The organism is Gordonia gummivorans (assembly GCF_022513585.1).
Classification (GTDB): Bacteria; Actinomycetota; Actinomycetes; order Mycobacteriales; family Mycobacteriaceae; genus Gordonia.
Map to the genome: position 1 here is coordinate 1 of NZ_JAKWBF010000017.1, position 57,671 is coordinate 57,671.

A 57,671-nucleotide genomic window follows, 5' to 3' on the forward strand; every position below is an offset into this window, starting at 1 on the left:
TCATAGTGTGAAGCGCGACGCCACGGGAAACCGTTGCCGCGCAGTCGAAGCCACCTATCTCTGAACCCAGCATGGCCGCACCAGCGGACCAACACGCCGGGATAGCGATGGCTTCGACTGCGCGACAACGAATCCCGGTATCGAACAGGTCAGAGGTGCACAGCCACTTCGTCGCCGAGATGGAAGGGTGTGGTCAGCGGAAGCCGGTCGCCACTCCAGAACCGGCCGGGGTCGAACCAGTTCGAATCCTTCGACGCGTCGACGAGACCCATGTCGGAGTAGGTGATCGCGACGACCTCTGCGCAATAGGCGGCTTCCAGTCCCACGGTCTCCTTGTGCTCCTCGTCGTGTCGCCGTGCACGCCGTTCGCGGGCCTTGCGGTCGAGGTAGGGGATGCCGCGAACCATGTCGACGCTCGTGGGGATGCGGCCCCGGAGCCAGCGGCCGGCAAGGCGCGCGGTGGTGGGGAAGGGTGTGCCGTCGAGTCGGGCGATGACCCGCAACAGGATGTCCTCTTGCTCGGCTGTCACGTCCGGGGTGAGTTGTCGAATCCAGCAGCTCTGCTCGTACCGGATCATCCACTGTTCCACCGCTTCCCGGGCGTCGTGGAGTTGGACGCCACGATGGTTGGAGCCGGTCCACACGTCGGTGAGTTTGTCGCCGAGTTCGGCGTGCCACAGCAGCGGTGGTAGGTCGTCGAGGCCGACGGTCATCGCGACATGGTTCACCGGCGAGTTGGTGAGCGTGCGGATCGCTCGGTCGGGTCCCGAATGACCGCGGAAGAGCCAGATGTCGCCGGTGCGGGTGGCGTCGAGGGCCTCGTCGAGCGAGATGCCTGCGTCTGCGCTGCGTGGGTGCACGGATGCAGGGTAATCCACGGACTATCCTCGGGCATATGCGCAACGTGTGGAAATGGCTCGGTCTGGCCGGCGCGGTCGGCGTCACGACCGGAGGTGTGTTGGTGGCGCGCGATCAGCGGCAACGCAACTCGTACTCCGCCGACGACGTGCGGGACCGCCTGCGGCAGCGGTACGAGTCGGCCAACAACGACGGGGACGATGCGACCTCCGGCAACGCCGACAACTGACGATGCACTCGCTCGACTCGCTCGACCCGCTCGTCGCCCCGGTCGATCCGGTGGTCGCCTTGACCCGGATTGCGTGGCTTCTCGAACGTACGCGGGAGAGCACCTACCGCGTCGAGGCGTTTCGCCGAGCCGCGGTGGCGGCGGCCGGGATCGACGGATTGTCTCACGCCGCCCGCACTGGCGGACTGACGAATGTGCGGGGCATCGGAAACACCACCGCAGCCGTCATCACGCAGGCGGTCAACGGTGCGGTTCCCGACTATCTCGCTTCCCTGCAGTCGGCCCACACCGAACTCACCGACGACGCCGCCGCGCTCTTCGACGCACTCCGCGGTGATCTACATGCGCATACGAACTGGAGCGACGGTGGGGCACCCCTGTCCGAAATGGCTGATGCGGCACAGGCATTCGGCCAGGACTGGTTGGCGATCACGGACCACTCACCGCGGTTGACCGTCGCCAACGGGCTCAGCGCCGAGCGGCTCGAGCAACAGATCGCCGACATCGACACGATCAACACCACACGATCGGACGGCCTGCGCATCCTCAGCGGAATCGAAGTCGACATCCTTGACGACGGTTCCCTCGACCAGTCGGAGGAACTGCTGGCTCGGCTCGACATCGTCACCGCGTCGGTGCACTCCAAACTCAAGATGGACGCAGCGCCGATGACCGCGCGGATGACGGCGGCCGTCAGCAATCCGCGAGTCAACGTCTTGGGTCATTGCACTGGGCGACGCGTACTCGGCGGCCGCGGTCGGCGTGCGCCGTCGGAGTTCGACGCCCGGCAGGTGTTCGAGGCCTGCGCCGAGCACGGGACCGCGGTGGAGATCAACTCGCGTCCGGAGCGGGTCGACCCGCCCGACGAGCTGATCGAACTGGCCCGTGACATCGGGTGCCTGTTCGCCATCGACTCCGATGCGCACGCGCCCGGTCAACTCGAGTTCAAGGCGTTCGGCGCACAACGGGCCGAACAGTTCGGAATCGCGGCCAACCGGATCGTGACGACCTGGACAGCCGACGCCGTCATCGAGTGGGCAGCGTCGAGTTAGTTGCAGTCCCCGGCCTCACGGGTTGGTGAACTCGGCCAGGAACTCGGTGAGCATCGTCGCGGTCACCGGCCGTGGGAGCGCCTGAACCGCCGCGATGATGGCGGCCATGTCCAATTCGCCGTCGGGATCGTGCGGATCGATGCCGGCCCCGATCAGCGCCTGCTGCACGGCGGCGCTGGGCAGCCCGACGACATCGTCGACGCTCACCGCGCCGCTGTCGAAAGCGTGCGCGAGATCGGCCAGTGCGGGTGGGGGACTGGCGGCGCGCAGTCCGCGAACGTCGTCGGCGGCGTTGCGGCATGCGAGAACGAGTTCGTCTGCGACAGTTGCGGTCACGGGTGTGATCGTGAGGTGCGTGGTGGGCGGAAGCGACGAGCCGTCGGGCTGGGTGAAGCCCGGCTGCATCTGCAAGGTGAAGCCGCGCCGGTCGACTGCGGTCGCCCATCGATGGGGGTCCACGGGGTGTTCAGAATCGGGATCGGCCGCGACCGCGAACACCGGCCCCACGGGCGACGCGACCACGCGCAGGCCGTCGATCTCGTCGATCACCGTCCGAAGCCGGTCGGCGACCAGACGGGTGGTGGCCACAAGCGACGCGAACCCATTGACACCGAGGTGGCCGGTGATGGCCCACGACGACGCCACACCGGACGCCGAGCGGGAGCCGAGCAGAGTCGGATTCACCACCGGGTAGCCCGGCCAGTCGGTCGTCGCGAAGTACTGCGCCCGGTGGCGGTCTCGATCCGAATGGAGAAGAAGCGACGCACCTTTCGGGGTGTAGCCGTATTTGTGGAGGTCGGCCGACAGGCTCGTCACACCGGGTACTCGGAAGTCCCAGGGCTCGGTGTCCGAACCCCACCACGGCAGTGCGAAGCCGCCCAGGCAGGCATCGACATGCAGTGCGATACCGCGATCGAGCGCGACTCGACCGAAAGCGGCGGTCGGGTCGAGGGCGCCCGTCGGATAGTTCGGGGCCGACGCCACGAGGAGAAAGGTGTCCTCGCACACCGCTGCGGCCACGGATTCCGGTGTCGGTGTGGTGGTTTCGGGGTCGACGCTGAGGCGGATGGCCCGAACCCCGAGTAGTTTGGCTGCCTTGAGGAAGGCCGCATGTGCGGTGGTGGGGACCACCATCGACCCGGCGCCGGGCGCTACACCCGCATGATCGCGGGCCGCCTTGACCGCGAGAATGCAGCTCTCGGTACCGCCCGACGTGAGCGTGCCCACCGCATCCGGGGCGTGGAACACCGTGCGTCCGAACGAGATCAGGTCCCGCTCCATCGCTGCGACCGAGGTGAAGACGGTGGGATCGAGACCGTTGACCGGCTGCACTCGCGCGATGGCCGCGGCCGCCAGAGCGTCGAGCTCCGCGCGGCCCGAGTCGTACACGTAGGAGAGAACTCGACCGCCGTGGGTCGGGGCGTCGGCCGCACGCAGGGCATCGAGCCTCCGGAGGATCTCCTCGGCGGGCAGACCAGGTTGCTCGTCGCGCGTCATGCCTGTTCCCGATCGGTTCTCAGCCCGCGCATCAGCAGGAATGTCGAGGCGACCAGGATGGCCGGCACCACGGTGAATCCGACTACTACCCCGACGAGTGCGGTGTCGGGCTGATCGGGTGTCTCGTCACCGGATGACGACGCAAAGCCGGTCAGCCCCAGGATGATCAGATACACGGCCGGTCCCAGCGCGAGACCGACTGTTTCACAGGCCGTCCAGAGACCCGAGAGCGCGCCGCCACGATCGGTGCCGACGCGTTCGGTGTGTTCGTCGATCACGTCGGGGAGCATCGCCAGCGGAAACGTCTGCATGCCTGCATACCCGACACCAGCGACGCCGACGGCAACAAACACCCACCACCCGGGGCTCCACACAGCGACCACCGCTCCCGCCGCGCCGAGGACGAACAGTGCCGAGGCCGCCGCCAGCCCGGTTTCCTTGCCGCGGTGGCGACCGAACCGATACCACAGCGGCATCACCACGATCGCCGGTGCGACGAGTGCGACGAAGAACAGTGTGAGCATTCCCGAGTCGTCGAAGGTGTAGGTCGCCACGTACTGGGCGCCTGCCAGCATCACTGCGCTGGCCAAGGCCTGAACCACGTAGACCGCGAGCAGATTCCGAAACCGTGGGGTCAGGGTCAGGGCGGCGATGGCGTCGCGATAGCCGCTCACGGATTCCGGGTCCGACGTCGGCGGTGGAGCATCTGCTCGGCGGGCGGCGCCGAATGAGGCGATGAGCATGCCGCCGGTGATGACGACCGCAGCGGCCACCGCCATCGCCACGTATCCGGCGAAACCGCCGACGACGTCGCGAATCGCCGGGCCGCCGGCACCGACCACCAGGATGGTGATGGCGAGCACCACGATGCGCGTGGCGACAAGGCGCGTGCGCTCGTGGTAGTCGGCGGTGAGTTCGGTGGGCAGCGCGACGTATGGAACCTGAAAGAGGCTGTAGGCCACTGCGCTACAGGCGAAGAAGAAGAGAACCCACGTCGCAGCGGCGGCCACCGGCCAACCGGTCGGCGTCGAGAACGTGAGGACGAACAGCGGCGCGATTGCGAGGGCGCCGACCACCATCCCGGTGGCACGACCACCGGTCCGGGCCAGGGCGCGGTCGCTGCGCGAACCGATGATCGGGTTGATGACGACGTCGATGATCTTGGGGATCAGCACCACCACCGACGCAAGCACGGCGGGAACCGCCAGGGTGTCGGTGAGGTAGTAGGCGAGGACCAGACCCGGCAGAACACCGAAGCCGCCGGTGCCGACGCTGCCGGCCGCGTACGACGCGACCACCGACCGGGTCAGGCGACGATCAGTCGTCACGGTCATCGATAGCTCTCCACACGCTCCCACATCCGTACGTAGGCTTCGGCGGCCCGGAACAGATCCGCCACCAACATCCGACCGTCCGGCCCGGCCTGGACCCGTAGGCTTTCGATCCAATCAGGCAGGAGTCCGTAGTGTGCGGTTCCGTCGCGATTGACGTCGAACACGCGAACTCCGGACACCTGCCGATGGATCCGGGTGGTGCCGTCGGCAGCGGTGAACGGGTAGCGGACGGGGTTGTATTTCGCCGACGGGCGGGGGTGCGCCTGTTTGCCCAACCCGCCCATGTTAGGGCCGAAGCCGACGCCGAAGAAGAACCGCGGATCGCGTTGGGCCCGGAGGGTTCGCCACGCCGAGATGAAGTCCGGCGGCATGTCGCCGTGTCTGCCCACTTCGCCGGGATCTGCCTGCGCCGGTGTGGCGAACAGGCCGACGATGCCGCCGTCGGTGAGGATGCGTCGGTAGTTGGTCTTGTCGGTCCAGGTGTGTGACGACACGACCCCGGGGTAGTGCCTGCTGCCCACGATGTCGAGCACTCGCGTCGCGGACTTGACGCTGAGGTGGTCGACGTCGATCACCATGCGGCGGGCCACAATTGCGCGGACCGTGTACTCACCCAGCATCGTCAGACCGTGCACGTTGCACACGTCGCTCGGGTACCCGACCACCGGATTGTCGTGCTGATGCGTCCGGCACCGTTCGACGGTCCAGGGGTGACCGGTTGCCAGTTCCTGTCCGGCGTTCACCGCGACGCCGGTCGCGCCCTGGTCGAATCGTGTTCCGCCGAGTGCGTTGTCGAACTTGTGGGTCAGGATCACCTGTCGAATACCCATGCCGCGGAGTTCGTCGAGACCACGATCGATGGCGGCGCGGTCACACTGCGGCCGGCCGGCGATCGAGCGGCAGCCGAACGGTTCGGACACCTCGATGCCCAGCGTCACCGCCAGCTTGCCCGCCGCGATGACCCGGCGGGCATCGGCGGCGGTCGAGACGATGCGCAGGAAGCCACGTCCCCGTCCACCGGCCTGCGCGTCGATATAGTCCTGCAACCCGAGGAGCATGCGGTGCTGGATGCGGATCGAGGCCATCTCGTCGCAGGGTTGGTCGCGTAGCGGATAGTTCTCGCACAGCACCCGGTTCTGGACGTAGTAGTTCTGAATCATGCGCAGCCCCGACCGCCAGGCCCGCTCGATCCAGCGGTAGTAGGTCTGCTCGTGGGTCAGGGAATCCCAGCGCGGCCAGTCGCGGAATGTCGGCCAGCCGACCACGTCGTGCGGGCCCGGCCGGGACAGCACGTGCTCGGAGACGGCGAGCACTCCACCCGGACCGTGGTCGGGGCAGTCGCGCAGGGCGACGGTCACCCCGAGCGGGTTGTATGGAGCGCCTCAGTGCAGTTCACCACCGAGGAACTGTTCGGCCATCAGGTGCGCATGCGAGTCCACAAACCCACGCAGGTTCCCGTCGCGGCCGGCGCCGGTGAAGGGTGCACCGTCGACACCGAGCTCGGCGTCAGGGAATGGGCGGCACCCGGTGGCCGCGCGGACCCGAACAGACGGAAAGGAGGTGGTTGACGTGACCGAACGCACCGCGAACCCGGACGTCGACGATGTCACCGACCAGATCGCACGAGTTGTGGGTGTGGCTTGCAGTGTTGCCGAATGCGTGCCGTCGGCGGTGAGAACGCGCCCGTCGCGTCCGTAGAACAGGAACTGGCCGAGCGCAGCCGCACGGACGGTGAACGGGCTCGCCATCGCACCGAGACGCGTGCCGTCGGACAGGGTCAGCGTCACACATCGGCCGGCGAGTGCGTCGACCTGCGACGCGGTGCCGGGGGCAGCGGAGGCAGGCGGCAGCGTCACCCCGGACAGGAAAGTGACGAGAGCCGACACGACGATCAGCGGCGCGACGAGCACCATCGAACCGGCCGATCCCCGAACCCCCACCTGCATTGGGCGTAGGTTGCCAGAACTTCCCGGTTGGCGCCGGGTTTTGCCCACGCTGGGCGAGAGTCCCGCGGGTCGATCTCGTCGCAGGTGGCGCGCATCGCACATCCTGAGGACACTGGTGTCAGCAGCTCCCGAGCACGACAGGCAGGAACACACATGGCGGACAGCAACGGCCCCTCCGGTGGGTCTTTCAACTTCGGCCCGGAGGACTTCGACCGCTTCGCGCGGGAGGCCTCGGAAGGTTTGCGTGACGTCTTCGGCAAGCTGTTCGAGGGACAGTCGAGCCCGAGTGCGTGGTCGGCGTTCTTCGATCAGGGTGGCACCCGCACCCGGCGCCGCGCCGAGCCCGAGACGACCGCCGACGCCGGTTCCGGCGTGTGGGCGGTATTTGTGGTCGACGCCGACGGCGGCGCCCGGGTCGAGCAGGTCTTCTCCACCGAACTCGACGCCCTGCGGGCCAACCAGGCCAACACCGACCCGAGTCGGCGCGTCCGATTCCTGCCCTACGGCATCGCCGTCAGTGCGCTCGATGTCCAGGTCACATCCGAGACCCAGAGCGATTCTCCCGAGCAGAACAAGTCAGACGACGGCGTCGCCTGACTTCGCCCATGGCGGAGGCCGAACGGCCGTAGGATGACTCCCGCCCTCAGTCATCGGTCGGGAGGTCTCGAGTGTCGGATGCACCGTTCGGCGGGTTGTCGCGTCGTGACTTTCTCACGCGGGTCTCGGCGGTCGGTGGCGGTGCGCTGCTGACGTCGTGGGCTGCGCCGATCATCGACAAGGCCTATGCGTCGGCAGACCCGGCGGGCACCGGTTCGTTGTCCGATATCGAACACATCGTCCTGTTCATGCAGGAGAACCGGTCGTTCGATCACTACTTCGGAACCTACTCCGGGGTGCGTGGGTTCGGCGAGGCGTCGCCGGCATGGAAGCAGCACGGCTGGGCTCCCGGCGTCGGCCCGACCCGACGTGGTTACACGCTGCCGTTCCGCCTCGACACCCGCTACGACGCCAATCTCGACGGCGAATGCATCAACGATCCCGATCACTCGTGGGCCGGTTTGCACGCCGCGTGGAACAACGGACGCAACGACGGCTGGTTGCCGATGTCGATCAAGTCCGTTGGCCCGGCGAATGCGCCCGCACTCATGGGTTACTACGAGCGCGCCGACATTCCTGTGCATCGGACGCTGGCCGAGGCGTTCACGTTGTGCGACAACTACCATTGCTCGGTGTTCGGGCCCACCGACCCGAACCGGCTGTACTGGATGAGCGCGAGCATCGACCCAGATGGCTCGCACGGAGGCCCGCTGCTCGAGACACCCACGCTCATACCGAAATTCGTGTACTCGTGGCGAACCATGCCGGAGAACCTGCGAGACGCCGGGGTCAGCTGGAAGATCTACAACAACCGCGACATCGGGCCCGTGTCGTCGGTGTTGCTCGACGGCATGATGGGGTGCTTCACCCAGGCCCGCGATCCTCGCTCGGAACTGGCGCGCCGCGGCATCGACCCGATCTACCCGCAGGGTTTCGCCGCGGACGTGAAGGCCAACCGGCTGCCGAAGGTGTCGTGGGTCATCCCGTCGGCCATCACCTGCGAACATCCCGCACTGCCGGCCGCCTTGGGGGCGGTCGGCATCGTCCAACTGCTGGACATCCTCACGTCGAACCCCGCGGTGTGGGAGAAGACGGCAGTGATCATCAGCTACGACGAGAACGGTGGCTTCTTCGATCACGTGACCCCGCCGACCCCGCCGCCCGGTACGCCGGGTGAGTACGTGAGTGTGCCGGACATCCACAAGGTCAAGGCGTCCAAGGGGATTCGTGGTCCGATCGGCCTGGGCTATCGCGTACCGTGCTTTGTCATCTCGCCCTACAGCCGTGGTGGGCTGGTGGCGTCGGAGACCTTCGACCACACCTCCCAGCTGCGATTGATCGAGAAGCGGTTCGGGGTGGACGTCCCGAATCTGACGCCCTGGCGCCGAAGTGTGGTGGGGGACATGTCGTCGACCTTCGACTTCGCTCGGCGGCCCAACGCCGCGCGGCCGAGATTCGGGGACCCGGTTCCCGCGGCGAAGAACTCGCTACTGGTATGCGGGCCGAATGTGGCCACCGGCACGCTCGGTCGGGGTACCCCGTATCCGGTTCCGCCCAACAGGATGCCGCGACAGCAACCAGGGAAGCGCCGGTCGCCGAGCGGTTGATCTGGTCTATTGGGCGGATCGCAATGCGGCCCTGCGCTTCTCGGCTTCGCTGTAGCGACGCTGCTGCACTTCGGTGCGGGGCACCAGTTGGGGAACCGGGTGGGGTTTGCCGTCGTCGTCGGTGGCGACCATCGTGAAGTAGCAGCTGTTGGTGTGGCGTCGGACCCCGGTGTGGATGTTCTCGGTCTCCACCCGGATGCCCACCTCCATCGAGGTACGGCCGGTGTAGTTGATCGACGCGGACAAGATGAGCAGTTCACCGACGCGGATCGGCTCGCGGAAGATCACCCGATCCACCGACAGCGTGACGGCGTAGCGGCGGGAGTAGCGGCTGGCGCAGGCATAGGCGACCTGGTCGAGAAGTTTGAGGAGTGTGCCGCCGTGGACGTTGCCGGTGAAGTTCGCCATGTCGGGCGTCATCAGTAGCGACATCGACAGCGTGACTCGCTCTGCTTCCGTGGACGGGACTTCGATGTCCTCGGCTGTAGCGTCCATGGGTTGGTGCCTCTCGGTCGGCGATCACTGCGCAACGTCAATCACAGCACTCGCAGCCGCCGGGCGCACAGCAACCAGCGTCATCGTCGTCACTGTTGTCATCATCGTCGGTGAGCGCACGTGTCGGCGTGCAGCACGCGTCTCCCTTCCACGCGTTGACGCCTTCGCGGATCGCGATCGCGGCGATCACCAGAGCCGCGAGGGGGTCGGCCCACGACCAGCCCCACAACCAATTGACCAGCAACCCGACCAGCAGCACAGCCGACAGATACGTGCACAGCAGAGTCTGCTTCGAATCGGCCACCGCGGTCAGCGATCCGAGTTCGCGGCCGGCTCGTCGTTGCGCCCACGACAGCACCGGCATGATCACCAAACTCGCGCAAGCGAGCGCGATCCCGACGATCGAGTGTCGCGCTTCCTCGCCGATGCCGAGCAGCGATCGCAGCGATTCGACGCTGACGTAGGCGGCCAATGCGAAGAACGAGAAAGCGATGATGCGCAACGCGACCCGTTCGCGTGCCTCTGGGTCGCGCCCGGCGAACTGCCAGGCGACCGCGGCCGCCGAGGACACCTCGATCACCGAGTCCAAGCCGAATCCGATGAGCGCCGTCGAGGACACGCGTGCACCTTCGGTGAGTGCGATCGTCGCCTCGAGGACGTTGTAGGTGATGGTGGCGGCGACGAAGAGCTGAATTCGGCGTTGCAGAAGCTTCTTTCGCGCCGCGTCGGGCTTGGTTGCGACGGTCGGGGCCAGGGGTTCGAGGTCCATCAGCAACAACACTTCTCGTCGGCGTCGGGACAGCAGGTGGGGTCGACGGCGAGTACGAGGCCGAGCAGGTCGCCGAGCGCCTGGCCGATCCGCGGATCGGCGAGTTCGTAGCGGGTTCGTCGGCCTTCCGGAATCGCGACCACCAGACCGCACCCACGCAGGCAGGCAAGGTGATTCGACAGGGTCTGGCGTGAGACCCCGATCGCGTCGGCGAGGTCGGCGGGGTATCCGGGAGCAGTACGAAGACGGAGCAACACCTGGGCCCGGGTTTCGTCGGACAGTGCGTACCCGAAGCGGGCCAGTGCGGCGGTGTGGACGAGCGCGTGGGTCTCCATGGAGATAACGATACATCGTTTTCTGTATTCAGAAAACGATGAATAAAGCGGGAATGCCCGCGGCAACTGAGGTGGCGGACCGTGGTGCGTCGCGTCGACGAACGTCGCACCTTCCGGTGTGACAAGCTCCGAGAATGACAACGACGGCCGTGCTCGCCGAAGCCTCCGCCGAAACCGCGACCATCGAATCGTTGTTCTGGATCAGCCTGGTCGCCGTCTTCACGCCGATCATTGCCCGGGCCGCGCGCGGGTACGTACCCGACGCGGTGCTGTTGTTGCTGGCTGGCATGGTGATCGGACCGAATCTGCTGGGCTGGGCGTCGGTCGACGGGCTCACGGTGCTCAACGAACTCGGGTTGGGCATGCTGTTTCTGCTGGCAGGTTTCGAACTGGACCCGAAGTTGCTCGGTGGGCGTCCTGGTCGCGTTGCGCGAGTGACCTGGTTGGTGAGTCTCGGGTTCGCGGTCGGCTTTGTCGCGCTCGTCGTGCCGGACGCGGGTTTCACCACGTTCGTGGCGGTGGGCATCGCCATGACGTCCACCGCACTCGGCACCCTGCTGCCCATCATCAAGCAGCTCGGGCTGCTCGACAAACCAGTGGGGCGCGCGGTCATGGCCAACGGGGCGGTCGGCGAGTTGGGGCCCATTCTGGCGATGTCTCTTCTGCTGACGAGCCGCAATGTCGGTGCTGCCGTGGTGGTCCTGATTCTGTTCGCCGTCGCCGCGCTGGTGATCGCGTACGTTCCGGCGCATGTGATTCGACGGGTGCCGTTCCTGGGTGAATCTCTGCGAGTGATGAGTTCGGGTACGATTCAGCTTCCGATCCGGGTGGTCCTGTTGCTGCTCGTCGGATTGATGACGGTAGCCGCGGTCTTCGACCTCGACGTGGTGCTCGGAGCCTTCGCCGCCGGCATGATTCTGCGTCGGCTGCTCGGTGACTCACGAGCCGCTTTGGAGGGGTCCCTCGACGTGATCGGGTTCGGCGTGTTCATCCCGATCTTCTTCGTCATCTCCGGCATGGCGATCGACATCCATGCTGTGCTGTCGGCGCCCGGGACGTGGGCCGGATTCGTCCTCGCCATCGCCGTGGCGCGTGGGCTTCCAGTGTGGTTCAGCGAGCGATTCGTCATCCACGGCGCCAACCTTCCGTCGGTACGCGAGCGTGCACAGTTGGCGCTCTATGCGGCAACCGGACTGCCGATCATCGTTGCGGTCACGCAGGTCGCGGTGGGCGCAGACTTGCTGAGCACCGAACTGGCGTCGGCGATGGTCGCGGCCGGCGCCACCACCGTGCTCGTCTTCCCGCTGATTGCCCGACTGGTCGGTGACGGCGCACCGCGGACGGACTGAACACTCATCGCGGTTGAGAGTGCGGCTCGGTACGGATGACACCGCTGACGGCCTGCGGCTGGATAATCCAACCGACGACTCGCCCTGGTGTCACCCATGCGGCCTGCTCACCACCACACTCTCCGAGTCGGCGACCCACCCGCCGACGTCGTCGGCGATCGTGGAGGCGGGAAGAGTGCGGCCTCATCGCAGAAACCGCATTGGTCGCCAGAAACCGCTGATGTGGCCAGAAACCGCTGGTGCGCCTCGGGCTTCTGAACAGACACGCGGTTTCTGAAACCACGACTCGCCGACGACGCGCGTGGGAGGTCGGCGAAGCCGCCGTCGCGGTCAACCCTCACCGAGGTCCACCTCGAGCGCAGACCTCGGACTCCGAACATCGTCGTCGAGCACAGAAAGCGCTCTTTGCCGCCAAGAAACTAGGGGAAGAAAACTCGTCCCCTACTCTTGGAGTCCTCCCCTAGGAATTTCTAGGGGACGACTGTGAACCCCGGGGAAGAAGATCTTCCCCTATTTTCAGGGACAGAGCACTGCGGCGTTTGCCCAGGTCAGAGCGTCGGTCACCCAACTCTTCGGATCAGCGACCCACCGTCGGCGTTGCCGACGATCATGGAGGCGGGAAGTGTCCGCCGGAGCACACCGACGGGCCGCTTCACGGTTGTAGCAGAAGGTGCTCGATAGGCAACACCTTCTGCTTCGACGTTGGCTCGAGGGTCTCGACATCCGGCGCGCTCGATCACCCAACCGATCGCACTGCAGGCGAACCCCGCGGGAACACCCTTCCGCTGGCTAGGTGCGAGCCTCGAAAGCCCCTGGTGAGAAGACATCGTTGTCTCACCACGCCCCTTCGAAGCTCGCACCTCAGGGAGCGATAGTCAGCCCGCCGCGACCGCCGTACTCGTGTCAACGGCGCGGGCACGCAACCGATCGGTCAACCGCTCGATGACTGCGTCGACGACACCGGTGGCGCCGGGTGTCGCCGGATGCCGAACACGGACGTCGAGGCCGTCCTCGGATCGGGAGAACCAGATCTGTACGTCGTCGGCTGTCGAACAGGCCGAAATATGTTGTGCTCCAGGAAGTCTCGGACCGAGCTTGCGGTAGTCGAGGTAGGAGATCATGAAGATGTCCCCGCTCGGGAGCTGCGGTGCACACCGTTCCAGGACGATCGGCAGAGGCACGCGGGCTAGGTCGATCGCTGCGCGCAACGATGATCTGGCGCCGGCACGATCGCCCGCATCGACGAGGACCGGGGCATTCGTGACCATCCAGCCCGCGGTGTCGTGCCAGCCCGAATCTCGTTGTCCCCGAGTGTGTAGTGGGATCAGAGCGGCCAGACGTGACGGTCCACCGAGGTCGTCGATCACCGACGCCAGGTCCGCCAGTACCGTGGCAAACAGGCCCGCATCGATGGCGCCGGCGTCGTCTGCGGAGAGCACGGTGCGCACCAAGGTCCGCTGCGGAGTGTTCGCGGGGACATCACCGAGGGGCAGCGGAAAGGTGGGTACCTTGCCGCCGGTCTCGGTGAAGAAGTTGCGCCAGCCCGCTAGCCGCTCGATCGTCTCGGTGTCGTCACACCCATCAGGGGTGCGAAAGCGGTCGACGTCGGCGGCGTCGGCGACGCATCGTCCGACGAATCCGGGTGGTGCCGCCGCTTGCGCGGAAGTGTTGGTGCTCAACAGGTGTAGCCGACGCAAGATGATGTCGACGGTGAGGGCATCGGCGTGCGCGTGGTCGAAGGCGCAGAGCAGGGTGCGGCCGACGAGAGCGAAGCAGATTCCCGGACTGACCTGCGGGTGGCAGCGAGAATTGATGAGGGCGACGATGTCGGCGGTGTCGGCCTGGCCGTGAGTCACGAGCCCCGTCCGCAGGTGAGTGGGATCGAGTACGTGCTGGCGCGGCTCGGGCGTCCAGCTGAAGCGCAGACGAAGAGCTTCCTGCTCGGCCACGACCTGCCGCACCACGTCGGCGATGTGCTGCGGATTCGGCGGTGGGCCCGCACTGTCACCGAGTTCGACGGTGCCCGCGATCCACACCGGATTACTCGTGGCCGCGGCGTGCGCAGCCAAGTGATTGGCCTGGTTGAAGCTGACCGGAGAACCCACGGACGTCGGAGAATCGGTCCAGGTGAGGGTGATCTCGGTGAGCTCGCCCGACAGGTCCACCAGGTCGGCGCCGGTGACCCTCACGCGCCGATCCCCAGGGCGGGTGCCGCGCAGGCACGCGCGCTCATCGGGGAGGTGACCATGGTCGCCAATGTAGCGCGGAGAGTGTCGAAGTACCGGGTGACCGACTCCCGAGCGATCGGATTATCGGGGCATTGTGTCGCAATCCACAAACCGTCGTGGTCGCGGCTGATCCAGAGCGATGCGTTGCGCGTTCGTCCCTCGCCGGTGAACAGCACCGCATCGGCGAGTTCCCGCTGGCCCGGAAACCACCGGAAGTCGAGGTAGGAGACCATCTGCGGGCTGGCCAGCACCGCTGGATCGAGCCGTCGGGCCGCTATCAGGTGACCGAGTGCCGCGTGAGCGGGTGTTCGGGCGAGTCGCCGGGCCCGGGCCAATCCGTTGGCGGCGTCGGCGAGCACGTCGATCACTTCGGCTCCGCGGACGTCGAACGCCACCGGCGCAAAGGTGCAGTACCAGCCCTGCGACGAGGTGTGCTCGGCGCTGCGTGTGCTCAGAACCGTTGCGGTGCAATAGCTGTCCCGACCGCTGAGGTGTCGATCGGTCACCGCGAGCGCAGCGTAGACGGCTGCGGTGAATCCGGTGCCGGCGGCGCTTGCCGCATGCGCGATGGCCTCGGCGTCGTCGGCGTCGGCGAGTTGTGCGCGGCGGATTCGGACCGGTTGGGGTTCTCCGTCGTCGAGTCCGAGATCGAGCGCGAACGCAGGCAACCGCCCACCGGTCGGCCGCAGGGCCTCGACCCACTCGTCGAGTTCCGGTGAGCTGGACCCGACTCGCGTGGCCGCGGCGAATTCGGCTGCCACGTAGTCGATGTGGCTGCCGGCCACCGGTACATCACGCCCGCCGTAGCGGGCCAGGATCTCGGCGAGCCCGATCACCTGAGAACTACCGTCGCCGAAGGCATGGTCGATCCCGAAGTACAGGTCGAACGAGTCGTCGCGGACGATCGCGCCGAAGATGACCCCGGGAAAGGAATCGAACACGGCCTCGCTGCTCAACCTCATGTCGACGTGGCCGGCGATCTCGTGGTCGGCGATGTCGCGGTGGTGGGCACGCAGTGCGATGTCCTGTGCGTCCACGACGTGCCGGGTGATCTCGTTGCCGCTCGTGCGAAATGTGCTGCGCAGCCCGTGGTGATCGCGCAGAAACCCGTTGAGCGCGAGCGTCATACGTGGCTCGTCGAGCGTCCCGGCAACCGTCACCGCGGCGCACGTGTATGCGCGGTGTGTTCGGCCGCTCGCCCGTGTCGCCGCGACGGCGGTGATGTGATCTCGCTGGAGGAACGACGGTCCGACCGGATGTGGCTCTCCGGCCGCCGCGATGGTCGCCGCGGCAACGGTGTGCTCGTCGGCCACCCAGTCGATGACGTGACCGCCGCGTGGGGTCCACTCGCGACGCGCGACGATTCTCACCGGCTCTCGCCCCGGTCGGCCAGCGCCGCGATCTGCTGATGGCTCCCGACGTGCGCATCGAGAACGATCTCCGTGTCACCCTCGGCGGCAACCTCTCGCAGGACCGACGAGAATTCGGCGATGAACGCATGTACCGATGCAGCGGCGGTGTCGTTGCCCGGGAAGCGGGCGGCGAGATTGATCCCGTCGGCGGTTCGGTTGATCCACAGGTAGACCTCGTCGTCGCTGTGAACCGGGCTGCGCAGCGCCCGATCGGCGGGTGTCCAGTCGCTCGCGCCGGGCAGTGATCGTCCGTCCACATACGACACGACGAACCGGGCGCGCGGACTGATCTGCAGGAGTTCGGCGATGCGGGCGAAGGAATGACCGACGAGCCTGCGGTGGGCGCGGGTGGCCGTCGCCGTGCCCGCCAGCGCCTCGCTGAAACGCGCAACGGACGTGAGATCGTCTGCGACCGGCATCAGGCCGACGAACCATCCTGCCGCCGTGAACCATTCGGGTGCAGTGCGCGTGTGCATCGGCATCACGTAGCGGGTGACGCGGGTTCCGGACAGGCGCGCCAAAGCGACTGCGACCGCCGTCAGCACGCCTGTCGACCCGGAGCCGCCTGCTGCCTTGCAGGCCGCGCTGAACGCGTCGGCCGATTCCCGCGGCAGAATCCACAGCGAGACACTCGACTGTGCGGCCTGGGCGTGTCCGATCGCCGGCTCGGACCCCAATGGCAGCGGAAAACCTGGGAGCGCAGGTGTGTTCGGCGTCGGATCGGTGTCCTCGCCGACGGTCGGCGGAGACGTGGGGGCGCTGCGCAGGAAGAGCTCCCAGTCCCGGACGGCCGGATGATCGGTGCCCAGGGCGGTGGCGGCCTTGTACTCGTCGACGCTGTGGTCGACGTAGGAACCGCATGGCGGCAGCGCCGGAGTCTCGCCGACGAGGTGCGCACGATAGATCTCGCGAATCTCGGCGATTGCCAGCAGTTGTGTGTAGGCGTCCATGACGGCGTGATCGGCGCCGAAGATCACGGTGAAACGGTCGCCGTCAACCTGCTCCGGACCGGAGCAGACGTGTTCGACGGTGGTGAACACGATGTGGGGCCAGCTGTGCGCGCGGACCCCCGTCGCCAGGAACTCCTCGAGGTGGCGGTATACCTCGAGCGAATCGCGCACCCGTCCGTAGCGTCGCACATCGATGGCGATGGCTTCCGGCTCGAGGTGGCGTCGTGCGGTTTCGGCCGCGTCGGTCGCGACCGTGCTGCGGAAGACCTCGTGACGGGCGATCCAGGTCCGCAAGGTGGCCGCGAAGGCGCGGGGTTCGAGTGGCTGATCGATCGCGAACGCCGTGCCGATCCACGAGATGTCGTCGTCGCGTGTGTGCCGCAGGTGGGCGGCATGATTGGTCGAAAGTGGTCGATCGTCGGACGTCCAGTCGGACGCCCTGGTCGACGGTACCCATTCGGTGATGATCCCCGATGGTGTCGGGTAATCGGCAAGCTCTGTGTACTCCACTGCTGATACCTCGTCGCGCTGATGGTGATGCGGGACAGAGCGGAGCATCTCCGGTCTGCCGTCGGGGAATCTGTTGTGCGAGCGCGGAGTGTGAAGTCCCCCCCAGGACTCATGAGCTCTCCATCATTGGAGACGACAGACCCCCCGCGTCTGCGCCGGCAACGACACATTCGTTGCCGCTCATATGTTTCGGTGGTGTCCACCCCCAACCACTGGACCCCCCGTGCGACGTCATCGACGTCCGATGCTGAGCGTAAGCCTGTCGGCGTCACCGCGCCATGTGGGCTGCGCCACCCTTGAATACCCTGCGTTGTGAGCCAGTGTCGGCTGAAAAGCCATGACGTGCTGGATGTTTCGCCCCGAGCAGGTCGTTTCACATGCAAATGATGTGGCGGGACGCACAGTCGCCACGGGCGTGGCCTTGATCACTCTGTGGCACCGACGATCACTCTGTGGCACCGACGATCGCCGAGCAGGCTCGTTGCGTCGCGATCTCAGCAGGTGTCAGGAGCGCGGTGAGCCGATGTGCAGCCCGTTGTGTCGCTGGATCGAGCAGGCAGTCGAGTTGTGCCTCGCCGAGGCGCGCCAGCGGTGCGCCGGTTCCGGACCCGGCGCGGGCAAGCGCACCCGCCCAGAGCGGCTGATCGGCGCTGAGCCAGCCGATGGCCGATGGAATACCGGCCCGCGCGGTGGCGGCGGTGGTGCCCGCGCCGCCGTGATGGACGGCAGCACGACACCGGGGAAACAGGCGCTCGTGGTCGAGTCCGTGGGTCACCCTCAGCACCGAATCATGTTCGGGCAGAGGGTGTCCGGTGTGGGCGATCACCCGCCGCCCGCGACGGACAAGGGAATCGACGATGCCGCTGACGCGCTCTTCGGCGACCTGCATGCTGCCGAAACCGACGTAGACCGGTGGTTGGCCGTCCTCGGCCCACGCGACGACGCCGTCGGTTCGCGAATCATTCCCGTCGAGGAGGCGGCGGGTCCGCTCGTCGGGCAGCAGAAAGCCGGTGAACGGCCGCTGGGAGCCCCATTCGCGGGACAAGCCCGGGAACAGTGCGGCCTCGTAGACCTGTATCTCCGGACGTCCGTCGGCGCGCAAGCGACCACCTAGTGGGCCGCGTGCGGGCGGAAGTCCGAGTTCGGTGCGTAGGCGCCGGTCGTCGGTGCGGGACGTGAGCCAGTAGAGGCGGTCGACGGTGCTCCACAGTGCACGCCGCACGCAGGTGGGTGGGCGGCGATACGTCGGCGAGACCGTCGAGTTGGGCCGCACCGGACAGTAGTGGAGTGGTACGAACGCGATGCCGCGACTCTCGGCAATGGTCGCCGCGCGTTCCTGGGCGAGCAAACCGGTGACCAGGATGTCGCTCTCGTCGGCGAGGTCACCCATCACCCGCTGCGATGTGTGCGCGCCGTACGCCCCGACCTCACGGAGCGCCTTCAGGCGGGTGCGTGGATTCGGCGATCTCAATTGCTTCTTGATGATCGAACCGGCAAGGAGATCCGCCGTCGAGGGACACAATTCGCGGGTGGGAAGGCCGGTGCGAGTCGCCATGGGCATCAGGTCGTGGGCCACCGCCAACTGCACCGTGTGTCCGTGCCGGGCGAGCTCGGCGGCGACCGCGATCGCGGGCTGCACGTCTCCTCGGCTGCCGTGCAGTGCGAACGACACTCTCATGTGCCCCAGGCGCTTCCGGTCAGCGACCATCGGCCGAGCTCATCGGCGACGACCTTGCTCAGGGCCTGGTCGTCGGCCACTCGATCGGGGTCGAGTGAGGTCACACAGAGCGTGACGAGACCGCCGCTCTCCGATGCCCAGCCGCTGATCCCGCCGGCCATCGACCGCAGCACCTCGAGGTCAGGTGTGGAGGCCACCGACCGCATCGCGACCGGACCCACCGAACCCGTGCCCAACGACGCGAACCGCGGATCGAGTTCACCGAGGTTCGACGCGAGGCACAGCGGTGCCGACACATTTGCTGCCAGCCGGCGGACGGCGCGGTCGCCGAGCGCCTGGGCGACGATGCCGAGTCGGGCGGCCGGACTGGGTCCGTCGACGAGCGTGCGGAAAGCGCTCTTGCATGCCGTTCGGATGGCGCCGAGGTCGCGGTAGCGGTCGTCGTCCACGACGATCGCGGCGGTGACCCCCGTGGTGGCGTTTGCCCTTCGGTCGTTGTCGGTGCGAGTCGACATCGGCAGCGAGAGCCCGATGGCCTCGCCGGGGTGAATCCGACCGGTGCGTTCGAGTGCGCCGACCATGATCGCGACGAAGAGGGAATTGGGTGTACCTCCGGAAGCCGATGCGGCAGAACGGAATGCGTCGGATCTGATGGTGAGGATCGTGGTGGGTGCGGATACCGGCGCGTTCTCGCCGGCGGTGACCGCTGTCGTCGCAGCAGGTGTCTCGGGGTGAGAATCTCTGCGGGGCTGGGTGGTTGGTCGACGGTCGGTGACCATGGCGGCCGCCGCCCTGCCGGCGGTTCCCAACAGCGTTGCCGTGTCGCGCAGGTTGTCACGGAGGCGCGGCGGTGTGTCGGTCGCGTCGAAGGCGATGTCGGCGACGGCCTCGGTGACGGCCGTCATGACGGCACCACCATCGCCGACCACGTGGGACGCGACGAGCGACACGAACACAGCGGAACCGTTGGCGGAGCGGGCGGCGGTCAATCGCCATGACGGTCCGCGGATGGTGTCGAGGGGTGCGTCGACGCAGCGGCGAGCCCAAGATGCCTCCTCGCCGGCGGCAATCGGCCTGTCCGACAGGCTGAATCGCCCGGCCGCGGGTGTGTGCACCCAGCGGTCACGACCAGGCGTCCGGCGGCGGTGCACCAGCCTGCTCAACCGTCCACGGCGCAGACGCGCGGCGATCTCGGCGATCGCGGCGTCGGTCACGTTGCCGTCGAGGCGCCAGACGCACTGGTTGACGACCGGAAGCCGTAGCGCATGCTCCATGCGGACGAACAGATCGTCGTCGGGTGTGAGGCGCTCGGGTGTGAGCCGCTCCGCCGTCCGTGTCCGACTCGTGTCGCTCATCATGGGCCCGTCAGACCCGCCGGAGATACGCGCGGAGGGCAAGCGGTGCCGCGACGGCGATGATGGCCGTCGCGCCGAGCAGCGTCCAGCCGACATGCGCGGTGATCTCTCCGTCGTTGGCGAGCGAACGGAACGACGAGACCAGATGCGATACCGGATTGACGTCGGCGATTGCCTGCAGCCAGCCGGGCATCGTCGAGGTGGGGACAAATGCATTGGACGTGAAGGTGAGGGGCATGAGAATCAGCATCGATATACCCTGTACCGCACTAGCTTTGGACATGATCACACCCATCAGGGCAAAGATCCAGCTCATCGCGAAAGCGGCGAAGATGACCAGCACAATGCCCGCGGCGGTGCCGACGATGCTGCCCGGCCGGTAGCCCATCACCAGCCCGACCACCAGCGACATCGTGGTCGCGATGACATAGCGCAGGATGTCGGCGGTCAGCGACCCCGCCAACGGTGCCATGCGGGAGATCGGCATCGACACCAGCCGGTCGAAGACTCCGCTGTCAATGTCTTCGCGAAGTTGTACTCCGGTGACCACCGAACTCGTGATCGCCACCGACACAAGGACTCCGGGTACGAGTTCGGGCAGGTAGGCCGACACGTCACCCGCGATCGCCCCGCCGAAGATGTTGGCGAACATGATCGTGAAGACCACCGGGACGATGATCACGTCGAAGAGTTGCTGAGGCGTGTGGCGCATCCGCAGCAGCCCGCGGCGCGCGAGGGTGAGCGTGTCCCGCACGGCCTGGGCCGTCGACACTCGCTCGGCGACGAGTACCGGCCAGTCGCGGCCGCCGTCGGAATCGGGGATCGTTGTCACATCTGGCGCGATCTTCTGGGTGATCATGCGGGCACCTGCTGGTCGGTCATGGCGAAGAACACCTCGTCGAGGGTTGGGCGGCGGACGGCGAGTTCGGCGACCGCGATGTCGGCCTCGTCGAGGGCGACGACGACACGCGCGGAGAGCGCGGGATCAGGCAGAGCGGCGGTGAGACGGCCCGACTCAGGACTGGGAACCACGGCGGTGCCGACTCGCCGATGGATGATCGCGGCTGCCTCGGACATCCGAGCCGGCTCGGCGAGCGTGACTTCGAGCGAGCGTTCGCCGACACGATCCTTGAGGACGTCGACGGGCCCTTCGGCGATGACGCGCCCGGCATCCATGACCACCAACGAGTCGGAGAGTTGGTCTGCTTCGTCGAGGTACTGCGTGGTCAGCAGCACCGTGGTGCCATCGTCGACCAGCGCGCGCACCGCCGACCACACCTGTGCACGGGTACCCGGATCGAGGCCGGTCGTCGGTTCGTCGAGGAACAGCAACGCGGGCGGCGTGATCAGCGACGCGGCCAGGTCGATGCGGCGTCGCATGCCACCGGAGAACCCGGATACCGCCCGGTCGGCCGCAGCGGTGAGACCGAAACGTTCGACGAGGTCGGCGGCGCGAGCGCGTGCCGCGCGGCCGCGGATTCCGCGTAACCGGGCGAAGAGTTCCAGGTTCTCCAGCGCGGTCAGGTCCTCGTCCAGCGACGCGTACTGGCCGGTGAGCGTGATCAGCGACCGGATGGCCGGCGCCTGCGTGACCACGTCGCGGCCGAAGATCTTCGCGTGGCCGCCGTCGGGCCGGACGAGGGTGGCCAGCATGCGGACGGTCGTCGTCTTGCCGGCACCGTTGGCGCCGAGCATTCCGCACACCGAGCCGGTGGGTATGGACAGGCTGACGTCCGCCACCGCAGCGACATCGCGGAACGACTTCCGCAACGACTCCGCATGCACGGCCGTCTCCGGCAATCTGACCATCGATGTTCCTTCCCCCGCGAACGTCTGACGTCACCACCATGGCGGAGGGCACTTTCATTTCGGTTTCAACCGTCGGCGGTGCTGCCGATCATGGAGGCGCGAAAGAGTGCCGTCGTCCTACCTCCCGCACTCTTCTGAATATCTGCGAGCAGATCAGCCGATGAGCTGCGCCACCGCGCGTTCCCTCGACATGGAGGGACCGGCGGCCAGGTGCATCACCGGGAAGTCCCGGCGGTAATGGATGGCGCGCGCGGCGGCGGCGTACGGATCGTCGTCGCGCAGGCCACGGGCCTTGACGACGGCCGCCGCCGCAGCGCCGAGAGCGGGCAGGTCGGTGAGCGCCGAGTCGAGACGACGCTGTGTCAGGGCGGCCTCGAGGTCATCGGCCGCGAGCCGTGCGTGCGTGGATTGTCCGGCCGCATCGAGCAGGGCGACGGCCACCGCGTGCATGTGGACCGAGTGACCGTCGGCGGGTGGCCCCGCGATGCGCAGGGCGTCGGCGATTGCCGTGACCGCGAGGGCAGGATCGTCGTCGACGAGCAACTGCGCGCGCGTCATATGAGCAGTTGCGATGAACGGTCGCGCGGTGGTTCCGGCAGCACGCAGGCACGAGGCGAGCAGATCCTCGGCTCGACGCGGATCGACGCTCACCGATGCGCCGGCCTGGTAGATGCGCACCCGACACGCATCCTGCGCCAGCCCGATGTCGTCGAAAGTGGTTGCACTGCGCTCGAAATGAACGATGGCGGCCTCGTGGTCCCCAACCTGGCTGCAGATGCGGCCAAGTCTGCTGCGTGCGTTCGCGGCGAACCACGGGTGCATCGCAACGTCGGCTGCCACGGATGCGCGCAGGGCACACCGATGTGCGAACCTCGGTGCGGCAGCGCGTTCGGCCAATTCGGCGCGAACCAGTTCGGCCGCCGCGACCACCCCTGCGTCGGCGCTGCGCGCGGCAGTCGCCAGCGTCCGCGCCACGGTGGCCGGTCGGGCGACGAGCAGATCGCCGATGAGTCCGTCGATTCCACTCAACGGCCGCACCGACATGGCCTCGCGGAGCCGGAGCCGCGCCCGGGCCGCGTCGCGAAACTGGCCCGCAATGGTGAGATGTATTGTTGCACAGAGTAGTCCGGCGACATCGCGATCTGATTCGGCCGGCTGGCGGGCGACGGCGCGGCACAACCGCAGGGTCGCGTCGTGGCCCCCGGTGCGCATCGTCCGCCACGAAACAACAGGCAGCAGTGCTGGATCCGGGCTCGCGCTCCCGTCGAGGAGTGACAGGATGGCGTCCGACGAGTGGTCGAGCCGATCGGCCGCGTCGGCCACCCGGCCGGCGCGCAGGTCGGTCAGGGCGGCGTCGACCTGGGTGCGTGCCCAGCGGTGATGGGCGGCGACGAGGCATTCCTCGAGGTCGGGCTGCTCCCGAGTGCGCTCGCGAACGAAGTCGCGGACCGTGTCGGACAAGCGATAACAACTATGCTGCGCTCGCCTGTCGAAGTTTCCCCGTCGCTGCGCTCGCCCTTGCTGGTCCTCCGCAACCCGTAAAAGGCTGTGCGCCCGCAGGATCGCCACATTGTCCAGAGTCACCATCGGAAACGCGAGGGCGTCGGCGAGCCGGAACTCTCCCGGGAAGCGGGCGAGGGCGGCGAGTGCCAGACGCGCATCCGAGGCCAACAGTTCCCAACTGGAGGCGAGAACGTTGGTCAGTGAGCTGTGTCGCCCGCCGCCCCGGACGCTCAACACCGAAAGTGTCGATGCAAGACGATCGTTGAGATCGCCGAGCGTGAGATGTCGGAGCTGTGCAGCGGCCAACTCGAGTGCGAGGGGTGATCCGTCCAGGCGGCGGCACAACTCGTCGACTTCGTGAGCCGCGATGCTGTCCCTGCGTCCCGCCGCACGCACACGGTCTGAGAAGAGTTGTGCGGCATCAGCTTCGGATAGGGGTCCGACGTCGATGACGTGCTGGTCGACGAGGTCGAGCGGTACCCGGGTGGTGGCCAGAATCTGAAGATCATGGCGTCGCGCGAGTACCTCGGTGGCCAGCTCTGAGACAGAGTCGACGACCTGCTCGCATGCGTCGAGGACGATCACGACCCCGCGTGGTGCGCTCTGTGTCAGGAGTTGCCCGGGGCGTTGCATCGGTCCTGGCGTGCCGCCGGCGAGATCGGGAACTGTGGTCGGCCGTAGGGCGGCGGTCACCGCGGCCGTCACGTCCTCGACGCCGCGCGCCGTGGTCAGGTCCACGTAGATGTGCGGAACAGATTGCGCAGCAACGAATTCCGCAACCAGACGAGTCTTTCCGATACCGCCCTCGCCGAGTACACAGACGACGCCGGAGTCGGCGAGCGCGCGTCGCATGTCTGCCAGGATGTCGACGCGTGCGACAAAGCTGTTGCGGGGCGGCGCGGGCATCTGGGTTGCGAACCCTGGGTCGGCGGCGACGGGCGTCTGTGCGCGCAGAGCAGCCGCATGCGCTGCGACGGCTTCCGGCCCGGGGTCGGCGCCGAGTTCGTCGGCCAGGGCGGCACGCAGCCTCGCGAAGACGGTGAGCGCGCGGTTGGGATTGCCGGCCGCCACATGTGCGCGCATCTCCAACGCGGCGAGTTGCTCGTCGAGCGGCCCGCGCGCCTCACGATGCGCGGCGACCTCAGCGGCGACGCGGTTCGGCTCGGCGACGAGGCGGTGATTCCAGGATCGCTCCCGGAGAACACCGCGGCACCGGTCGGCGCGTATCGTCAGCCGGTCCCGTAGGTCGCCCGGAGGAAGTCCGGTGCCGGGTTGACCGCGCCAGAGGTCGAGGGCCCCGGTGGTATCGGCGTCCGTTCCATCGCGCGCGATGGCCTCGGCCGTGGCGAGGTCGGAGACCGGCGTCCCCTCGGTTCCGATCAAGCGATAACCGCCCGGAGTCGAGTCCACTCGTTCGGACCCGACGAGTGCGCGCAGACGCGAGATGAGCGTGTGCACCGCGCCGGTCGGTTGTTGCGGGGGAGCATCGGGCCATACGTCGGACACGATGGCCTCGATGCCGACGGGGTAGGGATGCGCAAGCACCAGTGAGGTGATCAAGGTGCGCAGACGGCGCGCGGTGACCGGGATGGCGTCGGCGTCGCCGGCGCACACCTCGGTCGGACCGAGCACCCCCACCAGCGCAGTCATCGTCACAGTGGAACACGTCTGATGTGGAGTGGCTCCTGGTCGGGAGCAAGCTCACAACCGCGGCGGAAACCAGTGCACCGCACACAGCGGCTGGCTGTGTGCGGTGCGCGGTGTTACTCGGTGACCCGCACGGGTCACCTATGCGTCAGTTCAGAGGTACTGCCCGCAGACCGGCCATGCGCCGGGTCCCTGGGTGGCGAGAACGTTCTCGGCCACGCGGATCTGCTCGGCGCGCGACGCGTTGGACGCGTTGCCCGAGCCGCCGTTGGCCTCCCAGGTGCTCTGAGTGAACTGCAGGCCACCGTAGTAGCCGTTGCCGGTGTTGATGCCCCAGTTGCCACCGCTCTCGCACTGGGCGACGGCGTCCCAGTTGTGGCTGTCGGCCGATGCGGTGCCGGCGATGAGGCCGAACGGGGCTGCGGTGAGCGCGCCGACGACGGCTGCGCGAGCGACGATCTTCGTCATGCTCATGGTCTTCGTTCCTCCTGTCTTCACCCAGGCGGGTGAGCGATATTCGGACCGAGGGCGACCATACGGATTGGTAACGGAAAGGTCACGCCGGGTCGGTGACCTGGGGCGTTTTCATAACGCTGGGATAACGCTGATAGGTTTCCCTGAAACTCCTGCGCATCGCGGCGTGTCGGCACATCGAAGGCCTGACGGAATGTGACGTCTTCGGATGACGAAGGTCACACCGAGAATGTGCGGTGCGTCACGTCAACGGATCGGGACGCACGGTCAGCGACGGTGGACCGTGATGCGACCACCGCGTCGGGGGGCGTAGGCGACGCCACGTGAGTGCCAGGCTTCGGGGCGTTCGGTGGTCGGCTCGAGGGTGAGCTCGCGCAGCACTGTGCGCAGTACGACGTCCATCTCCATCGTGGCGAATGCTGCACCGATGCAGCGTCGGGTGCCACCGCCGAACGGTAGCCAGGCCGCGGGCGGCGTGGTGCCCTCGAATCGGCCGGGATCGAACAGCTCCGGGTGTGCGAACTGCCGGCTGTCGTCGTGCAGCAGCGAGATCGCCACCAGCACGTTGTGACCGCGCGGGATGCGCCACGGGCCGAGGTCGAGCGTCTCGGCGACGACGCTGCGTCCGGCGAAGTCGATCACCGGGCGGCTGCGTTGCACCTCGTGGATCACCGCGTGCCGAAAATCGCTGCCGCCGCGGTCGACCTCGTCGACCAGATCGGTGAGAACCTGCGGATTGCGCGCGACGCGTTCGAAAGCCCATGCCAGGGTTGTCGCGGTGGTTTCGTGGCCGGCGGCCAGCAGCGTGATGAGTTCGTCGGCGATGTCGGAATCGCTCATCGGCGAGCCGTCGTCGTAGCGACTGCTGACCAGCAGTCCGAGGATGTCGTCGCGATCGTCGAGGTCGGGGTCCTGGCGGGCCTGCGTGATGAGCCCACCGACAGCCCGTTGATACTCCTGCCGATGCACACGGAGGCGGTGGTTGGGGTCGACGCGACGCAACGGCCGGGGGAGCGGGGGAACTGTCGCGCTGAGAGAACCGGCTGCGACGAGGGGCGGAATGATCCGCCGAAGATCGTCCAAATCCTTTCCCGCAGCGCCGAAAACAGCACGAAGGATGATGTTGAGGGTGATGTGCATCATCGGTTCCAGGGAGCGGAACCGTCGCCGTTGCGGCCAGGTGGCAATCTCGGCGAGCGTCTCCTCTTCGACGATGGACTCGTAGGTCTTGATGCGCTTGCCGTGCAACGGAGGTGTGAGTAACTTGCGGCGGCGGCGATGGTCGGTGCCCTCGAGTGAGAAGACCGAGCCGTCGCCGAGCACCCGTCCCAGGTTGGGGCTGACGTTGTGCACCTTGTCGCCGGCCGTGAACAGTTGCTTCGCGTGCGCCGGATCGGAGATCACCACGCAATCGCCGAAAATGGGCAGGTCGAGGACAAAGGCGTCGCCGAGGCGCCGGTGCCACCATCGCATCATCGCGTGGCGAGAGATGAGGAACCCGAGTCCCTGTGCCGCCCTGGGGAGCGGGACCCGGGGCGGTGCAACAGAATCCGTGGCTGGTGAGATGGTCGCGGTCGGTGACGGTTCGGCGGCCATCGGCTCGACTCCAATCCCACTGTGTCGACGATGCGCCAAGGGCAGCGGCGGGACAGTAGTGGTACGTATTTGTACCAACGACGGTACGCGGGTGTACCGGCTGCGAGCAAGGGCCTACTCTCGATGTATGTCCACCACCGAATCGACGATGCCGCGTTCGATGCGGGTGGCCGGCCTGGATCAAGAGGACTCCACCCGGGCACGGCTGCTGCGGGCGATGCTCACCTGTGTCGGCGAACGTGGTTATCGGGAGACCACGGTTGCCGACGTTGTGCGGGTGGCCCGGACCTCGCGTCGCTCGTTCTATCAGGAGTTCGGCGACAAGCAGGACTGCTTTGTGGAACTGCTACGGGTCACCAACAGCTCGATCGTGGATTACATTGCGGGGCAAGTTGATTCCTCTGCGCCTTGGCAGTCCCAGATTCGGCAGGCGGTGATTGCCTACGCGCGGGCCAATGACCAGCGGCGAGAACTGGCTCTCAGCTGGATACGTGAGCTGCCGGCCCTGGGGGCGTCGGCGCAGGCGATGAAGGCCGAAGCGATGGAAGCCTGGATCACGCTGTTCACCGATTTGACGTCGACCCCGGTCATGCGGAAGGCCGGGGTCACACCCATCTCACGGGAGATCGCAATCGTGATCTGGGGTGGAATCCGTGAATTGACCGCCAACGCGGTCGAAGCCGGGCAACCCATTGCGACGATCGTCGAACCGACGGTTACCGCCTGTGCCGCACTGATCGGGCTCGATAGAGACACGCCCTAGGGCATTTGGGAGACACGCCTTAACAGCAACGTCCCTGAGGAGACGAGTCCTGAGCCGCATATCGGGTGCGCCAGTACTCGCTTTCCGACATGGGTTGCTCGGCGGGATGCCGGCGCCGATGGTGGTCGAGGTAGCGCTGATAGTGACGATCGCCCATCAGGTCGCCGACATATCGGCCGATCGCGTTGATTCGTTCGCGGACGCCGGCAGCGGTCATCCCGAGGCTCCCGACGTGGAGTCTTCGTGGCGACGACGATTCGGTGGGTGCTCTTGTCGGGCCGCGTACTCGGCCCATTCCCGTTCGACGGCCTTCTCCGCGGGCGTCTCGATGAGCCCGCTGGGTCCGAAAATGTGCGACTGGACCGGCTCGTCCTCGGTGGTCGGTAGGCCGCCGGCACGAATGGCCTTGACACACAACAGGGCTCCGGTGACGGCGACGATGAGCACCAGCACGGCGAACACGATCGAGAGTGTGCCCTGGACGAAGGTGTTGCGGATGACGGCATCGATCTCGGCCGGTGTCTTGGCTGTCTTGAAGCTGTCCAGACCCTGGTTCTTCGCGTCGACAAACGCACGATGCTGGGACCAATAGCCGATCGACGGATTGTCGGAGAAGATCTTCTGCCACGAGGCCGTCATCGTGACGATGAGATCCCAGACGAGGGGTACCGCGGGTATCAAAGCCCATTTCAACAGGTTTCGCTTCACGATGACGACCGTCACCACGGTCAGCGCCACCGCCGCGAGAAGTTGGTTGGCGATGCCGAACAGCGGGAACAGTGTGTTGATGCCGCCGAGCGGGTCGGTGACGCCCATCAGCAGGATCGATCCCCAGCCGGCGACCACGAGGGCGGTACACAGCCACGCGCCCGGCCGCCACGACGGATCCTTGAACTTCTTGGCGCCGGGCAGGTTTCCGATGCCGTCGGACAGCATGAAACGGGCCACGCGTGTCCCGGCGTCGACCGTGGTCAGGATGAACAGTGCCTCGAACATGATCGCAAAGTGATACCAGAAGGCGCGCAACGACTCTCCGCCGATCGCCTCCTGCAGGGTATCGGCCATGCCCATGGCCAGGGTCGGGGCGCCACCGGTCTTGGACACGATCGAGGCCTCGCCGACCCCCTGCGCGGCCTGCTCGAAGTGCTCGGCGGTGATCGGCTCGCCGGATATGCCGAGGCCGTTGACGTAATCGGCTGCACCCTGCGCGGTGCCGTCGGTCAGGGACTTGGGGGCGTTCATGCCGAAGTAGATGTGCTGATCGAGGATACACGCGGTGATCAGCGCCATGATGGCGACGAAGGATTCGGTGAGCATGCCGCCGTAGCCGATGATGCGCGCCTGTCCTTCCTTGGCGAGCAATTTGGGAGTGGTGCCGGAAGAGATGAGGGAGTGGAATCCGGACAGTGCTCCGCAGGCGATCGTGATGAACAGGAACGGGAAGAGCGCCCCGGAGAATGCCGGACCCTTTCCGTTCCAGGCGAACTCGCTCACCGCCGGTGCCTTCATCACAGGCTGGACGATGATGATGCCGATGGCGAGTAGTGCGATGGTGCCGACCTTCATGAAGGTGGACAGATAGTCGCGCGGGGCGAGCAGCAACCAGACCGGCAAGATGGCCGCGGCCACGCCGTAGATGATGATGCACCAGCTGAGCACCACCGGGGACAGGCTGAACCAGTCGTGGCCCCACGAGGATTCGCCGACGTAGCGACCGGCGACGATGGCCGCCAACAGCAGCACGACGCCGATCACCGAGATCTCCGTGACCCGGCCCGGTCGGAGGAATCTGAGGTAGACGCCCATGAAGAGGGCGATCGGGATGGTCATCGCGATCGAGAAGACGCCCCAAGGACTTTCGGCGAGAGCGTTGACCACCACCAGCGCGAGCACCGCGATGAGGATGATCATGATCACGAAGACCGCGACGATCGCCGCGATGCCGCCGACGGCGCCGAGTTCGTCGCGCGCCATCTGGCCGAGGCTGCGGCCCCGGCGTCGTACCGAGATCGACAGCACCAGGTAGTCCTGCACGCAGCCCGCCAGAACGGCGCCGATGATGATCCAGATGGTTCCCGGCAGGTAGCCCATCTGAGCCGCCAGGACCGGGCCGACGAGCGGACCGGCACCGGCGATCGCGGCAAAATGATGGCCGAACAGGACCCGACGGTCGGTCGGCATGTAGTCCTGGGCGTTGTCGAGGATCTCGGCCGGTGTCGCGTGGTCGTCGCGCGGCTTCACGATCTTCATCTCGATCAGGCGCGCGTAGAAGCGGTAGGCAACGACGTAGGTACACAGCGCGGCCACCACGAACCACACGGCGTTGACCGATTCACCGCGGACGAAGGCGACGATCGCCCAGGCGACGGCGCCGAGCAGTCCGATCACCGCGAAGAGGATCTTCTTCCCCGTCGTCATCGGGCTGCGGTCGATGATCGCGACGGGCGGTTGGTCGGGATCGGTGGTGACGTACTCGATGTCGGGGTGGTCCGGACGTTGTGCGGTGGCGGTCATCCGTTGGGCCCTTTCGTCGCTCTTGCGGTCGCGTCGAATGCCACTCCCGTGTGGCCTGCGTCACTCTACTCCCGGGGCTGGACGGGTCACGGCGGAGTTGACATTGCGCCTGATCGACGCAGTTCAGGATGGTGAGTTCGCCAGGAGCAGAGCGAAGATGGCGTCTCGAAGGGCGGGTTGCTCGGCGTCTGCGTACAACTCGACCAAGGCGGTCTCGGCGACCATGGCGACGGTCAGCGTGGCGATCGCACCCGGGTCGTCCCAGCCGAGGAGGCCGACGTCGGTGCGCATCTTCTCGGTCGCCGCCGCATTGCGTGCGGTCACCTCGTCGAGGAGGTCGGTGTCGGTGCGGGACTGGGCCAGGAACGCCTTGGTGGCGCGGGTGCGTCGGCAAGCGTCGAGGTACGCGATGATCCCGGCGCGCAGGCGCCCTTCGCCTGGTTGGCGACCGTCGATCGCGAGGGAAACAGCCGCGTCGATCGCGTCGTGATACTCGCGGTGCAGGGCGATCACATAGCTTCGACGATCGGGAAAGTGGTGGTAGAAGCTGCCTTTCGCCATGCCGGCAGCATCGACGACGGCATTCACGCTAAGGCCCTTGAGTCCGCGTTCGGTCGCGACCTCGGCTCCCGCACGCAGGAGCGCGCTACGACCCGGTTCGGCCGGACGGGGCAACGGTCACCTCCTGCAGAGAACACGACGTGTGATCGTCGGACAGACTCATCGTAGTCGGCGAGGCGACCGGCCGAGCGCGTGCTAGATTATGACCGACCGGTCGGTCATCGTGGCGGAGGGGAGTCAACTCGTGAAGATCATGCGTCGTGTCGCGGTCGGTGTGCTGGTCGGCGCATTGGCGTTGCTGGGAGTGCCGACCAGTCCGGACCCGGCGTCGGCAGCGCCGTCGCACAGCTACATCGGTGGACTTGCCGCAGCCCTGGCCCGGCCGAACAGTTCACCGCCCGGCGCCAACGACTGGCGATGCCGGCCCGACGCCGGGCACCCTGAACCCGTCGTCTTGTTGCACGGTTTGAGCAACGACACCGTCACCTGGGACACGATGGCGCCGGTGCTCGCCGCGGCGGGGTACTGCGTGTTCTCCACGACCTACGGCCGAGACTGGCTCGGCCCGGTCGGGGCCGTCACCACGGTTCAGGAGAGTGCACGTCAGATCGCCGCGTTCATCGATCGGGTGCGCTTGGCGACCGGTGCACGCCAGGTCGACCTCGTCGGACACTCGATGGGTGGGGCGATACCGTTCTACTACCTCAATCACCTCGGCGGCGTGCCACGCGTGAATGACTATGTGGCGCTTGGTGCGCCGCTGCACGGGTCGGACGTGAGCGGTGTGCAGACCGCCCTCGCGGCCGCGCTCGAGATACCCGACGTCGGGCCGCGCCTTGCGCGGCAGTGCGGGGGACCCTGTCAGCTCACGCCCGGATCGGGGTTCCTGCGGACCCTCAACCCGGACCCGCGAATCGCGCCGGACATCGATTTCACCATGATCGTCACGCGGTACGACGAGGTAGCGACCCCGTATCGCACCGGAATGCTGCGCGGTCGCAATGTCCGCAACGTGGTGCTGCAGGACGTCTGCCCGACCGATTTCACCGAGCACTATGAGATGACCGCCGATCCGGTCGCGGTCCGCATCGTGCTCGAGGCGCTCGGCGCGCGCACAGCAGACCGCGGATGCACCACGGTTCTGCCGTTCCTCGGCCCGCTGCCGCGCTGACACCTGATCGACCGGACAGTCCGACGGTGAATCCCGATCCCCCCGCCCGATGATCCGGCACAGTGAGGGGACGGACGAGGAGGCCACCATGGGTGAGGATTCGCAGACCACGTCAGCAACGGTCGACGCTGCGGTACGGGCCGAGGTCGACGGAGCACTGGGAGTGATCACGTTGGCCAGTGCGCGGCGCCGTAATCCTCTGTCGTCGGAGGTGATGCGCGAGGTCACCGAATCGCTGCGCGTGTTCGACGGCGACCCGGCGGTGCGGGTGGTTGTCATCCGAGCGCTCGGGCCCGCGTTCTCCGCCGGGCACGATCTCACCGAACTCGTCGGACGCAGTCTCGAGGAGGAACGGGCGATCTTCGACTGCTGCGTCGAGATGATGACAACCATCCATCGCATTCGGCAGCCAGTGATCGCCGAGGTTGCCGGCATGGCGTTCGCGGCCGGATGTCAGCTCGTCGCGACCTGCGATCTCGCCGTCGCCGGCCGCAGTGCTCGATTCAGTACGCCGGGAGTGAAGATCGGATTGTTCTGTTCGACCCCGATGGTGGCGCTGACCCGCGCCGTCGGGCGCAAACGTGCGATGCACATGCTGCTGACCGGCGACCTGATCGACGCGGACACCGCCGCCGACTGGGGACTGGTCGGCTCCGTCGTCGACGACGATGTTCTGGCTGGTTCGGTGCGTGAGCTGGCGACCCGCATCGCGGCGTCGAGCGCGTCGACGGTGGCCATCGGCAAACAGGCGTTCTATCGCCAGATCGAGATCGCCGAGGACGACGCGTACGAACTGATGTCGGCGACGATGGCCGAGAACGCGATGACATGCGATGCGCAGGAAGGTATCTCGGCCTTCCTGGGCAAGCGCGACCCGGTCTGGAAGGATTGCTGATTTCCGCAGCCACGCCACGTAGGACCGTCACATACCCCCAGGTCAGAGCGGTGGTCACCGAGTTCTTCGAGTCCACGCGGCCGGCACCCGCGACAACCGAAGCCGAATTGGAGAACGCGAGTGCTGCAGCACTCGCGTTCTCCAACTCAACTCGAGTTCTCGCAGGACCACGCGGGACGCAGAGTGTCAGGTGCGACTCCTCGGCAGGCTGCATTTACCCAGGTCAGAGCGCTGACCACCGAACTTCTTGGGTCAGTGGCTCTCCCGCAGATGCGCCAGACGCGCACGTGCGCGTTCAGCGAACGGGCGAGCACCGGTGTCGTCGGCAAGATGGGCGGCGGCTTCGAGATCGTCTGCGGCGCTGTCATTTCCGACGATCGCCCCGAGGCTCCCGCGATACAGGGAGGCCGGTCCGACGCACACGACGCCGGGCCACTGCACGATCAGGCCGTCGTTCCAGTCTTCGACGAACGGCGCGATCCGTGCCGCTATCCGCCGTGTCCGGTCGAGGTCTTCGCCGGTGCGCCAAGCCATGTACAGCGCGTCCACCAGGAGTGGCACGCGGACGACGACTCGCGGACCCGACCAACTTGCCGCATCCGCGGTGATCTCGGTCGCCACGGCGAGCGCGCGGTCGACGTCTCCGGCCTCCGCGGACCCGAGGGCGATGACGAGTGCGAAATCGTCGTCGACGCTCTCGGTGAGATCGTCGAATCGGGGCAGCATCTCGTGCAGCCTGCCGCGCAGCCACAAGGCGATCGACTCGCTGGTCGCGATGGAGGCCTCCGACAGCAGCTTGGCCTGGTCGCCCAGTGACTCAACGGATTCCGCATATTCGGTGGTGAGTTCGGAGCTTTGCTCGAAGTTCCCGCGCAGCAGGGCCAGCATCACCCGCCACCACAACTGCATGGTGGCGAGGTCGGTGTCGGGATGTGTGGCGATGACCCGGCTGACCTCGGTCGAGATTCGCCGGGCCATGCGAACATCGGCGGATTCCAGGGCGCACACGCGCTGCAGGTGCAGGGCCGTCGCTCTCCGGTGCACGTCGCCACCCGACGTCCGATACAACTCGTCGGCGATCTTGGCGCGGTCGGCTCGGTCGGCCGGAGTCCATCGACACAGGAACTCGGCCAGCAGCACGTCGTGCGCCGCCGACGATCCGGGCTCGCAGAGTTCTGCGGCAACTGCAAGGTGATCGCGCGCACCGGGCAGGCCGAGAACAGTCCGGCGGGCGGCCTCGCCCGCCTGCAGTCTCACGACGGTATCCGCGTCCAGGACATCGTCGTGACCGAGTGCCTCGGCGACCAGCGCCGGATTGCCCGAATGCATCATGCCGTACCCCGACCAATAGCCTGCGACCCCCCGGGGTGCCGCCAGCAACGCGGTCTCGGCGAGTGCGGGCCAGTCGCTGTCGATGCGACTGATCGTGGCGGCCTCTTCGAAAAAGCTCATGGCGGAATCGAAGTCGCCCAGCGCGATCGCCGATGATCCACCGAGTCGCAATGTTTCGACACGCGAGTGAGCGGTTCCCGGTTGGTCGCGGTCCGTGTCGAGAAGGGTGAGTGTTCGGCGGACCAGTTCGACGGCCTGGTGGTCGGCTCCCGAGCGGTGGGCGGCCCGCGCGGCTTCGACACCCGCTTCGACAGCGCGTGCGCGGGTCTGCGGATCATCCGCACCGGCGGCGAGATGTGTTGCAATCGAGGACAACTCGTGCGGGCGTCGAGCCAGCAGTGCGGCGGCAAGTCGTCGGTGGGTGCGCGCGAGATCGCCCGGTGAACAGTGGGAGACGACGGCCTCGGTGATCCGGCTGTGCGAAAGCGACAGTGCGGTATCGGGTTCGGTGCCCGCGAACCGTGCGTCGATCAGCGCGGCGCGGATCGGTGAGCCTGCGGCGTAACCCATGTCGCCCAGGATGTCATTGTCAAGGGCGCCGCCAGATACTGCGAGCAGCGTCGCCAGTGCGAGGGCCGCGGGATCGAGGTCGTCGAGCCGACGTCCGATCGCGTCGGGGATCAGGCGTGCCTCGCCGGAAGCCGATCCGGTGGCCATGGCATCGCACAGTGTCAGTGCGACAAGGGGATTGCCGAGGCTCTGCTCGACCAGCGGGCCGGGGGCGAGAGTGAGTCCGGTCTCGGAGAGCCGATGTGTCACGAGTTGGGTGAGGTCGGTGTCGTCGAGTGGGCCCAGCGCGATGTCCGACAGATCACCGTGTTTGGCGAGGGCATCGGCGATGAGCCGTGCGGCCGGGTTCGTCTTGTCGCGGGAGGTTGCCACGACGGTGACGGGCATCAATCGCATGCCGGCGAGCACCCGGCCGAGTGCCTGAGCCGAGTCGAGATCCATCCATTGCAGGTCGTCGATGCTCAGGACGACTCGACCGTGCGCGCAGAGGCGAGACCGGATGGCGTCGTCAGTCGCCGACACCAGGTCGGTTGCCGTGACGTCCACATTCTTTGCTGACGGGAAGACGCCGAACAGGTCGGTGAGTCCGCGCAGTGGCTCATCGGTGGCCGCGCGTCCGACGGTGCGGAGCACGGGCAGATCGGCCATGTCGAGTGCGGCGTCGACCAGCGACGACTTGCCGATTCCGGACGGGCCGGTGACCACGGCACCGGCGAGTCGCCCGGAGCCTCGTCGCAGCACCGCCCTCAGCACCTTGAGCTCGTTGTCGCGACCACAAATCATGGTGGTGCGCTGCTCCACCGGTTCCGGCACCTGGACAGGGCGGGTGACAACCGACGCCGGATCGAGCAACTCGGCTTCGACCGCGAGCGTGCGTGGATCGGGATCGAGCCCGAGATCGTCCGCGAGTCGGCCACGCAGGTCCCGGATCACCGCGAGACCGTCGGCGGGGCGTCCGATGTGCGCAAGCGCGGTCGCGAGGACACGCACCGCACCCTCGCGATAGGGCTGGTGGCGGAGGAGATCGCTGAGCAGCGTGACGGCTCGACGATGCTCACCCGTGGTCAGGAGGGTTTCTGCGGCACTCTCGGTCAGGTCGGCACGCATCTGTTCCAGACGGGTGATCTCCGGTGCCATCTCGGCGATGTCGGCGACCTCGCCCACCGGCGGACCGCGCCAGAGATCGAGTGCACGACACAGTGTCTCGGCTGCGGCAGCCGGATCGGTGCGGGCCAGGCGCAGACCGTCGGTGCTCAGACGTTCCAGCACGTCGAGGTCGGTCCCGGACCCGTCACAGCGCAAGACGTAACCGGTTGTCACGGTGTCGATCCGGACCCCGTCGACAGCGGCGAGTGCTTTGCGTAGACGGGAGATGTAGCCCTGCAGGGTGACCGCAACGGAACGTGGCGGGCTGCCGCGCCAGAGGAGTTCGGCGAGATGGTCGGCGGAGCGGGGCACCCGTTCGGCGGTGAGGATGACCAGGAGTTCGACCAGCTTGCGCGGCCCGACATCGACGCTCTCACCGTCGGCCGCGGTCACCGTGAGCGGTCCGAGCACTCGGATCGGAATGGGCTCGACCTGCACAGACAGTGAATCTACCGGGTGCTCCAGCGACGCACCAGGCGAATACCAGGGCCGGCTCGGAAGGTGTTGGCATGACAACATCACTGCATCCCCAGCATCCCACCACCCCCGACACCATGTCCGGCCCACACGGCCGCAGTTCCGACACCCACGCGCCGGGCTCGCGCGTCGGCCGTCCCGATTGGCCGGTCATCCGGCGCCTCAGCGCTGTCTCGTTGATCCTCGGCGGCGCGCTGTGCGTGGCGGGCGGCACTCTGCATCCGATCGTCGACGGCAAGGGTCATTCGGTCGAGGCACTGCAAGGCGCGACGGCGCCATGGGCACAGATACTGCTCGCCGTCGGCACCATTCTTGTGCTGCTCGGCCTGCCCGGCATGTACGTGTGGCTACGCCCCCGGATCGGCATCGCCGGCTTCGTCGGGATCGTGCTCTACTTCGTGGGCAATGTCGTCACGTCGACGGCGCACCTGGCCGTCGAGATCTTCGTGGCCTACCCGTTTGCCAACGACCCGACGACCGCGCACCTCATCGCTGACGACGACTCGATGCTCGGTACACCGGAATTCATCGCGATCAACGCTTTCGGGGCGGTGGTGATGCTCGTCGGCCTGGCCCTGCTGGGATCGAGCCTCATCCGCAACCGAGCCGTCCCGATCTGGATTGGCGTGCTCATCACGATCGGCATGGTCGGGTTCCTGCTGCCACTGCCGGCCGTCGCCGGGATCTCCGGATTCTTCTGGGAGGCACCCCGCGGAATCGGAGTAGCGGCCATCGGCGTGCTGATGCTCCGCGCAGCTTCGGCAGCCCGAGCCGACCGCACCTGACACCAACGTGAAACGACAAGGGGCGCCACGAGATCCGTGGCGCCCCTTGTCGATGTGGTGTCGTCAGCCGGCAGAGGTGGCAGCGGCGAACCGGGCGATGTGTGCGTCGGCAGTGCCGAATTCGTACTCGATCGCGGTCAGACGCTTGAAGTAGTGACCGATCGCGAGTTCCTCGGTCATACCCATGCCGCCGTGCAGCTGCACCGCGTTCTGACCGATGAACCGTGCCGCGCGGCTGATCGTCGCCTTGGCCGCGGACACCGCCGCTGCACGCTCGGCGGCCGGTGCGTCCAGCGACAGAATCGCGAAGTACTGCGCGGCGACCGACTGTTCGAGTTCCAGGTGCATGTCGACCATGCGGTGCTGCAGCGCCTGGAAGCTGCCGATCGGGACGCCGAACTGCTGGCGCTGCTTGGCATATTCGACGGTGTCGGTGAAGACCTTGCGCATCAGGCCCACGGCCTCGGACACCACCGCAGCGGTCGCCTCGTCCCAGGCACGTTCGAGCAGATCGATGGCACCCTCGGCGATCAGGGCGTCGGCAGGCAGGCGGACGTCGGTGAACACGAGGTCGGCGGCGAGCCGATCGTCGATGGTGCGCACCGGGTGTGACGTGATACCTGCCGGCGCGCCGTCGCCGAGTTCGACGAGGAACAGCGAGGCGCCGGCCGGGTCGTCGGGTTCGCCCGCGGTGCGGGCACTGACGATCAGATAGTCGGCCAGCGGAGCCGAGGTGACGACGGCCTTGGCACCGTTCAGAACCCATTCGTCACCGTCGCGTTCGGCGCTGGTGGCGATACGGGACAGGTTGCCACCGGACGAATCCTCCAGCGCGGCAAGTGCACTCACGGCTTCGCCGGATGCGATCCGTTCGGCGGCGGCCAGCGCCGGTGCGGCTGTCGTTGCGTGCAGCAGGCGTGCGCCGAGCACCACCGAGTCGACGAACGGTTCGACGACGAGCGCGTGGCCGAGGGCCTCGGTCACCACCATCAGTTCCTCGGGCCCGCCGTCGTCGCCGCCCACCGCTTCGGGTAAGCAGGCGCCCACGACGCCGAGTTCTTCGACGAGTGCTCGCCAGATCTCTGGCTGCCAGCCGGCGCCGACCTTGACCGCTTCGCGGCTGGCCTGCAGGTCGTAGCGGGCGTCCAGGAATTTGTTCAGCCCATCGGAGAGAAGTTGTTGCTCCGGGGTCAGTGTGAAATCCATCAGTCTCGTCTTCTCTAGAGTCCCAGTGCGGCCTTGGCCAGGATGTTGCGCTGAATTTCGTTGCTGCCGGCGTAGATCGAGCCGGCGCGGTCGTTGAAGTAGTGCAGCGGGGCCACGGCCTGCCACGGCTCGCCACTGACGTAACCGTCGGTCGGCGGGGTGTACTGGGCGATCGGCCCGCCCGGCTTCGCGGCATGCGGCTGGAACGCGCGCCCGTGCGGGCCGGCGGCCTCCAGGGCGAGGGTGGTGATCTCCTGGCTCAGTTCGGTACCCAGGATCTTGAGCATCGATGCGATCGAGCCGGGGTCCTTGCCCGACGTCATCGCCGCCAGCGCCCGGTACTCGAGGATCTCGAGGATCTTGGCGCGGACCTTCAGATCGGCGAGCTTGTGGGCGAACGCCGGGTACTCCGACAGCGGGCCGCCGTCGGGCGCGACGACACCGGCCGCGTCGGTGCCGATGTTGTCGGCCATGACCTGCAGGGCAGGTGCGGCCGCACCGCCGCCACGCTCGAAGACGAGGAGGTACTTGGCGACGGTCCAGCCGTCGTCGATGGTGCCGAGTACGTTCTTTTTGGGCACCCGCACACCGTCGAAGAACACCTGCGCCTGGACCTGCTCGCCGGAGGCGAACACCAGCGGTTGCACCTCGATGCCGGGATCGTTCATATCGATCAGCACGAAGGTGATGCCCTGCTGCTTACGCTCGAGTCGCGAGGTGCGGACGAGGCAGAAGATCCAGTTGGCCTCCGAGGCGTGAGTGGTCCAGATCTTGCTGCCGGTGACCACCAGGTCGTCGCCGTCACTGACCGCCGCCATCGAGAGCGACGCGAGGTCGGAGCCTGCCTCCGGTTCGGAGTATCCCTGACAGAAGAACACGCTGCCGTCGAGGATGCCGGGCAGGAAGAAATCCTTCTGCTCCTGGGTGCCGAAGGCCATGATGGCGTGCGACACCATGCGAATTCCCATGGGCGACAAGGCGGGAGCGCCGGCCAGGATCGACTCGCGGCTGAAGATGTAGTGCTGGGTCAGCGACCAGTCGCAGCCCCCGTACTCCACCGGCCAGGCCGGGGCGGCCCAGCCGCGTTCGTGCAGGATTGCCTGCCAGGTCATCGATGCTTCGTGATCGGAGTAAACGCTCGTCCGTAATGTGCCTGCGGCGCGCAGGTCGGGGGTCAGCTTCTCGTCGAGAAACGCGCGGACCTCATCGCGAAACGCGGCGTCGGCCGGGGACCAGTTCATGTCCATGAGCGGGCGAAACCTATCTGTAAACGGGTGTGATCAGATTCTGTATCTGAGAATCTACCGAATGACCCAGGACCGGCGAAGTCCTGGGTGTGATCGGCGTCGATCGGGGTCACATCACGATGGTGCCGGTGCTGCCTCGGGTGTGGGGCCGGAATCGTCGGGCCCGTCGGATTTCGCAACCGCGACGGATTCCGCCTCGCCGGGCGAATCACCGTCCGGTGCATCACCGTCGGCATCGGGTTCGGTGTCCTTCTTGCCGCTTGCCGACGAGGAGAGCAGCACGTCGGCCCATTTGGTCGCCGGGTCGATGTCGATGAGCAGCGCCTTCGCCATGAGGGTAAGCGGGACGGCGAGGATGGCGCCGAGTGGTCCGATCACCCACGCCCAGAACATCAGTGACACAAAGGTGAGAGTGGTCGACAGACCGACGGCGTCGCCGACGAATTTCGGTTGGATCACCGACTGGATGATCACGTTGATTGCGCTGTACACCACGATGACCCAGAGCATCTTGTCCCAACCGCCGTCGAGCAGTGCGAGCAGCGCAGGTGGGATGACCCCGATAACGAAACCGATGTTGGGGATGTAGTTGGTGATGAACGAGAGCAGACCCCACAGAACCGGTAACGGGACCGACATCAGGGCGAGCGCACCGGTGTCGAGAACGGCGACGATGAGTCCGAAGACCGTGGTCACCACCAGATAACTCCGGGTTCCCCGCGAGAACGACGAGAACGCGGAGGCGATGTCGGGCCGGGTGCGGTTCAGTTCGGCCATCTTGTCGTCATAGCCGACCGCGTCGGCGGACATGAACAGCAACAGGGCGAGCACCAGCACGAGCGCGCTGGTCACGTTGAGGGTGCTGGACAGAAGGTCGCCGACCACCGAGACCACCTTGCTCGAATCGGTGTTGGAGAGCATCTGGTGGACCTTGTCCTGGCTGACCCCGTGATCGGTCAGGAAGCTCTGGAACTGTTTGATCAGGTCGTCGAACTTGGCGCTGTAGGTAGGCAGGATCGTCGCCAGACGCGCCAGCGAGAAGGCCAGCGACGCGAACAGCGTGATGAGGATGCCGTACACCAGCAGCACCGTCACCAGGAACGACGCCCACCGTGGCCAGCCCTTGCGCCGTAACCACACCGGGACCGGCTGTACCGCCACCGTCAGCATCAGCGCGAGGAAGATGGGGCCGACAAGTCCCGACACCGCCTTGATGCCGCCGATCGCGACCACCATGCCGGCGATGGTGAGCAGAACGATCGTGCCGCGCGGCAGCGTCCACGACGGCGGGTCGAGACGTTGGGACTCGGGTGAGCGCGCCGATACCGGTGCCGCGGATGCCGACTTCTCCGACTTGTGCCTCGCCACCATCTGCCTCCATGAGCTCGCCCGTTCCCCGATCGGGGAACCGCCGGGAACAAGTGTTCATCATGGGGGTGGTGCGGCGCATCGCGACACGGGCATTCCATCCGTTTCAGATGAACGGTCGGCTCGAGCCCGCGGACGTCGAAGCCTCTGCCTCCGCTGGCTAGGTGCGAGCCAGCGGCCTAGCCACACCCAGTGTCGAATCGGGTCAGCTGGGTGCTACAGCACACAGACTCTCCAACAGGACACAGAGTGTCGGTAGCACTGCCTTGAGCCAACCGCGGCAGGCTCTATTCCCCCAGTTCAGGAGGCCGAAGGCGGTACTCATCGAGTCAGCGACCCACCCGCCGCCTGCGTCGGCGATCGTGGAAGCGGGAAGAGGGCAGGACCGGCGGCCAGGATCGGGCCCCTGACGGTGGTCCTCCGGGTATATCCCGGAAGCGGACGCTGACGGGCCCGATCTCAGTCACCGGCTGTCGGTCGTCGCGTTCCGCCGAAGGCGACGCCAGGCACGTGCGCCCACAAAAGTAGGGGAAGAAAACTCGTCCCCTACCCTTGGAGTCCTCCCCCAGAAAATTCGCGCGGACGACTACGAACCCCGGGGAAGAAGTTCTTCCCCTAACTTTCGTGGGCACGGCACTATCGTATTTGCCCAGTTCAGCGCTGTGGTCACCGAACTCTTCGGATCAGCGGACCGCCCGCCGCCTGCGTCGGCGATCGCGGGTGCGGGAAGAGCCAAGCCGTCCAGAACGGTCCTCCTGAGGTGCCACCAAGGGAGGATTGCCCTCGGAGACACCTCACGGCGACCGTTTCGGTCGCCAACTCCCGGGGCGACCCGGTCATACCGCGGGGAGCGCACTGCCCACCCCGTCGGATATCTGTACGCCCCAGCCCGACCACGTGCACTGTGCATCTGACTGGGCTCCCAGGTACAGATTTCCTCAGGTCAGGAGGCCGAAGGCAGTGCTCGCGACAAGGTAGACGGCACAGACGATTTCGGGCTTGTCCGACGCGAGCCAGATCACCAGCAGACCGATGAGCTGGACGACCGGCACACCGATCTTCGGATCAGTGACCCGACCACTTCGGCGGCCGCTTCATCACGAAGGCGGTGATGCCTTCGATGGTGTCGCTGCTGCTGATGAGGGTGTCGAGAACGGTGGTGCTCGCACCGACTGCGGCGATCGTGTCGGCGATGGCCGACGTCTCCTCCATGGTCTCCAGCGATGCCCGCACCGACACCGGTGAGCCGGCGAGGATCTCCTCGGCGACGCCGCGCGCGGTTTCGAGTACCTTGCCGCTCGGCGCGATTCGGCTCACCAGGCCGGCCGCGGCCGCCTCGCTCGCCGACAGCCGACGTCCGGTGAGGATCATGTCGCGGGCCAGTGCGGGCCCGACCGCGCGTGGGAGCCGAACCAGTCCACCGGCCGCCGCCGCGAGTCCGACGCGCACCTCGGGCAACCCGAACGTCGCGTCCTCGTCGGCCACGATGATGTGGCAGGCGAGTGCGATCTCGCATCCACCGCCGAGGGCGAAGCCGTTGACCGCCGCGATCACCGGTTTGGGCAGGCTGGGACGGGAGGTGAGACCCGCGAAGCCGTTCTTCGGTACCGAGAACACCGCACCGCTCGCGGTGGCCGCCAGATCGTTGCCCGCGGAAAAAGCCTTGTCGCCCTTGCCGGTCAGGATGGCCACCCAGAGTTCGGGGTCGGCGAAGTAGGCGTCGAACACCGAGTCGAGTTCGGCATTCGCGGCCGGATGCAGCGCGTTGCGTGCCTCAGGCCGGTTGATCGTCACCTCGAGGAGGTGGCCATCACGTCGAATCTCGATGTGCTCGTAGGAATCCCGAAATCCGGGCGTGGTCGGCGGGTGGAGTCGCCGCAGCGACTCGGCGCTTGCGTACACGCGGTTGCCATCCGTCGTCGACCGCACCACCACCGGCATACCGATCGGATCACGCGCATCGAGGATGTCGAGCAACTCGGTGTCGTCGGGATCGGTGTTCGCCACGAACCGCGGGCCGGGCGCATCCGTCGTCTCGTCGTCCAGTCTGCCGATCACGATTGCGGTGCGCCGACCGCCCTTGTGATGGATCACGGTGAAGGTTTCGACCGTCGCGGCACCGTCGGCGTCGTCGCACCGTGCGACACGTGGCGCGGAGTCCAGGCGCTCCTGGATCGCCGTGCTGTCGTCGGTGCGCCACGTGGCCGGAGTGGTGGAGTAGATGCCGACAGCGTGTTTGCTGAGGATGCCGCCGTTGGCGACGACGACGCCGTAGTCGCCCGGTGCGCGCCGCACGCGTCCGACGATCTCGGCGATCGCGTGCATCGAATAGTTGTTGCCCGGGCCGCCGAAGTAGGGGAGTCCGCCGGTGACGGTCAGGCCGCGCGGATCGTCGGCCCGCAGGCCGAAGGCGTCGCAGATGTTGAACACGGCGATCGGAAAGCAGCTGTAGATGTCGAGGTGTGCCGCGTCGTCGAGCGTGATTCCGGCGACGTCGAGAGCGTGATCGAGCGCCGCGGCGGCGGCCGGTGCGACGCTCAGATCGGGCCGCGCCATGAGTGTCTGCTCCCGCAGTTCGGCATGTCCGTGCAAGAACACCCAACGAGCCGGATCGATGCCGGCTGCGCGCGCGGCGGCCACCGACATGACGATGACCGCGGCCGCCTGATTGACCTGGTCGCGGGCGACGAGGAGTCGGGTGAAGGGTTCGGCGACCTTGCGGTTGGACTCGTCGACCGTCACGAGTTCGTCGGCCGTCTGCTCGGTCGGCCGTGCTGCGAACGGGTTGGCCGCGGCCACCCGCGTCATCGGCGCGAACAGAGCGCCCATCTCCTGCGCGTAGGCCTCTCGGTTGAGCCCGGTGCGATGTCGGCGAGCGTTCTCCAGGAGCGCGTACTGATTGACCGGGGCGGTCATTCCGTGGCGTGCCTCGGTGAGGCTGGTCATGCCCCGAATGCCGAAGCCACGGTCCTCGAGTTGCCCACCGACCTGCTCGGTGAAATTCGGACGGTCGGACTCGGGACGTGTCATCAGGTCGCGCACGGTCGACATCACCTCGGAACCGAAGAGCACCGCGCCCGACGAGCGGCCCCCGGCGATCTCTGCCGCCAGTTCGGTGACCAGCGCCTGCGGTGTCTGACCTCCGGTGACCGACTGGATGGCACGCCGGGGATCGATCCCGACGCGTCCGGCCACCGCCCGGGGCATGTTGTCTGGCCGTCCGAGCGGCGACCTGGACAGGGGACTCGAGATCTCGAACGACCGGACGGCGACCACCGTGTCGACGGCCTGCGTGATCGCGACACTGTCGGCGTTGGTGTCGGCGATCGCGACGTTCACCGCACGCGACGCGAGGTCGGCCTCGCCCAGCGCCTCGTAACCGGGGTCCGTCAGCCGCTCGGCAGCCTGCCCGACCCCGACGATGACCGGGGTGTGCGGGTCCAGGGAATCGAGCTCCGGGGACTCGAGGTCGGGGGAGTTGGGGTTGGGGGGATTCGGCGCGGCAGTGATCGCCATGGGTTGCCTTCCTGCGTCGAACGGCGACACCCGGCGACGATGACAGTCGGCATCGGCACAGTGTCGAATGCTGTTCCCTACGTTCTACCTGGTGTCGGGGATCGCGACGACATCCACCCGCCCGTCAGGAGGCCCGGTTGCGATCAGTCCGGTTGCAAACGTGGCTGCGCCTTGGCTGCCGGTAGAAACTGACCGGCGACCTGACAGCAGCCGAAAGGACACCCGGTGACCGCGACCGTCCCCAACTCCGAGCAATCCGTCGACCCGCAAACTCGCGCCGGCCATTCCGACGCGGAACTCGACGCGATCTTTGCGCCGATCTTCGCCCGGATTGCCGACGGCGCGGTGCAGCGCGAGGACGATCGTGCGCTCGCCTACACCGAGGCCGGCTGGCTGCGCGAGGCCAAGTTCGGTGCGCTACGGGTGCCCACGGAGTTCGGCGGGTACGGTGCGTCCGTCCGGCAGCTGTTCCGGCTGCTCATCGACCTGGCGGCGGCGGAATCCAATCTGCCGCAGGCGCTTCGAGTGCACTGGTCCTTTGTCGAGGACCAGCTGCTCGCCGAGGCCGGCGACGAACGCGAGCAGTGGCTGCGGGCCGTGGCCGACGGCAAGCTGGTGGGCAATGCCATCACCGAACCGGGAATCGGCGCGATCGACCGCTACCAGACCGCCCTCACCCCCGACGGTGCGCGCTGGAAGCTCAGCGGCACAAAGTATTACAGCACCGGGAGCCTGTACTCCGACTACATTCTGGTGGCTGCGGACAAGGATGGCGAGCGGGTGTCGGTCCTTGTCGACGCGAATGCCGAGGGCGTGACCCAGCACGACGACTGGGACGGCTTCGGTCAGCGTCTGACGGCAAGTGGCACTACCGAGTTCAATGCCGTTGCAGTGTCCGATGATCGGGTTCTGGGGCCGGGCTACGGTGGGGCGGGTCGCACCTATGCGACGTCGTACCTGCAGCTCGTCCAGCTCGCGGTGCTCGCCGGCATCGCGCAGCGCGCCACCGACGACGTCGCCGAGTGGGTGCGCAACCGCACCAGAACCTTCACCCACGCTCCGGCGGATCTGCCTCGTGAGGATCCGCTCGTCCAGCAGGTGATCGGACGCGCGGCAGGCGCTGCCTACGCGGCCCGCACCCTGGTGCTCGACATCGCCGGCCAACTCGACGTGCTGCTGGACGCGGGCGGCGAGGACACCGCGCTTCTCGATCGGGTGGAGTTCGACGTCGCGCGGGCGCAGAGTGTCGTCATTCCGCTTGTTCTCGACGCGGTGACCCAGCTGTTCGAGGTCGGTGGCGCATCGATCACCTCAGAGCGGCTGCGATTCGACCGGCACTGGCGCAATGCGCGCACCATCTCTGCGCACAACCCGTTGATCTACAAGCTGCAGTCGGTCGGCGACCACGTCCTCAACGGCTCTGACCTCCCGTACGCCTGGAGCGCCGGCAAGCGGTAGCGCAATCGATGCTCGAGGCGTGCTTGCGCAGGTCGAGCCGTGACGTGCGAGCGCAGCGAGCTCGACACGTGTCTAGACCACTCGTGTGACTTATGTGATCTCGACACGGGTCCTCGGCTGGCGCCTCGGTCCCGGCTCGACCAGCGGTGGGGCGGCCGGTTTGATCAGCGGTGGGGGCGTAGGCGCGCTCAGGTCAGCCACTCCCGCGTGTAGACGTCCTGCCACCGGACGGTCACATTGCGACGAGCGTGCGCGCTGAGCTCGTCTCCGATGGTGTCGGCCAAGACGCCGTCGACCACGTCGCGTACCTCGTCGGACAACGTCGGCAAATCGTCCCCGTAGCGGGCGATCAGTCCGATCCGGACCCCGGTCACCGCGACGCCTTCGCCATCGACCGACGCGAACACCACCAGTCGACCGAGCGCCCGTCGAACACGGATCGCGATGAGCTGCTTGACAACTCGGTCGCTCACCGCGATGGCCGCGTCGTCGGTGGCAAGAGTGCGTGCAGGTCGCAGGGTCCGGCCGAGTCCAGAGGAGATGGACGCGATCAGGCGAGCGATGTCGCTCTGTGGTTCGTCGATCTGACGGCCGGCCTCGACGAGCCAGGCGTCGGTGTCGTCGTTGTCGGCGTCGACATAGATGTCACTGCTCATCGTGTCCTCCCTTCGGATCGTCGGTGTTTGCATGGTTGATCGTGCCGGGCGATCCGCGCGGTGGTTTCCACGGAGCGAGCCGCGTGGACAGGAACTTGCGACTCCTCTGCAAATGCCCCCGGACCGAACCGTTGCTGAGTTGCAGCACCTTGGCAATCTCGGTGGTGCTGAGTCCCTCGACCTCGCGAAGCCACCAGGCCGCGCGGGACGTGGCCGGCAGGTTGGGCAACTCTGCCCGAAGTGCCTCGATCAGAGTCAACCGCTCGACTTCGTCGGCGGGCAGTGGTTCGGTCGCGGCCAGATCGACGAACTGCTCGTCGTCGGTGGGGACTTCGCGTCGGCGTCGACGATGGTCCACCGTCTTGCGGTGCGCGATACCAAACATCCACGTCCGGAACGAACTGCGAAACTCGAAGTCCGGTAGCCCTTTCCATGCTGCGAGAAGGGTCTCCTGCGCCAGATCCTCGGCCAGTTGTGGATCACTGACCATGCGACGCAGATACCGGAGCAGGCCGGGCGACATCCGCGTCACCAGGATGCCGAACGCCTCGGAATCGCCGACGGACGCTGCGCCGGCAAGTTCGTCGTCGCTCATGTCCGACAGAATCAGCACTTCGGTGTGATCTAGATCACGCGAATTTGGTCGTGCGCTTTTCGTCTTCACTACGACTGACTTTATACAAGCGCAAAACGTCGAACGAAGGGGTTGAGGTGTCCGACCGCTCAGCACACGTCGAGGCAACTGCCACCGATGGCACCGACGAGGGATCCGCCGCCACACCGACCCCATCGGGGGAGAAGGGCGCGGGCAAGGGGCTCGCACTTGCCCGTCGTGACGAGGCCGCTGCCGGTGACCGGGGAAGAACCTCGATCGCCGACACGGTGGTCGCCAAGATCGCTGGCATCGCGACCCGCGAGATCGATGGCGTCCACGATGTCGGTGGCGCCACCGAACGGGTGGTGGGGAAGGTGCGCGATGTGCTCCCAGGAACGTCGGTGAGCACAACGCAGGGCATCAACGTCGAGGTGGGGGAAAGGCAAGCCGCCGTCGATGTCTCGATCGTCGCCGACTACGGCGTCGCCATCCATCGACTCGCCGCCGCGATCCGGCGCAACGTCATCAGTGCCATCGAGCAGATGACGGGCCTGGAGGTCACCGAGGTGAACGTCACCGTCCACGACATCAGTTTCGGTGACGACGACAGTGGTTCGGAAACACCCCGAGTCCAGTGATCACCGACGAGACCGATGCGGCGGCGGGTTCCGCGGCGCAGCGCGTCGCGGACGCGGTGCGCGACGTGCCGGGCGTGACCGGGCTGCACGCCGGGCTCTTCGGTGAGGTCGCCACCTACCTGCCCGGCGGTCGGGTCAGCGGGGTGGCGCTCGGTGACGACTCCGGTGAGGTACACATCGTGGTCGACATCGACCACGACCTTCGGACGGTCGCGGCCGCCGCCCGCGCGGCCGGTGAACAGATCGTCGGATATCCGCTGAACGTCACCGTCGAAGACATCTCCACCCCGGATAACTCCACTCCAGACAACTCCACTCCAGACAACTCCATGGACGATGCGGGCAACAGTCTGTCCGCAGCACCAGAGGCGCGAAGGTGAAAGTCGATGATCAACAACGCAACATTGGGCTTGTTCGCAGGTCTGCTCCTCGCCATTGCCGCCACCACGGGCGGCTTCGGCGGCTTTGTGCTCGCGGTGCTTCTCGGGGCGGTCGGGCTGACGCTGGGACTGCAGCGCGACGGCGTGGTCGATCTCGGAGCGCTCCTGCGGAGCCGCAACCGTGGCTGAATCGGTGACCGTCGAGCGGGGCGTCGACGACGTGAATCCCGCGTCGGATGCCTTGACGGCGCCGGCCGTGGACGATCCCCGTGGCGCACTCGTCATCGCGAACCGGGTGGGCGAGAAGATCGCGGTGCGAGCGGCTCTCGCGGTCGACGGGGTGATCGAATACCAGGGGGTGGTCGGGTCGCTGCTGTCCGGCAGCGGCCCGGGACGGGCGATTGTCGGCGCCGATTACCCGCATGCGCGGGTCGACGACATGTCGGAGTCGGCGCCTCGGGTGTCGGTGACGGTGGCGCTGAGGTGGCCGTGCGCGATCACCGACGTGTGTGTCGAGGTTCGCGCGCACGTCGCGGACGAGTTGGCCCGGCTCACCGGGATTCGACCGTCGCGCGTGGATGTGACGGTGGCGCAGATCGTCTCGCGAGAGTCTTCCAGCCAGAACAAATCCGGGTTCGTCGACCTTCCGTCGCCACCTGACGACCCCGACGACACCCAGGGGCACGCAGATGACCAGTGACACAGGGGTTTCACCGACCCCGAGCCACCCCAAACCTGCCGTTGCCAAGACGGCAGACATCGGTGCGGGCAAGGTCTTCGTGCCCGCCGCGACACCGGGCGCGGCGATGGTCGGACTGTTCGCCGGAATCGCGCTCATCGGACTCGCGGTGGTTGCGGTCCGAGATCTGCTCGTCTATCTCGGTTGGCTCGACGGCGCGGGGTGGCTGCACAGCGCGGCGCAATGGCTTGCCGACATCGAATGGTGGGAGTGGATGTGGCCGGCCGCGATCGCGCTCGTGGTCGTCGGTCTGTGGATGCTGTGGGTCGCGGTCAAACCGCGTCGGCGTACACACATATCGCTGGTCGGATACGAGGTTCTGTGGACTCGGCGCGGCGATGTCGCGCGTCGGTGCAGCGCGGTGGTCGGTGATCTTCCGGGTGTCGAGAACGCCACGACGGTGGTTGGACGGCGTCGCGCCAAGGTCACGGTCACCACACACGGCAACACTGTCGATCGGGCCGAGATCGCGCGCGTCGTCGACGCAGTGCTCGACGGGGTGGAGCCGCATATGACATCAAAGGTGCGGCTCGTCCGCCGTGGAGGTGAGGACGCATGAATCGCATACCTGCTGTGTGGCATCGCATCACGGTCGGCATCGTCGGCCTGGCTTGCCTGGCGGTCGGGGTCGGTGCGATCTGTTGGCGCACCGGTGTGGAACCGGTTGCCGGATGGATCGAAGAGATCGATCCGGGCGCACCACTCTCGTTCAGCGAGACGAACGCCTGGCCGTGGGTGCTGGTGGCAATCGCAGTGATCGCCGTCGTGTGGGGATGGCGTCTGGTCACCTCGATGATCCGGCCCGGAAAGGTCGACGATCTGATTCTCGACGGCAGCGGCAGCAGCGGAAGCCTTGTCGTCGCGCCCAAACTCATCGCGTCCGCGGTGGCCGACGATCTCGCAAGGCACCCGATGTTCGACACGGTGACGGTTCGTGCGACAGATGACCGGTCGCGCAAGATGATCCGACTGGTCGCCAGCGCACGTCCGACGCGCTCCTACGACGAAATCGCGGGGGTGGTCGGCGACGCCGTCGAGGACATCCGGGCCGCAGTGGACGGGTCGGACCTCCATGTGCAGGCGCTTGTGCATTTGGAGCAGCCGCGGCACTGAGCATCAATGGGATAGCGTGACGCGCATGCAGCGACTGGCATTCGCCGATGCGATGTCGTATTGGATCTCGGCGGCCATCCCGAATGATCAGTTCCTGGTGTATTGCTTTGCCGAGACCGGACTTTCGATGACCGCCCTCGCCGACCAACTGTACGCGCGGGCGTCGCGGATTCCGGACCTCAATCTGTGCATCATGGACCTGCCGGGCACGGTCGACCGTCCGTACTGGATCGCTGCGACGGCCGACCGAACACAGATCCGGGTGCACGAGCAGGTCCGGACGTGGCCCGAATGTCTCGCGCGCCTCGGCGAATTGACCGCCGAGCAGGTGAGCGCCACGGCGGCTCCATGGCGCTTACACCTATTCGGTCCGCTTGTCGGTGTCCCGCGTTCGGATTCGGCCGGTGTGGTCGTGGTGCTACAGATCGCACACGCGCTCGGCGACGGCCGGGTGACCTCGCAGATCGCTCGACAGTTGCTCGCGTCACCGGCCGATCATGATGCTCGAATGAGCCAGACCGTCGGGTCGTCGGGCGGCGAAGTGCGCAGGATCGGAGCGTCGGTCCTGGGTCTCGCGCGGATACCCATGCAGGTCACCGAAATGTTCTGGCGAGGCATGCACGCCTACCGATTGGCGTCGGACGAGCCATCCGTCATCGGAGGCGGCGGCTTTGTCCCGACCGCACTCAACCGTCCATCCGGCGCGGATCGCAGCATGCGAGTGATCGTGGTCGACCGGGAAAAGCTCACGGGGCCAAGAGACTCAATTGGCGCAGCACCATTGAGCGTCACGGTGGCGGCACTCACCGCGATCTCCGTGGCGTTGCCGGCGTACCTGGGTGAATCCGAGGGCGCTCTCGGCGTCGAACTCACGGTTGGCGGTTCTGGAGATGTGCACGCGCGAAACAATTTTCGGAACGTCGGGATCGACTTGCGTGTCGACGTAGGCGATGTCGCCGAGCGGTCCCGGCTTATTGCCGATGCGGTGGCCGCGGCCAGGCGGGCGAGTATGACTCCGGCGCGTGCCGCGGCGCGCCGAGCGTCGGAATCGACACCGGCAGCGCTGACACATTGGGGCGTCAGGCAATTCGACATCACCAGACCGCCCGCGTCGGTCACCGGAGTCACCGTGGTGTCATCGGTTGATCGTGGCCCCGACGACCTGATCCTCGGACATGGCCGGGTGCTGTTCAGCACCGGATTCCCCGCGCTGTCGCCGGCCCAGGGACTCACGCACGGCGTGCACGGACTCGGTGACGCGGTGGCGATCTCGGTCACCACCTCACCCGAGGTGATGCCCGACGTCGATCGCTACGTCGGGTTGCTCACCGCTGCGATCGGTGCAGTCGGGCGGGGTGCGGTTCGCGACCACCGGTGAGGCAGCATTGTTGTCTCACCAGGGCTTATACCTGCGTTCCTCGCACCAGCCATCGGGACGGGTCGGCGCGCATTTCAGGAGCGCGGGTACCCGTTCCGGTCGCTGGGTGGGCTGTCGCCGTTGCCGGTGCCGCCGGACCCGCCGGGAGTTCCCGAACCCTTTGTGCGGGTGAGGCGTTTGGGCAGGCGGTCGGCGAGGCCGCCGAGCGGCGCGACTGTTTGGTTGAGCAGGTCGACGGTGTCGCCGAGCTCGTGGACGGTTTCCTGCATGGCGAGCAGGGTGGGTGCGAGCTGACCTATCACCTCGGTGAGTTCGGTGATCCGATCCAGCGGGCCGCCGGGTGCGATCGCCCGCTCCACGGCTCCGCCTTCGCCGACGAGCTGGTCGAGCAGGCCGCCGTCGTCGGCGAGCCGGTCGAGAACGCCGCCCGGTGCGGTCACCTTCTCCAGCACACCGTCGGGGGCTGTCAGCTTGTCGACGATCCCACCCTCGGAGGTCAGTCGTTCAAGGATGCCCTCGTTCTCGGTGAACTGATCGACCACACCGCCTTGGCGGGTGAGCCGATCCAGCGGCCCGTCCTTGGCGGTGAGCCGGACCAGGATGCCGCCGTCCTCGGCCATCTGATCCAGCAGCCCCCCGGTTTCGGTCAGCTTCTCGAGCAGGCCATCTTTGGCGGTCAGACGATCGATCACCCCGTTGGGATTGAGTAGACGCTCGAGCGGTCCACCGGTGGCCAGGATTCGTCCGAAGGGACGGTCGGGGCCGAGGAGTTCGGCCAGCTGACTCAACAGCGCAAGCGGCGTCCGAGCACTCCCCAGCTCGTCGCCCTCCATGCCGATCGCTTGGCTGACCTCGTGCTGCACGCTGTTCGCGGTGATGCGGGCGATGGTCACCGCGGATTCGGCTGCGGTGAGCACCACGCCCGTGATCGCGAAACCCAGACGGAACGGCACTTCGACGACTGCACGCCCGGCGTCGGGGGCAGCGCGGACCGGAGTGTTGTCCGGCTGGTTCGGGTTCATGAACCCGACCCTAGTGGCTTGCGATGGTCATCTGCGAGTACTTGGGGTGTCAGCGGTCTGTCGTCAGCTCTCTGTGGTCAACCATCTGCGGCCGCCTTGGCCCGGGCCTTCGCGGCCTTCTTGAAGTCACGGACCTTTTGCAGCGACTCTGGGTCGGTCACATCGGCCACCGACCGATAGCCCTTCTTGCCGTAATCGCCGACGACCTTGGTCCACCCCGGTGGAGCGACGCCGAGCTGCTTGGCCAGCAACGCGGTGAAGATCTTCGCCTTCTGTTCGCCGAATCCAGGCAGTGCGTTGACGCGTGCCAGCAGGTCGGCGCCGGTTTTCGCCTCGGTCCAGATCCGGGACGTGTCGCCGTCGTACTCGTCGACGACGACGCGCGCGAGCGCCTGGACACGTCCGGCCATCGACCGTCCGTAGCGGTGGATTGCCGGCGGGGTGGCGCACAGGTCGGCGAACGCCTCGGGGTCGGCGTCGGCGATCGCGACCGGATCCATGGTGCCGAACCGCTCCCGGATCTTCGCGGGACCAGCGAAGGCTCGTTCCATCGGAAACTGCTGGTCCAGCAACATTCCGGTCAGCAGCGCGAACGGATCGCTCGACAGCAGTTCGTCGGACTTCTCGTCCTGGGCAATCTGCAATTTGGCCATGCTTCGAGTCTGGCAGAACCGCGTGTATCGCGGCAGGGCGCATCGCCGACGCCAACCGGGTCGTCTGCCCCAATTCGCCGTGGATGGCCGATCGCCCTTCTAGACTGACCGCATGATCAACGGGGTGGAGAAGATGCGCGGTGGGCGACGAAAGTCGGCTGTGGCGGTGGTGATCGGGCTTTTCGTCGCCCTGACCTCGACGATCGGGGTCGGTTCGGCGAGTGCGATCCCGGAATACACCGAGCCCAATTTCGTCACGACACTGAAGTGCGGTAGCGCGAACCCCTGGCCGCTGGGCCCGCTGCCGGTGCGCGTCGACGTGTACAACCAGATCCGGTTCCCGGCAGACGGTCTGCCTGGTCCTGCGATCTCGCTCATCGGCTACAGCCTCACCCGTCCGCAAGCGTTGGAGTACACGGCCGTGGTCAAGGTGACCTGGCGAAACCTGCAGTCCGGTCGCACGGGTTCGGTGACGGTGCCCGGCCGCGCACCGTCGGTGCGGTGGCAAGCAGATCTTCACCCCGGTTCGGGTCCGGTGGCGTTCACGATCCACCAGACGATCGGTGCGATGGCCTTTGTTCCGATGGTCAACCCCAAGAAGTCCACCTGCAGCGGTCGCGCCACCGCCTGAGGTTGTGCCGACGCGGAGTCACGTCGCCGAAACGCGCGGCCCCGATCTCCGGTTTGTTCGCACCGCGTATGGGTAGCCTGGGTTTGTTGCGCCCCTCCGGTCGTGGAGAGGCCCGGACTGCGAACGGCGAGGTCGACGCCATGTCTGAATCTCATCAGCGCGAGGTTGCCGAACAGCGCACGGCAAAGGTCATCGGGGTCAGCGTCGCCGCGGCCGTCGGTGGCTTCCTGTTCGGCTTCGACAGTTCCGTCGTCAACGGAGCGGTCGATTCCATCGAGGACACCTTCGGCCTGAACAGCTTCTTCACCGGCTTCGCGGTTGCTGTCGCGTTGCTCGGATGTGCAGTCGGCGCGTGGTTCGCGGGACGGCTTGCCGACGTGTGGGGACGCAAACGTGTAATGCTGCTCGGCGCAGTCCTTTTCGTGATCTCCGCGATCGGTACCTGCTTCACCGTGACGGTGTGGGATCTGCTCCTGTGGCGCGTGATGGGCGGTATCGGTATCGGTATCGCGTCCGTGATCGCGCCCGCTTACATCTCGGAAATCGCGCCCGCGCGTTTCCGCGGAGCCCTGGCATCCATGCAGCAGCTTGCCATCACTCTCGGCATCTTCGCGGCGTTGTTGTCCGACGCCCTGCTGGCCGACGCTGCGGGCTCGGCCTCCAACGAGTTGTGGTTCGGGCTCGAGGCGTGGCGGTGGATGTTCCTCGTCGGCGTGATCCCGGCGCTGGTGTACGGCTTACTGGCACTGACGATTCCGGAGTCGCCGCGCTACCTCGTCGGTCGCAACCGCGACGAGGAGGCCGCGCGGATCCTGCAGGAGGTGACCGGTGAACCGCATCCGCTCGAACGGGTCAAGCAGATCAAACTGACCGTTCGGCGGGAGTCGAAGGCCTCGATCACCGACATCCGCGGCCATTCCTTCGGACTTCACCCACTGGTGTGGATCGGCATCTGGTTGGCCATCTTCCAGCAGTTCGTCGGCATCAACGCGATCTTCTACTATTCGACCACGCTGTGGCAGTCCGTGGGATTCAGCGAAAGCGCATCCTTCCAGACCTCGGTCATCACCGCGATCATCAACGTCGCGATGACCTTTGTGGCGATCCTGTTCGTCGACCGCATCGGACGCAAGAAACTCCTGCTCGCCGGATCGGTGGGCATGTTCGTCGGGCTGCTGATGGCCTGTATCGCGTTCACGCAGGCCACCTACAAGCAATCGGGCAGCGTCGGTGACGTGATGTGCGAGGCCGGCAACACCACCAAAGAGTGTCTGACCCTTGACGATCCGTGGGGCATCCTTGCACTCATCGGAGCCAACCTGTTCGTCGTGTTCTTCGCCGCGACGTGGGGCCCGGTGATGTGGGTGATGCTCGGCGAGATGTTCCCCAACCGCATTCGCGGCGTTGCCCTTGGTGTCTGCACCGCGGTCAACTGGATCGCCAACTTCACCATCTCCATGCTGTTCCCGCCGGCATCGGAGCACCTGGGATTGGGCGTGGTATACGGATTCTTCGCCTTCTGTTCGGCCGCGTCGTTTTTCTTCGTGTTGCGCAGGGTTCAGGAGACCAAGGGGATGGAACTCGAAGAGATGGACGGTGTCGCCGACCGGCTGTCGGCGGCCGTGCCTCGTCCCGCCACCTGATCGGCTAGTCGCGCGAAAGCTTGTCGAGACCGCTCACCAGCAACGCTTGCGCCGCGAAATAGGTTGCCAGAACGCAGACTTCGGCGGCCGTGCGCACGCGCTGATCCGTGATCAGGTGACGACGATTGAGGATCGTCAGATCCGACGCCAGGAACAACCACCCGCCGATACGCATGCGTGGTTGCGGATTCTTGACATCGGCAGCCAACGCCGACATCAACGCCAAGCTTTGACCATAGGGCCCGAGGACGGTCAACAGGCGCGGCCGATGAACTGCCATGACCACCGCCGACTCGGTCAGGATGGCCAGCCGAGGCGCCAGCAGGCGTGCCGTGGGTCGCGCCCCGGCGCGGAGCATCGCCGCGGCATAGCTCAACTGTGCTGCCCCGAAAACGCTTGCGCCCCAGCGCAGATATCGGTCCTTGGCATCCTGGTCGGTCTCGAACTCCTCGAGCAGCATCAGACGGTCGCCCGCCGCCGACGCCGCCACGATCGCGGTGAGCAGCGCGGTGTCCAGGGGTGTGCGGCGTCGATACCCGGCGGCGACATAACCGCCCAGCAGGGCCAGCGGAACAGGTTTCGTCATCGCTGCGGCGCGGCGCGGGCCGGTCGCGCCGTAGAACGTCGCAGCTGCTGCGGCCGTCGCGTAGGAGGCGACTCCCAGTGCGCGCCACCAGCGCGGACCCACCGGACTCATCGCAGCAATCTCGCCACGAACGCTCGGGTGTCGTTCTCGGACAATTGCTTCGACCGGGTTGCGTCGAGAGTCAGATAGGTTCGCGCGGTGACGCGTCGGTCGGCCCGGGCGTCATTCAGATATTTCAGTGATGTCGGCACTACTACCGACGTGTCCTGCAGTGACTGAGTCATCAGCACCGGCCGCACAAAGCCCTTGGTGGGTAGTGCGAGAGCCTTGGTGAGCAACGCGTTGAGCGCGGTGTTGCGGGCGAGCGGTTTGGTGAACAGCGAACCCATCACGAGGCCGCTGGCCTGCCGGACGAGATCGTTCGCGCACAGGGTGGACGCCTTGCCGAGCCACTGCTTACCGGTGTCGGTGAGATAGGTGTTCAGATCGACGTCGCGGTGGGCGTTGCCGATCGCACTGAGGGTGTAGAGCGTATCGGCCGCGAGACCGGTCGGCATGACTCCCGATCCCGGTCCGAGACTGCCGAGCAGCGAGGAGAATTCGGCCGGGATCGAGGTAGCAGCGGCACCGCGGAAGTCGAGCTTGGATCCCTGCAGGGTAGGTGCCGTGCGGGCCAGATGGATTGCTGCCGAGGCACCTTGGGCCTCGCCGACCACCACCCAGGTGCGGGCGAGCCGATCAGAGATGTCCCGTGCCGCCTTGAGGGCGTCGACGATGTTGCGGGCCGTGGCGTCGAGGTCGTAGTACTGAGGTGTGCCCGGTGTGCCGACGCCTGCGTAATCGGTGCTGACGACGGCGTAGCCACGGCCGAGCCATCGGCGCATCTCGTCGGTGTCGGCCTTGACCGGGCGTGCCGACGGTGCGCAACTGTCGGCGATCCCGCGCGAGCCGTGTGCCCACGCGACGATGGGCCAGCCGCCGCTCGGCGATTTCCCGCCCGGAATCATCAGCACACCGGTGGACAGATGCGGCTTTCCGTCGGCGCCCACGCTCCAGTAGGTGAACGCATTGCCGTCGGCCGCACCGCTGACCATCCGGGCACGGGGCAGTTCACGGCTGGCGTAGACGACCCCTGGGGCTTGGCCGGGACCGCGGGCATCGACGGTGTCCGCGGCGGGTTCGGGTTGGGCCGCGGTCACCGGTGTTGTCGTGTCGCCCGGTGTCGTCTGCTCGGGAATCGCGCCCGCGGTGGGCATCGAGCCGGCCAGCGCGACCGCGGTGATCGCGGCGGCGATCAGACCGATCGCGGCAGATCGTCGCCGCCGGCGCTTCGTCATGCCGTCACCACACCGACCGCGGGGAGGAAGAAGCAGGTGTTGTTGCCCACTTGTGCCGTGC

At 66.8% G+C, this 57,671-nt stretch carries 52 protein-coding genes (1 of these 52 running past the window's edge); 19 read left to right on the forward strand and 33 right to left on the reverse strand.

All coding sequences use genetic code 11. The features are described from left to right. Positions 1–149: 149 nt before the first annotated feature. On the reverse strand, positions 150–878 hold the full coding sequence (locus tag MKW15_RS13600; protein ID WP_240858994.1) for a guanylate cyclase: 729 nt from the start codon (positions 876–878) through the stop codon (positions 150–152). Positions 879–895: 17 nt separating this feature from the next. On the opposite strand from MKW15_RS13600, the gene MKW15_RS13605 reads away from it, so the two are divergent. Beyond that, positions 896–1,087 (forward strand): hypothetical protein, encoded by a 192-nt coding sequence (locus MKW15_RS13605; RefSeq protein ID WP_240858996.1) that lies wholly within the window; start codon positions 896–898, stop codon positions 1,085–1,087. Positions 1,088–1,089: 2 nt separating this feature from the next. After that, entirely contained in the window at positions 1,090–2,139 is a 1,050-nt protein-coding gene (locus tag MKW15_RS13610; protein ID WP_240858998.1) for a PHP domain-containing protein, read from the forward strand. Positions 2,140–2,154: 15 nt separating this feature from the next. Here the strand turns inward: MKW15_RS13610 and MKW15_RS13615 are convergent, their stop codons facing one another. The 4 genes from MKW15_RS13615 to MKW15_RS24725 are packed head-to-tail and all read right to left on the reverse strand — an operon-like array spanning position 2,155 to position 6,916. Next, positions 2,155–3,636 (reverse strand): pyridoxal phosphate-dependent decarboxylase family protein, encoded by a 1,482-nt coding sequence (locus MKW15_RS13615; RefSeq protein ID WP_240859000.1) that lies wholly within the window; start codon positions 3,634–3,636, stop codon positions 2,155–2,157. Next, the gene (locus MKW15_RS13620; protein WP_240859001.1) at positions 3,633–4,970 is read right to left on the reverse strand and encodes an MFS transporter; all 1,338 of its coding nucleotides are present in this window, start codon (positions 4,968–4,970) and stop codon (positions 3,633–3,635) included. The genes MKW15_RS13615 and MKW15_RS13620 overlap by 4 nt, the downstream gene beginning before the upstream one ends. After that, positions 4,967–6,328, reverse strand: a complete 1,362-nt coding sequence (locus MKW15_RS13625; RefSeq protein ID WP_308221051.1) for a sphingolipid ceramide N-deacylase — start codon at positions 6,326–6,328, stop codon at positions 4,967–4,969. Before MKW15_RS13625 ends, MKW15_RS13620 begins: the two co-directional genes overlap by 4 nt. Before the next feature lie 24 nt (positions 6,329–6,352). Then, complete coding sequence (locus MKW15_RS24725; protein ID WP_308221052.1) at positions 6,353–6,916, reverse strand: hypothetical protein; 564 nt, start codon at positions 6,914–6,916, stop codon at positions 6,353–6,355. A gap of 153 nt (positions 6,917–7,069) precedes the next feature. Between MKW15_RS24725 and MKW15_RS13630 the strand changes: the two genes are divergently transcribed. Together MKW15_RS13630 and MKW15_RS13635 are read left to right on the forward strand one after the other, a co-directional pair. Then, complete coding sequence (locus tag MKW15_RS13630; RefSeq protein ID WP_240859004.1) at positions 7,070–7,513, forward strand: hypothetical protein; 444 nt, start codon at positions 7,070–7,072, stop codon at positions 7,511–7,513. 71 nt (positions 7,514–7,584) lie between these two features. Next, positions 7,585–9,120 carry a phospholipase C gene (locus tag MKW15_RS13635; protein ID WP_240859014.1) on the forward strand — a complete coding sequence of 512 codons (1,536 nt, stop codon included), beginning with the start codon at positions 7,585–7,587 and terminating at the stop codon, positions 9,118–9,120. A gap of 6 nt (positions 9,121–9,126) precedes the next feature. Here the strand turns inward: MKW15_RS13635 and MKW15_RS13640 are convergent, their stop codons facing one another. Genes MKW15_RS13640 through MKW15_RS13650 form a run of 3 tightly spaced genes read right to left on the reverse strand, consistent with a single transcriptional unit; the run spans position 9,127 to position 10,719 of the window. Beyond that, entirely contained in the window at positions 9,127–9,615 is a 489-nt protein-coding gene (locus MKW15_RS13640; protein ID WP_240859017.1) for an acyl-CoA thioesterase, read from the reverse strand. A 37-nt stretch (positions 9,616–9,652) separates the two neighbouring features. After that, positions 9,653–10,384, reverse strand: coding sequence for a cation efflux transmembrane domain-containing protein (locus MKW15_RS13645; protein ID WP_240859023.1), 732 nt, complete (start codon positions 10,382–10,384; stop codon positions 9,653–9,655). Then, positions 10,384–10,719, reverse strand: coding sequence for an ArsR/SmtB family transcription factor (locus MKW15_RS13650; RefSeq protein ID WP_240859027.1), 336 nt, complete (start codon positions 10,717–10,719; stop codon positions 10,384–10,386). Before MKW15_RS13650 ends, MKW15_RS13645 begins: the two co-directional genes overlap by 1 nt. Before the next feature lie 134 nt (positions 10,720–10,853). Between MKW15_RS13650 and MKW15_RS13655 the strand changes: the two genes are divergently transcribed. Continuing rightward, positions 10,854–12,068, forward strand: a complete 1,215-nt coding sequence (locus tag MKW15_RS13655; RefSeq protein ID WP_240859029.1) for a cation:proton antiporter — start codon at positions 10,854–10,856, stop codon at positions 12,066–12,068. A gap of 875 nt (positions 12,069–12,943) precedes the next feature. On the opposite strand, the gene MKW15_RS13660 is transcribed toward MKW15_RS13655, so the two are convergent. The 10 genes from MKW15_RS13660 to MKW15_RS13705 all read right to left on the reverse strand — a co-directional run bounded on the left by MKW15_RS13660 (position 12,944) and on the right by MKW15_RS13705 (position 27,230). Beyond that, on the reverse strand, positions 12,944–14,257 hold the full coding sequence (locus tag MKW15_RS13660; protein WP_240859032.1) for a hypothetical protein: 1,314 nt from the start codon (positions 14,255–14,257) through the stop codon (positions 12,944–12,946). Next, complete coding sequence (locus MKW15_RS13665) at positions 14,254–15,666, reverse strand: condensation domain-containing protein (RefSeq protein ID WP_240859034.1); 1,413 nt, start codon at positions 15,664–15,666, stop codon at positions 14,254–14,256. Before MKW15_RS13665 ends, MKW15_RS13660 begins: the two co-directional genes overlap by 4 nt. After that, on the reverse strand, positions 15,663–17,168 hold the full coding sequence (locus MKW15_RS13670) for a condensation domain-containing protein (RefSeq protein WP_240859036.1): 1,506 nt from the start codon (positions 17,166–17,168) through the stop codon (positions 15,663–15,665). Before MKW15_RS13670 ends, MKW15_RS13665 begins: the two co-directional genes overlap by 4 nt. 445 nt (positions 17,169–17,613) lie before the next feature. Next, complete coding sequence (locus MKW15_RS13675) at positions 17,614–18,846, reverse strand: nucleotide disphospho-sugar-binding domain-containing protein (protein ID WP_240859038.1); 1,233 nt, start codon at positions 18,844–18,846, stop codon at positions 17,614–17,616. Beyond that, positions 18,843–20,201, reverse strand: coding sequence for a hypothetical protein (locus tag MKW15_RS13680; RefSeq protein WP_240859039.1), 1,359 nt, complete (start codon positions 20,199–20,201; stop codon positions 18,843–18,845). The genes MKW15_RS13675 and MKW15_RS13680 overlap by 4 nt, the downstream gene beginning before the upstream one ends. 10 nt (positions 20,202–20,211) lie before the next feature. After that, entirely contained in the window at positions 20,212–21,033 is an 822-nt protein-coding gene (locus tag MKW15_RS13685) for an ABC transporter permease (RefSeq protein ID WP_374247169.1), read from the reverse strand. A 23-nt stretch (positions 21,034–21,056) separates the two neighbouring features. Then, positions 21,057–22,010: an ATP-binding cassette domain-containing protein gene (locus MKW15_RS13690; RefSeq protein ID WP_240859046.1), complete on the reverse strand. Its 954-nt coding sequence runs from the start codon at positions 22,008–22,010 to the stop codon at positions 21,057–21,059. Positions 22,011–22,163: 153 nt separating this feature from the next. Further along, positions 22,164–25,163 (reverse strand): AfsR/SARP family transcriptional regulator, encoded by a 3,000-nt coding sequence (locus tag MKW15_RS13695; protein ID WP_240859048.1) that lies wholly within the window; start codon positions 25,161–25,163, stop codon positions 22,164–22,166. 150 nt (positions 25,164–25,313) lie between these two features. After that, a complete protein-coding gene (locus tag MKW15_RS13700) occupies positions 25,314–25,634 on the reverse strand; it encodes a transglycosylase family protein (RefSeq protein WP_276614979.1) in 321 nt (106 codons plus the stop codon). Positions 25,635–25,901: 267 nt separating this feature from the next. Further along, positions 25,902–27,230: a cytochrome P450 gene (locus MKW15_RS13705; RefSeq protein WP_240859050.1), complete on the reverse strand. Its 1,329-nt coding sequence runs from the start codon at positions 27,228–27,230 to the stop codon at positions 25,902–25,904. Positions 27,231–27,357: 127 nt separating this feature from the next. On the opposite strand from MKW15_RS13705, the gene MKW15_RS13710 reads away from it, so the two are divergent. Continuing rightward, positions 27,358–27,993, forward strand: coding sequence for a TetR/AcrR family transcriptional regulator (locus tag MKW15_RS13710; protein WP_374247139.1), 636 nt, complete (start codon positions 27,358–27,360; stop codon positions 27,991–27,993). A gap of 19 nt (positions 27,994–28,012) precedes the next feature. On the opposite strand, the gene MKW15_RS13715 is transcribed toward MKW15_RS13710, so the two are convergent. From MKW15_RS13715 to MKW15_RS13725, 3 genes are all read right to left on the reverse strand, one after another. Beyond that, on the reverse strand, positions 28,013–28,210 hold the full coding sequence (locus MKW15_RS13715) for a YbdD/YjiX family protein (RefSeq protein WP_240859053.1): 198 nt from the start codon (positions 28,208–28,210) through the stop codon (positions 28,013–28,015). After that, entirely contained in the window at positions 28,207–30,507 is a 2,301-nt protein-coding gene (locus tag MKW15_RS13720) for a carbon starvation CstA family protein (protein ID WP_240859055.1), read from the reverse strand. Before MKW15_RS13720 ends, MKW15_RS13715 begins: the two co-directional genes overlap by 4 nt. Before the next feature lie 123 nt (positions 30,508–30,630). After that, complete coding sequence (locus MKW15_RS13725; protein WP_240859057.1) at positions 30,631–31,182, reverse strand: TetR/AcrR family transcriptional regulator; 552 nt, start codon at positions 31,180–31,182, stop codon at positions 30,631–30,633. Between the two features lie 88 nt (positions 31,183–31,270). On the opposite strand from MKW15_RS13725, the gene MKW15_RS13730 reads away from it, so the two are divergent. Together MKW15_RS13730 and MKW15_RS13735 are read left to right on the forward strand one after the other, a co-directional pair. Next, on the forward strand, positions 31,271–32,239 hold the full coding sequence (locus MKW15_RS13730; protein WP_240859059.1) for an esterase/lipase family protein: 969 nt from the start codon (positions 31,271–31,273) through the stop codon (positions 32,237–32,239). 88 nt (positions 32,240–32,327) lie between these two features. Beyond that, on the forward strand, positions 32,328–33,134 hold the full coding sequence (locus MKW15_RS13735) for an enoyl-CoA hydratase (RefSeq protein WP_240859061.1): 807 nt from the start codon (positions 32,328–32,330) through the stop codon (positions 33,132–33,134). Positions 33,135–33,386: 252 nt separating this feature from the next. On the opposite strand, the gene MKW15_RS13740 is transcribed toward MKW15_RS13735, so the two are convergent. Beyond that, the gene (locus MKW15_RS13740) at positions 33,387–36,620 is read right to left on the reverse strand and encodes a BTAD domain-containing putative transcriptional regulator (protein ID WP_240859062.1); all 3,234 of its coding nucleotides are present in this window, start codon (positions 36,618–36,620) and stop codon (positions 33,387–33,389) included. 71 nt (positions 36,621–36,691) lie between these two features. Here MKW15_RS13740 and MKW15_RS13745 point away from each other — a divergent pair, with 71 nt between their 5' ends. Further along, complete coding sequence (locus MKW15_RS13745) at positions 36,692–37,444, forward strand: hypothetical protein (protein ID WP_240859063.1); 753 nt, start codon at positions 36,692–36,694, stop codon at positions 37,442–37,444. A gap of 63 nt (positions 37,445–37,507) precedes the next feature. Here the strand turns inward: MKW15_RS13745 and MKW15_RS13750 are convergent, their stop codons facing one another. The 4 genes from MKW15_RS13750 to MKW15_RS13765 form a co-directional block, all read right to left on the reverse strand. Continuing rightward, complete coding sequence (locus MKW15_RS13750) at positions 37,508–38,650, reverse strand: acyl-CoA dehydrogenase family protein (protein WP_240859064.1); 1,143 nt, start codon at positions 38,648–38,650, stop codon at positions 37,508–37,510. A 14-nt stretch (positions 38,651–38,664) separates the two neighbouring features. Then, complete coding sequence (locus tag MKW15_RS13755) at positions 38,665–39,897, reverse strand: acyl-CoA dehydrogenase family protein (protein ID WP_240859065.1); 1,233 nt, start codon at positions 39,895–39,897, stop codon at positions 38,665–38,667. Positions 39,898–40,011: 114 nt separating this feature from the next. Then, entirely contained in the window at positions 40,012–41,268 is a 1,257-nt protein-coding gene (locus MKW15_RS13760) for an AI-2E family transporter (protein ID WP_240859067.1), read from the reverse strand. Between the two features lie 1,062 nt (positions 41,269–42,330). Next, positions 42,331–44,781, reverse strand: coding sequence for an acetyl-CoA acetyltransferase (locus MKW15_RS13765; RefSeq protein ID WP_240859069.1), 2,451 nt, complete (start codon positions 44,779–44,781; stop codon positions 42,331–42,333). A gap of 225 nt (positions 44,782–45,006) precedes the next feature. On the opposite strand from MKW15_RS13765, the gene MKW15_RS13770 reads away from it, so the two are divergent. Next, positions 45,007–46,239, forward strand: coding sequence for an acyl-CoA dehydrogenase family protein (locus tag MKW15_RS13770; protein ID WP_240859076.1), 1,233 nt, complete (start codon positions 45,007–45,009; stop codon positions 46,237–46,239). A 188-nt stretch (positions 46,240–46,427) separates the two neighbouring features. Here MKW15_RS13770 and MKW15_RS13775 read toward each other — a convergent pair whose 3' ends face one another. Further along, positions 46,428–46,895, reverse strand: a complete 468-nt coding sequence (locus MKW15_RS13775; RefSeq protein WP_240859077.1) for a hypothetical protein — start codon at positions 46,893–46,895, stop codon at positions 46,428–46,430. Next, complete coding sequence (locus MKW15_RS13780) at positions 46,885–47,490, reverse strand: RNA polymerase sigma factor (protein ID WP_240859079.1); 606 nt, start codon at positions 47,488–47,490, stop codon at positions 46,885–46,887. The genes MKW15_RS13775 and MKW15_RS13780 overlap by 11 nt, the downstream gene beginning before the upstream one ends. 116 nt (positions 47,491–47,606) lie before the next feature. On the opposite strand from MKW15_RS13780, the gene MKW15_RS13785 reads away from it, so the two are divergent. From MKW15_RS13785 to MKW15_RS13815, 7 genes are read left to right on the forward strand one after another with little or no spacing between them, the layout of a single operon-like run. Continuing rightward, positions 47,607–48,128: an Asp23/Gls24 family envelope stress response protein gene (locus tag MKW15_RS13785; RefSeq protein ID WP_240859081.1), complete on the forward strand. Its 522-nt coding sequence runs from the start codon at positions 47,607–47,609 to the stop codon at positions 48,126–48,128. Next, positions 48,125–48,508 (forward strand): hypothetical protein, encoded by a 384-nt coding sequence (locus MKW15_RS13790; RefSeq protein ID WP_240859083.1) that lies wholly within the window; start codon positions 48,125–48,127, stop codon positions 48,506–48,508. Before MKW15_RS13785 ends, MKW15_RS13790 begins: the two co-directional genes overlap by 4 nt. 6 nt (positions 48,509–48,514) lie before the next feature. Beyond that, positions 48,515–48,697 carry a DUF2273 domain-containing protein gene (locus MKW15_RS13795; RefSeq protein ID WP_240859085.1) on the forward strand — a complete coding sequence of 61 codons (183 nt, stop codon included), beginning with the start codon at positions 48,515–48,517 and terminating at the stop codon, positions 48,695–48,697. Further along, positions 48,690–49,208, forward strand: a complete 519-nt coding sequence (locus tag MKW15_RS13800; RefSeq protein WP_240859089.1) for an Asp23/Gls24 family envelope stress response protein — start codon at positions 48,690–48,692, stop codon at positions 49,206–49,208. Before MKW15_RS13795 ends, MKW15_RS13800 begins: the two co-directional genes overlap by 8 nt. Then, the gene (locus tag MKW15_RS13805; RefSeq protein ID WP_240859091.1) at positions 49,198–49,806 is read left to right on the forward strand and encodes a DUF6286 domain-containing protein; all 609 of its coding nucleotides are present in this window, start codon (positions 49,198–49,200) and stop codon (positions 49,804–49,806) included. The genes MKW15_RS13800 and MKW15_RS13805 overlap by 11 nt, the downstream gene beginning before the upstream one ends. Then, positions 49,803–50,360: an alkaline shock response membrane anchor protein AmaP gene (locus MKW15_RS13810; RefSeq protein ID WP_240859093.1), complete on the forward strand. Its 558-nt coding sequence runs from the start codon at positions 49,803–49,805 to the stop codon at positions 50,358–50,360. Before MKW15_RS13805 ends, MKW15_RS13810 begins: the two co-directional genes overlap by 4 nt. A 25-nt stretch (positions 50,361–50,385) precedes the next feature. Next, complete coding sequence (locus tag MKW15_RS13815; RefSeq protein WP_240859095.1) at positions 50,386–51,738, forward strand: WS/DGAT domain-containing protein; 1,353 nt, start codon at positions 50,386–50,388, stop codon at positions 51,736–51,738. A gap of 74 nt (positions 51,739–51,812) precedes the next feature. Here the strand turns inward: MKW15_RS13815 and MKW15_RS13820 are convergent, their stop codons facing one another. Beyond that, positions 51,813–52,760 carry a hypothetical protein gene (locus MKW15_RS13820; RefSeq protein WP_240859096.1) on the reverse strand — a complete coding sequence of 316 codons (948 nt, stop codon included), beginning with the start codon at positions 52,758–52,760 and terminating at the stop codon, positions 51,813–51,815. 77 nt (positions 52,761–52,837) lie between these two features. After that, on the reverse strand, positions 52,838–53,413 hold the full coding sequence (locus MKW15_RS13825) for an HhH-GPD-type base excision DNA repair protein (RefSeq protein ID WP_240859098.1): 576 nt from the start codon (positions 53,411–53,413) through the stop codon (positions 52,838–52,840). A 112-nt stretch (positions 53,414–53,525) separates the two neighbouring features. Here MKW15_RS13825 and MKW15_RS13830 point away from each other — a divergent pair, with 112 nt between their 5' ends. Beyond that, positions 53,526–54,044 carry a hypothetical protein gene (locus MKW15_RS13830; protein WP_240859100.1) on the forward strand — a complete coding sequence of 173 codons (519 nt, stop codon included), beginning with the start codon at positions 53,526–53,528 and terminating at the stop codon, positions 54,042–54,044. A gap of 140 nt (positions 54,045–54,184) precedes the next feature. Next, positions 54,185–55,687: a sugar porter family MFS transporter gene (locus MKW15_RS13835; protein WP_240859102.1), complete on the forward strand. Its 1,503-nt coding sequence runs from the start codon at positions 54,185–54,187 to the stop codon at positions 55,685–55,687. 4 nt (positions 55,688–55,691) lie between these two features. Here the strand turns inward: MKW15_RS13835 and MKW15_RS13840 are convergent, their stop codons facing one another. The 3 genes in view from MKW15_RS13840 to MKW15_RS13850 are tightly spaced (each overlapping or abutting the next) and all read right to left on the reverse strand, a layout consistent with a single transcriptional unit that may run on beyond the window. Further along, positions 55,692–56,384, reverse strand: a complete 693-nt coding sequence (locus tag MKW15_RS13840; RefSeq protein WP_240859104.1) for a lysoplasmalogenase family protein — start codon at positions 56,382–56,384, stop codon at positions 55,692–55,694. Next, the gene (locus MKW15_RS13845) at positions 56,381–57,610 is read right to left on the reverse strand and encodes an alpha/beta hydrolase family protein (protein WP_240859106.1); all 1,230 of its coding nucleotides are present in this window, start codon (positions 57,608–57,610) and stop codon (positions 56,381–56,383) included. The genes MKW15_RS13840 and MKW15_RS13845 overlap by 4 nt, the downstream gene beginning before the upstream one ends. Beyond that, a protein-coding gene (locus MKW15_RS13850; protein WP_240859108.1) for a hypothetical protein crosses the window boundary here: on the reverse strand, positions 57,607–57,671 show its 3' end. The gene runs 796 nt beyond the window's last position; only the last 65 of its 861 coding nucleotides appear in the window; its start codon lies off the right edge, out of view — the gene reads right to left on this strand; it ends in the stop codon at positions 57,607–57,609. Before MKW15_RS13850 ends, MKW15_RS13845 begins: the two co-directional genes overlap by 4 nt.

Coding starts and splice junctions, on each gene's coding strand:
- MKW15_RS13605 (WP_240858996.1), top strand. CDS start 896: ATGCGCAACGTGTGGAAATGGCTCGGTCTGGCCGGCGCGGTCGGCGTC.
- MKW15_RS13610 (WP_240858998.1), top strand. CDS start 1,090: ATGCACTCGCTCGACTCGCTCGACCCGCTCGTCGCCCCGGTCGATCCG.
- MKW15_RS13615 (WP_240859000.1), bottom strand. CDS start 3,636: ATGACGCGCGACGAGCAACCTGGTCTGCCCGCCGAGGAGATCCTCCGG.
- MKW15_RS13620 (WP_240859001.1), bottom strand. CDS start 4,970: ATGACCGTGACGACTGATCGTCGCCTGACCCGGTCGGTGGTCGCGTCG.
- MKW15_RS24725 (WP_308221052.1), bottom strand. CDS start 6,916: ATGCAGGTGGGGGTTCGGGGATCGGCCGGTTCGATGGTGCTCGTCGCG.
- MKW15_RS13630 (WP_240859004.1), top strand. CDS start 7,070: ATGGCGGACAGCAACGGCCCCTCCGGTGGGTCTTTCAACTTCGGCCCG.
- MKW15_RS13640 (WP_240859017.1), bottom strand. CDS start 9,615: ATGGACGCTACAGCCGAGGACATCGAAGTCCCGTCCACGGAAGCAGAG.
- MKW15_RS13645 (WP_240859023.1), bottom strand. CDS start 10,384: ATGGACCTCGAACCCCTGGCCCCGACCGTCGCAACCAAGCCCGACGCG.
- MKW15_RS13650 (WP_240859027.1), bottom strand. CDS start 10,719: ATGGAGACCCACGCGCTCGTCCACACCGCCGCACTGGCCCGCTTCGGG.
- MKW15_RS13655 (WP_240859029.1), top strand. CDS start 10,854: ATGACAACGACGGCCGTGCTCGCCGAAGCCTCCGCCGAAACCGCGACC.
- MKW15_RS13675 (WP_240859038.1), bottom strand. CDS start 18,846: ATGAGAGTGTCGTTCGCACTGCACGGCAGCCGAGGAGACGTGCAGCCC.
- MKW15_RS13680 (WP_240859039.1), bottom strand. CDS start 20,201: ATGAGCGACACGAGTCGGACACGGACGGCGGAGCGGCTCACACCCGAG.
- MKW15_RS13690 (WP_240859046.1), bottom strand. CDS start 22,010: ATGGTCAGATTGCCGGAGACGGCCGTGCATGCGGAGTCGTTGCGGAAG.
- MKW15_RS13695 (WP_240859048.1), bottom strand. CDS start 25,163: ATGACTGCGCTGGTGGGGGTGCTCGGTCCGACCGAGGTGTGCGCCGGC.
- MKW15_RS13700 (WP_276614979.1), bottom strand. CDS start 25,634: ATGAGCATGACGAAGATCGTCGCTCGCGCAGCCGTCGTCGGCGCGCTC.
- MKW15_RS13705 (WP_240859050.1), bottom strand. CDS start 27,230: ATGGCCGCCGAACCGTCACCGACCGCGACCATCTCACCAGCCACGGAT.
- MKW15_RS13710 (WP_374247139.1), top strand. CDS start 27,358: ATGTCCACCACCGAATCGACGATGCCGCGTTCGATGCGGGTGGCCGGC.
- MKW15_RS13715 (WP_240859053.1), bottom strand. CDS start 28,210: ATGACCGCTGCCGGCGTCCGCGAACGAATCAACGCGATCGGCCGATAT.
- MKW15_RS13720 (WP_240859055.1), bottom strand. CDS start 30,507: ATGACCGCCACCGCACAACGTCCGGACCACCCCGACATCGAGTACGTC.
- MKW15_RS13730 (WP_240859059.1), top strand. CDS start 31,271: ATGACCGACCGGTCGGTCATCGTGGCGGAGGGGAGTCAACTCGTGAAG.
- MKW15_RS13735 (WP_240859061.1), top strand. CDS start 32,328: ATGGGTGAGGATTCGCAGACCACGTCAGCAACGGTCGACGCTGCGGTA.
- MKW15_RS13745 (WP_240859063.1), top strand. CDS start 36,692: ATGACAACATCACTGCATCCCCAGCATCCCACCACCCCCGACACCATG.
- MKW15_RS13750 (WP_240859064.1), bottom strand. CDS start 38,650: ATGGATTTCACACTGACCCCGGAGCAACAACTTCTCTCCGATGGGCTG.
- MKW15_RS13755 (WP_240859065.1), bottom strand. CDS start 39,897: ATGGACATGAACTGGTCCCCGGCCGACGCCGCGTTTCGCGATGAGGTC.
- MKW15_RS13760 (WP_240859067.1), bottom strand. CDS start 41,268: ATGGTGGCGAGGCACAAGTCGGAGAAGTCGGCATCCGCGGCACCGGTA.
- MKW15_RS13765 (WP_240859069.1), bottom strand. CDS start 44,781: ATGGCGATCACTGCCGCGCCGAATCCCCCCAACCCCAACTCCCCCGAC.
- MKW15_RS13775 (WP_240859077.1), bottom strand. CDS start 46,895: ATGAGCAGTGACATCTATGTCGACGCCGACAACGACGACACCGACGCC.
- MKW15_RS13780 (WP_240859079.1), bottom strand. CDS start 47,490: ATGAGCGACGACGAACTTGCCGGCGCAGCGTCCGTCGGCGATTCCGAG.
- MKW15_RS13795 (WP_240859085.1), top strand. CDS start 48,515: ATGATCAACAACGCAACATTGGGCTTGTTCGCAGGTCTGCTCCTCGCC.
- MKW15_RS13805 (WP_240859091.1), top strand. CDS start 49,198: ATGACCAGTGACACAGGGGTTTCACCGACCCCGAGCCACCCCAAACCT.
- MKW15_RS13810 (WP_240859093.1), top strand. CDS start 49,803: ATGAATCGCATACCTGCTGTGTGGCATCGCATCACGGTCGGCATCGTC.
- MKW15_RS13815 (WP_240859095.1), top strand. CDS start 50,386: ATGCAGCGACTGGCATTCGCCGATGCGATGTCGTATTGGATCTCGGCG.
- MKW15_RS13820 (WP_240859096.1), bottom strand. CDS start 52,760: ATGAACCCGAACCAGCCGGACAACACTCCGGTCCGCGCTGCCCCCGAC.
- MKW15_RS13825 (WP_240859098.1), bottom strand. CDS start 53,413: ATGGCCAAATTGCAGATTGCCCAGGACGAGAAGTCCGACGAACTGCTG.
- MKW15_RS13830 (WP_240859100.1), top strand. CDS start 53,526: ATGATCAACGGGGTGGAGAAGATGCGCGGTGGGCGACGAAAGTCGGCT.
- MKW15_RS13835 (WP_240859102.1), top strand. CDS start 54,185: ATGTCTGAATCTCATCAGCGCGAGGTTGCCGAACAGCGCACGGCAAAG.
- MKW15_RS13840 (WP_240859104.1), bottom strand. CDS start 56,384: ATGAGTCCGGTGGGTCCGCGCTGGTGGCGCGCACTGGGAGTCGCCTCC.
- MKW15_RS13845 (WP_240859106.1), bottom strand. CDS start 57,610: ATGACGAAGCGCCGGCGGCGACGATCTGCCGCGATCGGTCTGATCGCC.